General features: G+C 68.7%; 53 protein-coding genes, 1 tRNA gene, 1 other RNA gene and 1 riboswitch (2 of these 56 only partly in view). Of the genes, 29 read left to right on the forward strand and 26 right to left on the reverse strand.

Going from position 1 to position 55,261, the window contains the following annotated elements; all coding sequences use genetic code 11:
• A protein-coding gene (locus tag LGM42_RS11340; protein ID WP_124861226.1) for a LysR family transcriptional regulator crosses the window boundary here: on the forward strand, positions 1–207 show its 3' end. 696 nt of this gene lie to the left of the window's left edge; only the last 207 of its 903 coding nucleotides appear in the window; its start codon lies beyond the left edge, outside the window; it ends in the stop codon at positions 205–207.
• Between the two features lie 121 nt (positions 208–328).
• Here the strand turns inward: LGM42_RS11340 and LGM42_RS11345 are convergent.
• From LGM42_RS11345 to LGM42_RS11355, 3 genes are all read right to left on the reverse strand, one after another.
• Positions 329–413: transfer RNA gene (locus tag LGM42_RS11345), tRNA-Leu, on the reverse strand.
• Between the two features lie 92 nt (positions 414–505).
• Positions 506–1,681, reverse strand: a complete 1,176-nt coding sequence (locus LGM42_RS11350) for an ABC transporter substrate-binding protein (protein WP_226232249.1) — start codon at positions 1,679–1,681, stop codon at positions 506–508.
• Between the two features lie 122 nt (positions 1,682–1,803).
• The gene (locus LGM42_RS11355; RefSeq protein WP_027785173.1) at positions 1,804–2,745 is read right to left on the reverse strand and encodes a CysB family HTH-type transcriptional regulator; all 942 of its coding nucleotides are present in this window, start codon (positions 2,743–2,745) and stop codon (positions 1,804–1,806) included.
• A gap of 214 nt (positions 2,746–2,959) precedes the next feature.
• Here LGM42_RS11355 and LGM42_RS11360 point away from each other — a divergent pair, with 214 nt between their 5' ends.
• The 6 genes from LGM42_RS11360 to cobA all read left to right on the forward strand — a co-directional run bounded on the left by LGM42_RS11360 (position 2,960) and on the right by cobA (position 9,183).
• On the forward strand, positions 2,960–4,639 hold the full coding sequence (locus LGM42_RS11360; RefSeq protein ID WP_059576781.1) for a nitrite/sulfite reductase: 1,680 nt from the start codon (positions 2,960–2,962) through the stop codon (positions 4,637–4,639).
• A 25-nt stretch (positions 4,640–4,664) separates the two neighbouring features.
• Positions 4,665–5,207, forward strand: coding sequence for a DUF934 domain-containing protein (locus tag LGM42_RS11365; RefSeq protein ID WP_060311872.1), 543 nt, complete (start codon positions 4,665–4,667; stop codon positions 5,205–5,207).
• A complete protein-coding gene (locus LGM42_RS11370; protein ID WP_059646263.1) occupies positions 5,204–5,956 on the forward strand; it encodes a phosphoadenylyl-sulfate reductase in 753 nt (250 codons plus the stop codon). The genes LGM42_RS11365 and LGM42_RS11370 overlap by 4 nt, the downstream gene beginning before the upstream one ends.
• Positions 5,957–6,031: 75 nt before the next feature.
• Positions 6,032–6,994 carry a sulfate adenylyltransferase subunit CysD gene (cysD, locus tag LGM42_RS11375; RefSeq protein ID WP_059576774.1) on the forward strand — a complete coding sequence of 321 codons (963 nt, stop codon included), beginning with the start codon at positions 6,032–6,034 and terminating at the stop codon, positions 6,992–6,994.
• Positions 6,995–7,016: 22 nt separating this feature from the next.
• Entirely contained in the window at positions 7,017–8,333 is a 1,317-nt protein-coding gene (locus LGM42_RS11380; RefSeq protein WP_059576771.1) for a sulfate adenylyltransferase subunit 1, read from the forward strand.
• A 100-nt stretch (positions 8,334–8,433) separates the two neighbouring features.
• Complete coding sequence (cobA, locus tag LGM42_RS11385; protein WP_059576768.1) at positions 8,434–9,183, forward strand: uroporphyrinogen-III C-methyltransferase; 750 nt, start codon at positions 8,434–8,436, stop codon at positions 9,181–9,183.
• A gap of 121 nt (positions 9,184–9,304) precedes the next feature.
• Here cobA and LGM42_RS11390 read toward each other — a convergent pair whose 3' ends face one another.
• The 3 genes from LGM42_RS11390 to lptF are packed head-to-tail and all read right to left on the reverse strand — an operon-like array spanning position 9,305 to position 11,962.
• Positions 9,305–9,688 (reverse strand): sirohydrochlorin chelatase, encoded by a 384-nt coding sequence (locus LGM42_RS11390; RefSeq protein WP_060311876.1) that lies wholly within the window; start codon positions 9,686–9,688, stop codon positions 9,305–9,307.
• 27 nt (positions 9,689–9,715) lie between these two features.
• Positions 9,716–10,864 (reverse strand): LPS export ABC transporter permease LptG, encoded by a 1,149-nt coding sequence (gene lptG / locus LGM42_RS11395; protein ID WP_059576762.1) that lies wholly within the window; start codon positions 10,862–10,864, stop codon positions 9,716–9,718.
• Positions 10,865–10,867: 3 nt separating this feature from the next.
• A complete protein-coding gene (gene lptF, locus LGM42_RS11400; protein WP_059576759.1) occupies positions 10,868–11,962 on the reverse strand; it encodes an LPS export ABC transporter permease LptF in 1,095 nt (364 codons plus the stop codon).
• 122 nt (positions 11,963–12,084) lie between these two features.
• Here lptF and LGM42_RS11405 point away from each other — a divergent pair, with 122 nt between their 5' ends.
• Genes LGM42_RS11405 through LGM42_RS11415 form a run of 3 tightly spaced genes read left to right on the forward strand, consistent with a single transcriptional unit; the run spans position 12,085 to position 14,840 of the window.
• On the forward strand, positions 12,085–13,596 hold the full coding sequence (locus LGM42_RS11405; RefSeq protein ID WP_060010213.1) for a leucyl aminopeptidase: 1,512 nt from the start codon (positions 12,085–12,087) through the stop codon (positions 13,594–13,596).
• Positions 13,597–13,630: 34 nt separating this feature from the next.
• Entirely contained in the window at positions 13,631–14,047 is a 417-nt protein-coding gene (locus LGM42_RS11410) for a DNA polymerase III subunit chi (RefSeq protein WP_006484796.1), read from the forward strand.
• Between the two features lie 25 nt (positions 14,048–14,072).
• Positions 14,073–14,840, forward strand: a complete 768-nt coding sequence (locus LGM42_RS11415; protein WP_226232250.1) for a DUF2486 family protein — start codon at positions 14,073–14,075, stop codon at positions 14,838–14,840.
• Between the two features lie 142 nt (positions 14,841–14,982).
• Here LGM42_RS11415 and LGM42_RS11420 read toward each other — a convergent pair whose 3' ends face one another.
• A complete protein-coding gene (locus LGM42_RS11420; protein ID WP_059576751.1) occupies positions 14,983–15,309 on the reverse strand; it encodes a c-type cytochrome in 327 nt (108 codons plus the stop codon).
• Between the two features lie 126 nt (positions 15,310–15,435).
• Positions 15,436–17,109 carry a dihydroxy-acid dehydratase gene (gene ilvD, locus LGM42_RS11425; protein ID WP_226232251.1) on the reverse strand — a complete coding sequence of 558 codons (1,674 nt, stop codon included), beginning with the start codon at positions 17,107–17,109 and terminating at the stop codon, positions 15,436–15,438.
• A gap of 137 nt (positions 17,110–17,246) precedes the next feature.
• Between ilvD and LGM42_RS11430 the strand changes: the two genes are divergently transcribed.
• Both LGM42_RS11430 and lgt read left to right on the forward strand, forming a co-directional pair.
• Positions 17,247–18,161, forward strand: a complete 915-nt coding sequence (locus tag LGM42_RS11430; protein WP_226232252.1) for a LysR substrate-binding domain-containing protein — start codon at positions 17,247–17,249, stop codon at positions 18,159–18,161.
• 89 nt (positions 18,162–18,250) lie between these two features.
• A complete protein-coding gene (gene lgt, locus LGM42_RS11435) occupies positions 18,251–19,147 on the forward strand; it encodes a prolipoprotein diacylglyceryl transferase (RefSeq protein ID WP_059576743.1) in 897 nt (298 codons plus the stop codon).
• A gap of 134 nt (positions 19,148–19,281) precedes the next feature.
• Here lgt and LGM42_RS11440 read toward each other — a convergent pair whose 3' ends face one another.
• The 5 genes from LGM42_RS11440 to LGM42_RS11460 all read right to left on the reverse strand — a co-directional run bounded on the left by LGM42_RS11440 (position 19,282) and on the right by LGM42_RS11460 (position 21,697).
• Positions 19,282–20,022: an SIMPL domain-containing protein gene (locus tag LGM42_RS11440; RefSeq protein ID WP_059576741.1), complete on the reverse strand. Its 741-nt coding sequence runs from the start codon at positions 20,020–20,022 to the stop codon at positions 19,282–19,284.
• Between the two features lie 180 nt (positions 20,023–20,202).
• Positions 20,203–20,664 carry an EVE domain-containing protein gene (locus LGM42_RS11445; RefSeq protein WP_059576737.1) on the reverse strand — a complete coding sequence of 154 codons (462 nt, stop codon included), beginning with the start codon at positions 20,662–20,664 and terminating at the stop codon, positions 20,203–20,205.
• 108 nt (positions 20,665–20,772) lie between these two features.
• Positions 20,773–20,954, reverse strand: a non-coding RNA gene (gene ssrS, locus LGM42_RS11450) — 6S RNA.
• Between the two features lie 81 nt (positions 20,955–21,035).
• Positions 21,036–21,350, reverse strand: a complete 315-nt coding sequence (locus LGM42_RS11455; RefSeq protein ID WP_011352906.1) for a cell division protein ZapA — start codon at positions 21,348–21,350, stop codon at positions 21,036–21,038.
• Positions 21,347–21,697, reverse strand: coding sequence for an ATPase (locus tag LGM42_RS11460; RefSeq protein ID WP_006478092.1), 351 nt, complete (start codon positions 21,695–21,697; stop codon positions 21,347–21,349). The genes LGM42_RS11455 and LGM42_RS11460 overlap by 4 nt, the downstream gene beginning before the upstream one ends.
• Positions 21,698–21,851: 154 nt before the next feature.
• Positions 21,852–22,101: riboswitch (cobalamin riboswitch) on the forward strand.
• A 41-nt stretch (positions 22,102–22,142) separates the two neighbouring features.
• On the opposite strand from LGM42_RS11460, the gene LGM42_RS11465 reads away from it, so the two are divergent.
• From LGM42_RS11465 to cobC, 5 genes are all read left to right on the forward strand, one after another.
• Positions 22,143–23,258 carry a FecCD family ABC transporter permease gene (locus LGM42_RS11465; protein ID WP_059646292.1) on the forward strand — a complete coding sequence of 372 codons (1,116 nt, stop codon included), beginning with the start codon at positions 22,143–22,145 and terminating at the stop codon, positions 23,256–23,258.
• On the forward strand, positions 23,255–24,070 hold the full coding sequence (locus LGM42_RS11470; RefSeq protein WP_226232253.1) for an ABC transporter ATP-binding protein: 816 nt from the start codon (positions 23,255–23,257) through the stop codon (positions 24,068–24,070). Before LGM42_RS11465 ends, LGM42_RS11470 begins: the two co-directional genes overlap by 4 nt.
• A gap of 61 nt (positions 24,071–24,131) precedes the next feature.
• Complete coding sequence (cobT, locus tag LGM42_RS11475; RefSeq protein WP_226232254.1) at positions 24,132–25,187, forward strand: nicotinate-nucleotide--dimethylbenzimidazole phosphoribosyltransferase; 1,056 nt, start codon at positions 24,132–24,134, stop codon at positions 25,185–25,187.
• Positions 25,188–25,200: 13 nt separating this feature from the next.
• Entirely contained in the window at positions 25,201–25,953 is a 753-nt protein-coding gene (locus tag LGM42_RS11480; protein ID WP_226232329.1) for an adenosylcobinamide-GDP ribazoletransferase, read from the forward strand.
• Positions 25,938–26,522: an alpha-ribazole phosphatase gene (gene cobC / locus LGM42_RS11485; protein WP_226232255.1), complete on the forward strand. Its 585-nt coding sequence runs from the start codon at positions 25,938–25,940 to the stop codon at positions 26,520–26,522. Before LGM42_RS11480 ends, cobC begins: the two co-directional genes overlap by 16 nt.
• Before the next feature lie 92 nt (positions 26,523–26,614).
• On the opposite strand, the gene LGM42_RS11490 is transcribed toward cobC, so the two are convergent.
• The 4 genes from LGM42_RS11490 to cobU are packed head-to-tail and all read right to left on the reverse strand — an operon-like array spanning position 26,615 to position 30,042.
• Positions 26,615–27,541 (reverse strand): cobalamin-binding protein, encoded by a 927-nt coding sequence (locus tag LGM42_RS11490; protein ID WP_226232256.1) that lies wholly within the window; start codon positions 27,539–27,541, stop codon positions 26,615–26,617.
• Positions 27,538–28,557 (reverse strand): threonine-phosphate decarboxylase CobD, encoded by a 1,020-nt coding sequence (cobD, locus tag LGM42_RS11495; RefSeq protein ID WP_226232257.1) that lies wholly within the window; start codon positions 28,555–28,557, stop codon positions 27,538–27,540. Before cobD ends, LGM42_RS11490 begins: the two co-directional genes overlap by 4 nt.
• Positions 28,550–29,494, reverse strand: a complete 945-nt coding sequence (gene cbiB, locus LGM42_RS11500) for an adenosylcobinamide-phosphate synthase CbiB (protein ID WP_060311900.1) — start codon at positions 29,492–29,494, stop codon at positions 28,550–28,552. Before cbiB ends, cobD begins: the two co-directional genes overlap by 8 nt.
• Positions 29,488–30,042 carry a bifunctional adenosylcobinamide kinase/adenosylcobinamide-phosphate guanylyltransferase gene (cobU, locus tag LGM42_RS11505; protein WP_089465055.1) on the reverse strand — a complete coding sequence of 185 codons (555 nt, stop codon included), beginning with the start codon at positions 30,040–30,042 and terminating at the stop codon, positions 29,488–29,490. The genes cbiB and cobU overlap by 7 nt, the downstream gene beginning before the upstream one ends.
• Before the next feature lie 75 nt (positions 30,043–30,117).
• Here cobU and LGM42_RS11510 point away from each other — a divergent pair, with 75 nt between their 5' ends.
• From LGM42_RS11510 to LGM42_RS11525, 4 genes are all read left to right on the forward strand, one after another.
• Positions 30,118–31,620, forward strand: a complete 1,503-nt coding sequence (locus LGM42_RS11510) for a cobyric acid synthase (protein WP_226232258.1) — start codon at positions 30,118–30,120, stop codon at positions 31,618–31,620.
• Between the two features lie 82 nt (positions 31,621–31,702).
• Positions 31,703–31,840 carry a hypothetical protein gene (locus tag LGM42_RS11515; protein ID WP_180278209.1) on the forward strand — a complete coding sequence of 46 codons (138 nt, stop codon included), beginning with the start codon at positions 31,703–31,705 and terminating at the stop codon, positions 31,838–31,840.
• 148 nt (positions 31,841–31,988) lie between these two features.
• Complete coding sequence (locus LGM42_RS11520) at positions 31,989–32,402, forward strand: DoxX family protein (protein WP_226232259.1); 414 nt, start codon at positions 31,989–31,991, stop codon at positions 32,400–32,402.
• Positions 32,403–32,549: 147 nt separating this feature from the next.
• Complete coding sequence (locus LGM42_RS11525; protein WP_124659003.1) at positions 32,550–33,200, forward strand: ParA family protein; 651 nt, start codon at positions 32,550–32,552, stop codon at positions 33,198–33,200.
• 134 nt (positions 33,201–33,334) lie between these two features.
• Here the strand turns inward: LGM42_RS11525 and panD are convergent, their stop codons facing one another.
• The 4 genes from panD to LGM42_RS11545 form a co-directional block, all read right to left on the reverse strand.
• The gene (gene panD, locus LGM42_RS11530) at positions 33,335–33,721 is read right to left on the reverse strand and encodes an aspartate 1-decarboxylase (RefSeq protein WP_006484038.1); all 387 of its coding nucleotides are present in this window, start codon (positions 33,719–33,721) and stop codon (positions 33,335–33,337) included.
• A 44-nt stretch (positions 33,722–33,765) separates the two neighbouring features.
• A complete protein-coding gene (gene panC / locus LGM42_RS11535) occupies positions 33,766–34,605 on the reverse strand; it encodes a pantoate--beta-alanine ligase (protein WP_059576698.1) in 840 nt (279 codons plus the stop codon).
• Positions 34,606–34,863: 258 nt separating this feature from the next.
• Positions 34,864–35,736: a segregation and condensation protein A gene (locus tag LGM42_RS11540; RefSeq protein ID WP_012329011.1), complete on the reverse strand. Its 873-nt coding sequence runs from the start codon at positions 35,734–35,736 to the stop codon at positions 34,864–34,866.
• 4 nt (positions 35,737–35,740) lie between these two features.
• On the reverse strand, positions 35,741–35,929 hold the full coding sequence (locus LGM42_RS11545) for a DUF3460 family protein (RefSeq protein WP_006484044.1): 189 nt from the start codon (positions 35,927–35,929) through the stop codon (positions 35,741–35,743).
• Positions 35,930–36,177: 248 nt separating this feature from the next.
• Here LGM42_RS11545 and LGM42_RS11550 point away from each other — a divergent pair, with 248 nt between their 5' ends.
• Both LGM42_RS11550 and LGM42_RS11555 read left to right on the forward strand, forming a co-directional pair.
• The gene (locus tag LGM42_RS11550) at positions 36,178–37,992 is read left to right on the forward strand and encodes an autotransporter assembly complex protein TamA (RefSeq protein WP_060311908.1); all 1,815 of its coding nucleotides are present in this window, start codon (positions 36,178–36,180) and stop codon (positions 37,990–37,992) included.
• Positions 37,993–38,032: 40 nt separating this feature from the next.
• On the forward strand, positions 38,033–42,085 hold the full coding sequence (locus tag LGM42_RS11555) for a translocation/assembly module TamB domain-containing protein (RefSeq protein ID WP_226232260.1): 4,053 nt from the start codon (positions 38,033–38,035) through the stop codon (positions 42,083–42,085).
• 90 nt (positions 42,086–42,175) lie between these two features.
• Here LGM42_RS11555 and metG read toward each other — a convergent pair whose 3' ends face one another.
• Both metG and LGM42_RS11565 read right to left on the reverse strand, forming a co-directional pair.
• A complete protein-coding gene (gene metG / locus LGM42_RS11560; protein ID WP_060311913.1) occupies positions 42,176–44,332 on the reverse strand; it encodes a methionine--tRNA ligase in 2,157 nt (718 codons plus the stop codon).
• 378 nt (positions 44,333–44,710) lie between these two features.
• On the reverse strand, positions 44,711–45,358 hold the full coding sequence (locus LGM42_RS11565) for an OmpA family protein (RefSeq protein ID WP_059576687.1): 648 nt from the start codon (positions 45,356–45,358) through the stop codon (positions 44,711–44,713).
• Positions 45,359–45,710: 352 nt separating this feature from the next.
• Between LGM42_RS11565 and apbC the strand changes: the two genes are divergently transcribed.
• From apbC to LGM42_RS11590, 5 genes are all read left to right on the forward strand, one after another.
• Complete coding sequence (apbC, locus tag LGM42_RS11570; protein ID WP_059646323.1) at positions 45,711–46,802, forward strand: iron-sulfur cluster carrier protein ApbC; 1,092 nt, start codon at positions 45,711–45,713, stop codon at positions 46,800–46,802.
• A 133-nt stretch (positions 46,803–46,935) separates the two neighbouring features.
• A complete protein-coding gene (sodC, locus tag LGM42_RS11575; protein WP_059576681.1) occupies positions 46,936–47,472 on the forward strand; it encodes a superoxide dismutase [Cu-Zn] in 537 nt (178 codons plus the stop codon).
• A 268-nt stretch (positions 47,473–47,740) separates the two neighbouring features.
• Positions 47,741–48,310, forward strand: coding sequence for a dCTP deaminase (gene dcd, locus LGM42_RS11580; protein ID WP_006398615.1), 570 nt, complete (start codon positions 47,741–47,743; stop codon positions 48,308–48,310).
• Between the two features lie 81 nt (positions 48,311–48,391).
• Positions 48,392–50,671 carry an arginine/lysine/ornithine decarboxylase gene (locus LGM42_RS11585; RefSeq protein ID WP_059576678.1) on the forward strand — a complete coding sequence of 760 codons (2,280 nt, stop codon included), beginning with the start codon at positions 48,392–48,394 and terminating at the stop codon, positions 50,669–50,671.
• A complete protein-coding gene (locus LGM42_RS11590) occupies positions 50,671–51,465 on the forward strand; it encodes a lysozyme inhibitor LprI family protein (protein ID WP_226232261.1) in 795 nt (264 codons plus the stop codon). The genes LGM42_RS11585 and LGM42_RS11590 overlap by 1 nt, the downstream gene beginning before the upstream one ends.
• Before the next feature lie 82 nt (positions 51,466–51,547).
• On the opposite strand, the gene LGM42_RS11595 is transcribed toward LGM42_RS11590, so the two are convergent.
• The 3 genes from LGM42_RS11595 to LGM42_RS11605 form a co-directional block, all read right to left on the reverse strand.
• Positions 51,548–52,231 carry an HAD family hydrolase gene (locus tag LGM42_RS11595; RefSeq protein ID WP_060312128.1) on the reverse strand — a complete coding sequence of 228 codons (684 nt, stop codon included), beginning with the start codon at positions 52,229–52,231 and terminating at the stop codon, positions 51,548–51,550.
• A 104-nt stretch (positions 52,232–52,335) separates the two neighbouring features.
• Positions 52,336–53,745, reverse strand: a complete 1,410-nt coding sequence (gene argH, locus LGM42_RS11600; protein ID WP_060966789.1) for an argininosuccinate lyase — start codon at positions 53,743–53,745, stop codon at positions 52,336–52,338.
• A gap of 104 nt (positions 53,746–53,849) precedes the next feature.
• A complete protein-coding gene (locus tag LGM42_RS11605; RefSeq protein ID WP_226232262.1) occupies positions 53,850–54,659 on the reverse strand; it encodes a helix-turn-helix transcriptional regulator in 810 nt (269 codons plus the stop codon).
• Positions 54,660–54,885: 226 nt separating this feature from the next.
• Here LGM42_RS11605 and LGM42_RS11610 point away from each other — a divergent pair, with 226 nt between their 5' ends.
• Positions 54,886–55,261, forward strand: partial view of a class I SAM-dependent methyltransferase gene (locus tag LGM42_RS11610; protein ID WP_226232263.1) — the beginning only. The gene runs 377 nt beyond the window's last position; only the first 376 of its 753 coding nucleotides appear in the window; the start codon lies at positions 54,886–54,888; the stop codon falls past the right edge of the window.

Genomic DNA, 55,261 nt, shown 5'->3' on the forward strand with positions numbered 1-55,261 from the left:
CTGCTCGGCGCGTGCCTGGGCGGCGTCGGCATCGCGCAACTGCTCGAGCTCTATGCGCGGGACATCCTCGCCGAAGGGCGGTTGGTCCTGCTATTACCGGAATGGACCGACGAGACCTTCCCGCTTTACGCGTATCACCACGCGTCGAACCTCGTCGCCGCGAAGGTGCGGGTGTTTCTCGACTTCGTTCGCGAGTTGACGGGCTGAGGACGGCAGGCCGCTGTCGGTCACTCGATGCGGTGAGGAACGCGCGGCAAAAACAAGAAACCCGCGAAGCGGCGAGCTTGCGCGGGTTTCGACAGTGGCAGCGCGGGATGCTGCGAAAGACTGGTGCCCAGGGCCGGAATCGAACCGGCACGCCTTGCGGCGGGGGATTTTGAGTCCCCTGCGTCTACCAATTTCACCACCTGGGCTTGATCCTGGCCGCGCATGGTCGTACGCGGCGAAACGCGAATTATGGCGGAAAACCGGATGCCGGGCAAGCTGCCCGGCATCCGCACGCAAGTCACTGGCTCAGGTAGACGAAGCGGCCCTGCTTCACGACGCCCATCACGCTCGCGCGCTGATCGAGCCCGACGTGATCCTTGTCGCTCGTATTGACGACGCCGTTCGGCACGACGAGTTCGTGCGCGCGTTCGAGCTCGCGGCGCAGCGCCGTGCGGAACGCGGGCGTGCCGGGCTGCGCGGCTTTCAACGCACGGCCGACCGCATCGGCCAGGCGCGGGTACACGCCCGCCGCGTCGCCCGCGAACTGCGTGGCCGTGCCGGCGCCGTACTTCGCCTCGTACGCGTCGACGAACGCGAGCGCGGCCTGGCGGGCCGGATGGTCGGCCGGCAGCGTGCGCGCGACGACGACCGGCTGGGTCGGGAACAGCGTCCCGTCGACGTCCTTGCCGCCCAGCTTGATGAATTCCGGCGTCGCGATCCCGTGGGTCTGGTAGACGGGCCCCTTGTAGCCGCGCTCGATCAGCGTGCGCTGCGGCAGCACGGCCGGCGTGCCCGAGCCCGCGATCAGGATCGCATCGGGCTTCGCCGCGATGAGCTTCAGCGCCTGGCCCGTGACGCTCGCGTCGGTGCGGTTGAAGCGCTCGGTCGCGACCACGCGAATCTTGCGCAGCTCCGCGAAGCGCGTGAATTCGTTGAGCCAGCTGTCGCCGTAGCTGTCCGCGAAGCCGATGAAGCCGACCGTCTTCACGCCGTGGTTGGCCATGTAGCGCGTCATCACGTCGGCCATCGCGCGGTCGCCCTGCGCCATCTTGAACGCCCAGGTCCGCGCGCCTTCCTGCGGCTCGACGATCGCGCCGGAGCCGACCAGCGTGATCATCGGCGTCTGCGCGGCGGCCACCGCGTCGAGCGCCGCGAGCGCGGCCGGCGTGATGTTCGGCCCGACCACGACGTCGACGTGATCCTCGTCGACCAGCTTGCGGATGTTGCGCACCGCGTTGCCCGGGTCGGACGCGTCGTCGAGCACCGTGACCTGCACGGGCTGCCCGGCGATCGTCTTCGGCCACATCAGGATCGCGTTCTTGCTCGTGATGCCGATCGCGGCGGCCGGGCCGGTGGACGACAGGTCGACGCCGACCTTCAGGTCGGCATGCGCGGCCGCGCAGGCCAGCACGAGGGCGGCGCCGGCGGCGCGGCGCAACGAGGCGGGAAGCCGTGGCAGGGCGGGAAGCGTCATGCGGGAATCTCCGTCGGGCAGCAAAAAGGGGCGCGATATGCGCCCCTGTGTTTATACACGCGGGCTCGAGAAAACGCCGGGCCGCCCCGGGTTCTGCCGAGCCCCTCGGGGCTTGGGCGCGCTTACAGCTCGTACGATTCGGATTCGCCCTTGAGCGCCTGCTCGATAAGCTTGCGGTTCAGCGTCGGCGACAGCAGCTCGACCAGCGTATACACATAGCTGCGCAGGTAGGCGCCCTGCTTGAGCGCGACGCGCGTCACGTTGCTGCCGAACAGGTGGCCGACCGGAATCAGCCGCAGGCCGCGGTCGCGCTCGGGATTGAACGCGATGTCGGCCATGATGCCGACGCCGAGTCCGAGCTCGACATAGGTCTTGATCACGTCGGCGTCGATCGCCTCGAGCACGATGTCCGGCGACAGCCCGCGCAGCGCGAATGCATGGTTGATCTTCTTGCGGCCCGCGAACGCGTCGTCATACGTGATCAGCGGGTACTGGGCGAGATCGTCCAGCGTGACCGGCTTGCGTTCGAGCAACGGGTGGTCGGCCGGCACGACGGCCGCGTGATGCCACTGGAAGCAGGGTAGCGACACGAGCTCCTTGTAGTCGGAGATCGCCTCGGTCGCGATCGCGAGATCGGCCTGGTCGTGAATCACCATCTCGGCCACCTGCGTCGGGCTGCCCTGCAGGATCGACAGGTGGACCTTCGGGAAGCGCTTCTTGAATTCGGCGATCGCGGCCGGCAGCGAGTAGCGGGCCTGCGTGTGGGTCGCCGCGATGGTCAGGTTGCCCTGATCCTGCGCCGCATAATCTTTTCCGACCCTTTTCAGGCTTTCCACTTCCTGCAGGATCCGCTCGACCGATGCAAGGATGATCCGCCCCGGCTCGGTGAGCGAGCGCACGCGCTTGCCGTGCCGCGTGAAGATCTCGACGCCCAGCTCGTCCTCGAGCTCGATGATCGCCTTCGATACCCCCGGCTGCGACGTGTAGAGCGCCTTGGCGGCCTCGGTGAGGTTGAAATTCTGCCGGACGGCCTCGCGCACGAAGCGAAATTGGTGCAGGTTCATTTATAACCCTTCCGCATATCAACAGAATTTTTTAGTCGTTTGAAATATAAGGCGAGTTTATTACGATTCACCGGAGTTTTTCAAATATGGATATCTGTTTTCGTCATTAGCAATCCAGCCGGCAGCGGTTGGCGGCGGTGACGACGGAACGGAGATTCGGGCGCGACGTGGCTAGGACGTCGCGCGGTCACCACGAAAACCCTGGGGTCCCCGAATGTATCAGTACGACCAATACGACCAGACGATCGTCGACGAACGCGTCGCGCAGTACCGCGATCAGGTGCGCCGCCGGCTGTCGGGCGAGTTGAGCGAAGACGAGTTCCGTCCGCTGCGTCTGCAGAACGGCCTGTACATGCAGCGCCACGCGTACATGCACCGCATCGCGATTCCGTACGGCAACCTGCGCAGCGACCAGCTGCGGATGCTCGCGCGCATCGCCCGCGAGCACGACCGCGGCTACGGCCACTTCTCGACGCGCTCGAACATCCAGTTCAACTGGATCCAGCTCGAGGACACGCCCGAGATCCTCGCGAAGCTCGCGTCGGTGCAGATGCATGGCATCCAGACGTCGGGCAACTGCATCCGCAACATCACGGCCGACCAGTTCGCCGGCGTCGCGCAGGACGAAGAGATCGATCCGCGCCCGTGGGCCGAGATCCTGCGCCAGTGGTCGACGTTCCATCCCGAATTCGCGTGGCTGCCGCGCAAGTTCAAGATCGCGGTGTCGGGTTCGAAGCATGACCGCGCGGCCGTGCAGATCCACGACCTCGGCGTGTACCTGAAGAAGAACGCGCAGGGCGAGGTGGTCGCGAGCATTCTCGCGGGCGGCGGCCTCGGCCGTACGCCGATCGTCGGCGCGGTGATCAAGGAAGACCTGCCGTGGCAGCACCTGCTCACCTACTGCGAAGCCGTGCTGCGCGTGTACAACCGCTATGGCCGCCGCGACAACCTGTACAAGGCGCGGATCAAGATCCTCGTGAAGGCGCTGTCGCCGGCGAAGTTCGCGCAGCAGGTCGAGGAAGAGTGGCAGCACCTGAAGGACGGCCCGTCGACGCTCACGCAGGCCGAACTCGACCGCGTGTCGCAGTACTTCCAGCCGCCCGTCTACGAGAAGCTGGCCGACACCGACGCGTCGTTCGAACAGCACCTGCTCGAGAACAAGGCGTTCGCGCGCTGGGTCGAGCGTAACGTCGCGCCGCACAAGGTGCCGGGCTATGCGGCCGTCACGCTGTCGCTGAAGGATCACCGCGTGGCGCCGGGCGACGCGACCGACGCGCAGATGGATCTGGTCGCCGACTGGGCCGACGCGTACTCGTTCGGCGAGCTGCGCGTGTCGCACGAGCAGAACCTGATTCTCGCGAACGTGAAGAAGCGCGACCTGTTCGCGCTGTGGGAAAAGGCGAAGGCGGCCGGTTTCGCGACGCCGAACATCGGCCTGCTGACCGACATCATCGCGTGCCCGGGCGGCGACTTCTGCTCGCTCGCGAACGCGAAGTCGATCCCGATCGCGCTGGCGATCCAGCAGCGTTTCGACGATCTCGACTACGTGTACGACCTCGGCGACCTGTCGCTGAACATTTCCGGTTGCATGAACTCGTGCGGTCACCACCACGTCGGCAACATCGGTATTCTCGGCGTCGACAAGGACGGCGCCGAGTGGTACCAGGTGTCGCTCGGCGGCGAGCAGGGCACGGGCCGCAACGGCGCGCGCCTCGGCCGCGTGATCGGGCCGTCGTTCTCGGCGGAAGAAGTGCCCGACGTGATCGCGAAGCTGATCGATACGTTCGTCGAGGCACGCATCGACGGCGAGCGCTTCGTCGATACGTACGATCGCATCGGCATCGCGCCGTTCAAGGAGCGCGTGTATGCGGCGCGCCAGGCAGTGAACGCGTAACCAACCGGGTAGAAGGAATTTGCAGATGGCTTCGATTATCAAGAACCGCGCAGTGATCGACGACGCATGGCAGGTCGTGCGCGCGGCGGAAGACGGTACGCTGCCCGCGGTCGACGCATTGCCGGCCGGCAAGGTGCTGGTGCCGTTCGCGTTGTGGCAGGCCGAGCGCGCGGCGCTCGTCGCCGCGAGGACGAAGGACGAACTCGGCGTGTGGCTCGCGCCGGACAGCGAACCGGCCGATCTCGTGGCCGACTTCGGCGCGATCTCGCTGATCGCCGTCGACTTCCCGCGCTTCGCGGACGGCCGCGGCTACAGCATCGCGCGCCTGCTGCGCGAGCGGCATGGCTGGACCGGCGAGCTGCGCGCGATCGGCGACGTGCTGCGCGATCAGTTGCTGTACATGTCGCGTTGCGGCTTCGACGCATTCGCGGTGCGGGCCGACAAGGACATCCACGACGCGCTGAACGCGTTCACGGAATTCACGCAGCGTTACCAGGGCGCGTTCGACGAGCCGGCGCCGCTGTTCCGCCGCCGCGCGGCTGCGGCCGACACCAAGGTGAGCGCATGAGCACCGCGACCGCCACCGCGCTGACGCCGGAACTCGCCGCGAAGGTCGAGCGCCTCGACGCGCTGCTCGCGCGCATCGGCGAGCGTCACGACAAGGTGAAGTTCGCGAGCAGCCTCGCCGCGGAAGACATGCTGCTCACGCACGCGATCCTGTCGAAGGGCGTGCCGATCGGCATCTTCTCGCTGAACACGGGCCGCCTGCACGCGGAAACGCTCGGCATGATCGATCGCGTGCGCGAGCGCTACGGCTACGAGATCGAGCAGTTCCATCCGCGGCAGGACGCGGTCGACCAGTATGTGGCCGAGCACGGCCTGAACGCGTTCTACGAGAGCGTCGAGCTGCGCAAGTCGTGCTGCCATATCCGCAAGGTCGAGCCGCTGAACCGCGCGCTGGCCGACGTCGGCGCGTGGGTGACGGGCCAGCGTCGCGAGCAGTCGGTCACGCGCGCGGAGCTGCACGAGGAAGAACAGGACGAAGCGCGCGGGATCGCGAAGTACAACCCGCTCGCCGACTGGACGGAAGCCGACGTGTGGGCGTACCTTGACGCGTTCGACGTGCCGGTCAACCCGCTGCATGCGCGCGGCTATCCGAGCATCGGGTGCGAGCCGTGCACGCGCGCGATCCGCCCCGGCGAGGACAGCCGCGCGGGCCGCTGGTGGTGGGAGTCGCGCGACACGAAGGAGTGCGGGCTGCACGTCACGACGATCACGCCGATTCCCGCGAATGCCGACGCCGGCGCCGCGCACTGAAAGCCGACAAGAAACCGAATATTGCGCCGCCCGCGACAGCGGGCGGCACGAACCCAGAAGAGAAGGACTGAAATCATGAGCACGACGCTCGAGCAATCCGCCTTTGCCCCGCCCGCCGGCGCCGACAGCCGCATGGGCCACCTCGACTGGCTCGAAGCCGAGTCGATCCACATCCTGCGCGAACTCGTGGCCGAATGCAGCAAGCCGGCGCTGTTGTTCTCGGGCGGCAAGGATTCGGTCGTCGTGCTGCATCTGGCGCTGAAGGCGTTCGGCCTCGGCGCGAACCGCAAGACGACGCTGCCGTTCCCGCTCGTGCATATCGACACGGGCCACAACTACGAGGAAGTGATCGACTTCCGCGACCGCCGTGCGCAGGAGCTCGGCGCCGAGCTCGTGGTCGGCCACGTCGAGGATTCGATCAAGCGCGGCACGGTCGTGCTGCGCCGCGAAACCGATTCGCGCAATGCCGCGCAGGCCGTCACGCTGCTCGAGACGATCGAGCAGCACGGTTACACGGCGCTGATCGGCGGCGCGCGCCGCGACGAAGAGAAGGCACGCGCGAAGGAGCGCATCTTCTCGTTCCGCGACGAATTCGGCCAGTGGGATCCGAAAGCCCAGCGCCCGGAACTGTGGAGCCTGTACAACGCGCGCCTGCACAAGGGCGAGCATCTGCGCGTGTTCCCGATCTCGAACTGGACCGAGCTCGACGTGTGGCAGTACATCGCGCGCGAGAACCTCGAACTGCCGTCGATCTACTACGCGCACCAGCGCGAGATCGTGCGCCGCAACGGGCTGCTCGTGCCGGTCACGCCGCTCACGCCGATGCGTGACGGCGAGACGAGCGAGCTCGCGCAGGTGCGCTTCCGCACGGTCGGCGACATCAGCTGCACGTGCCCGGTCGAGAGCGACGCGGACGACGTCGAGAAGATCATCGCCGAGACGGCGGTGACCGAGATCACCGAGCGCGGCGCGACCCGGATGGACGACCAGGCGTCCGAAGCCGCGATGGAACAGCGCAAGAAGCAAGGTTATTTCTGAAGCACACGAGGACATTCACATCATGAGCATCATCGAGAACACCGAAGACCTCGGCGTGCTGCGCTTCATCACCGCGGGCAGCGTCGACGACGGCAAGAGCACGCTGATCGGCCGCCTGCTGTACGACAGCAAGGCCGTGTTGTCCGACCAGCTGTCCGCGCTGTCGCGCGCGAAGAACAAGCGCACGGTCGGCGACGAGCTCGACCTCGCGCTGCTGACCGACGGCCTCGAAGCCGAGCGCGAGCAGGGCATCACGATCGACGTCGCGTACCGCTACTTCGCGACCGCGAAGCGCAAGTTCATCATCGCCGACACGCCGGGGCACGAGCAGTACACGCGCAACATGGTCACGGGCGCGTCGACCGCGCACGCGGCGATCATCCTGATCGACGCGACGCGCGTGACGATCGAGAACGGCGTCGCCGATCTGCTGCCGCAGACCAAGCGCCACAGCGCGATCGTCAAGCTGCTCGGGCTGCAGCACGTGATCGTCGCGATCAACAAGATGGACCTCGTCGACTACAGCGAGGCGCGCTTCAACGAGATCCGCGATGCGTACGTCGCGCTCGCGAAGCAGCTCGGCCTGACCGACGTGCGCTTCGTGCCGGTGTCGGCGCTCAAGGGCGACAACATCGTCGGCGCGAGCGAGCGCATGCCGTGGTACGCGGGCGAGCCGCTCCTCGACGTGCTCGAGTCGCTGCCGGTCGAGACGCAGGCGCATGACGCGCTGCGCTTCCCGGTGCAGTGGGTCGCGCGCCAGGACGGCAGCTCGGCCGACGATTTCCGCGGCTACATGGGCCGGATCGAGTCGGGCGAAGTGAAGGTCGGCGATACGATCGTCGTGCTGCCGTCGAACCGCACCGCGACGGTCGCCGAGATCATCGCACCGGTGCCGGGCGGCACCGCGGCCGTGCCGCATGCATTCGCGGGGCAGACGGTGACGATTCGCGTCGAGGAAGACGTCGACGTGTCGCGCGGCGACATGTTCGTCACGACCGCCGAGCCGGTCGAGCCGGCGAAGAAGCTCGAGGCCGACCTGTGCTGGTTCGACGAGGCGCCGCTGTCGCCGCAGCGCAAGTACCTGCTGAAGCAGACCACCAGCACGGTGTTCGCGAAGATCGGCGCGGTCAAGCAGGTGCTCGACGTGCATACGCTGTCGCACGCGACCGATCGTCAGGAACTGAAGATGAACGACATCGGCCGCGTGGCGCTGACGCTGCAGAAGCCGATCGTTTGCGACACGTACGATGCGCACCCCGGTACGGGCGCGTTCGTGCTGATCGACGAGGCGACGCATCACACGGTCGCCGCCGGCATGATCCGGGCGTTCTCGGCATAACGCGCATGAGCGGCATGACCGGCGTTCAGCGCCGCCCACGCGGCGGCGCGCGCCGGCCGGCATCCGCATGAGCATGAGCACGACTAGCGAAGCGACAAACATGGGCAAGGTGTATCTGATCGGAGCAGGGCCGGGCGCCGCGGACCTCATCACGGTGCGCGGCATGCGGCTGCTCGAGCAGGCCGACGTGGTGCTGCACGACGCGCTCGTCGAGCCGGCGATGCTCGACTACGCGCCGAACGCGCGCAAGATCGCCGTCGGCAAGCGCTGCGGGCAGCGTTCGACCGCGCAGCACTTCATCAACAAGCAGATCGTCGACGCGGCGCGCGAGCATGCGTGCGTCGTGCGGCTGAAGGGCGGCGATCCGATGCTGTTCGGCCGCGCGGAAGAGGAAATGCGCGCGCTCGAGGCGGCAGGCATCGACTACGAGGTCGTGCCGGGCATCACCGCGGCGCTGGCCGGCGCGGCGACGCTGAAGCGGTCTCTGACGCTGCGCGGCGTGTCGCGCAGCGTCGCGTTCGCGACGCACAGCCGCGCACCGGGCAGCGACGAGATCCGCGAGGCCGCGCGCGCCGATTCGATCGTCTACTACATGGGCCGCGACAGCGCGCCCGGCATCGCACAGCAGCTGATCGACGCGGGCCGTGCACCCGCGACGCCGGTCGCGATCGTCGAGGCGTGCAGCACCGCGCGCGAGCGCACGCTGACGCTGACGCTCGCGCAGATGGCCGCGGGCGACGCGCAGGCGTGGCTCGACCCGGCCGAACCGAGCCTGCTGATGATCGGCGATGCGTTCGCCGAACGCGTACGGATCGCGAAAGAGGGCGACGCGTTGCGCAATGCCGCTTGAGTCGGCGGAGCGGTCCGCGTGACAGGCGATGCGGCGATGGGTCCGATAGGTGAAAAAAAGCGCTGGCTACCGAAGCCAGCGCTTTTTTGTTTGGGCTTGCCGCTACGGCTCGCCGCTTCGCTCACGCGTCGCGATCGATCTGCTCGATGCAATAGCGCGCGACCGCGTCGAGCACGCCGTCGTCTTCGCCGACGGCCGTCGCGCAGCGGATGTCGACGCCCGGATGCGCGGCGCGGCATGCGTCGACGAGTTGGGGCAGGTCGCGGCGCACATGGCCGCCCTGGCCGAAAAAGACCGGCACCACGGTGATGCGCGTGCAGCCGGCCGCGGCTTGCGCGGCCACGGCCTCACCGAGCGACGGCGTCATCAGTTCGAGGAACGCGAGCGACACCTGCGTGGCAGGGGAGCCGGCGCCGCGCAGCCGCGCGGCGAGCCGCTCGAACGGCTCGGCCCAGCGCGGATCGCGGGCGCCGTGGCCGAACAGGACGATACCGTGCGAATGCATGTCGAAGCCTCCGTCGCGACGCGGCGCTCAGTGCCGGTCGACCCACTTGAGCGCGAACAGGCCGAGCGCGAGATAGATGAGGCCCGGCGTCGCGGCGGTCAGCGGCGCGGGCCACGTGTTCAGCGTGCCGATGTGCGAGAACAGCGTGTTGAGCAGCTGGAAGCTCATGCCGAGCATGATGCCGCCGAACACCTTCACGCCGACCACGCCGGCCCGCGTGTGCAGGTACGCGAACGGCAGCGACAGCACAAGCATCACGAATACCGCGAACGGATACAGCAGCTTGCGCCACAGCGCGATGTCGTAGCGCTGCGTGTCCTGCTGGTTCTCGCGCAAATGCTGGATGTAGCGGAACAGGTTGATGATCGACATGCGCTCCGGCGACACGAGCAGCACCGACAGGATCTGCGGCGTCAGGTCGGACCGCAGCCGGTATTCGGGCAGCGACACCTGCTGCGACCGGTACACGGGGTTCAGCGCATCGGCCGGCTGGCCGCTGACCGGCTTGATCGGCGTCAGCTCGGTTTCGGTCACGCCCGTCAGCAGCCAGTGGCCGGGCGGCTCGTAGCGGCCGGTCTGCGCGATCCGCACGTTCTGCAGCTGGAATTTCGAATCGAATTCGTAGATGCGCACGTTGCTGATCGTCGAATCGGGCGACAGGCTGCCGACGTTGACGAAGCGCGTGACCTGCTCGCCGTTCTCGCGGGCCGCGAGCGTGTCCTTCACCCACACGCCCGACTGGAAGTTCGACGACACCGACGCGCCGAGCGCCTGCAGCCGCACGCGCTCGGACAATTGATCCGCGTACGGCCCGACGAATTCGCCGATCAGGTAGGTGACGATCACGAGCGGCACGCCGATCTTCAGCAGCGAGCGCAGCGCCTGGTTGGTCGCGAGGCCCGACACGCGGAAGATCGTGAATTCCGAGTTCGCGGCCATCTGCGCGAACACGTAGATCGCGCTGATCAGCGCGGCGACCGGGATGATCTCGTAGAAGCGCGACGGCGTCTGCAGCGCGACGCGCAGCACCGCGTAGCCGAACTTGTAGTTGCCGTGCCCGACCGAGTTCAGCTCGCTGATCAGGTCGAAGAAGAAGAACAGGCCGGAGAACGCGAACAGGATGAAGATGAACGTGACGTAGATCTGTCGCGCGAAGTATTTTTCATAGAGCCGCATCGATCATGCTCCCGAGCGGCCGAACAGCGCGCGTGTCAACAGCGGACGATTGCGCACGCGCAACCAGAAAATGAATGCGACGATCGCCGCGACGAGCACGTGCAGCCCGACGAGACCGACGCCGAACGACATCTTGCCCTGCTCGATCTGCGCCTGCACGACGTTCAGCAGGTTCGAGTACGTGAGGTAGATCAGCACGGCCATCACGAGATTGATCGTGCGGCTGCGACGCGGGTTCTGGTACGAGAGCGGGATGCCGAGCACCATCAGGTTGATCGCGATCAGCGGCAGCCCCGCGCGCCACGCGAATTCCGCGAGGTTGTCGCGCGTCGGGTTGCGCAGCAGGTCGGGGGTGGGCGTGCTGTTGGTGGTCTGCACGTTGACGACCGGCTTGCTCGTGATCTTCACGCCGTAGCGCTCGAACTCCATGATCTTGAAGTTCGGCTGGCCGGGCGTGCCGTCGTAGCGGCGGCCGTCCTCGAGGACGACGAAGCGATCGCCGTCCTTCGAGGTTTCCGTGTGGCCCGTCTGCGACACGACCACGTTGAGCTTGCCGTTTTCCGTCGACGTGACGAATACGTTCTGCACCTTGCTCTGGTCGGGCGACATCTTCTCGATGAAGAACACGCGATGATTCGCGGCCGATTCGCGGAACTGGCCCGGCGCGAGCAGCGAGATCTCGTCGCGCTGCTGGAAGCGCGCCTTGATCATCTTGCTCTGCTGGTTCGACCACGGCCAGCCGACGAACGCGAAGAAGGTGATCAGCAGGATGATCGGCGTGGCGAACACGCCGATCGGCTTGATGAGGCGCGTGAGACTCACGCCCGACGCGAGCCACACCACCATTTCGGAGTCCCGGTACCACCGGGTCAGCACGAACAGGATGGACACGAACAGCGTGACGACGAGCATCACGGCGAGGTAGCCGATCACGGTCAGGCCGATCAGCACGAGCACGTCGCGCGGATCGATTTCGCCGGACGCGGCGTAGCCGACGATGCGAATCATCATCGTCGTGAGCATGATCGTGAGCAGCACCATGAACACGGCGCCAGCCGTATACGCAAGCTCGCGCTGGAGGGAGCGTTCGAAGATCATTCTTGATGAGAAGAGGGCGGGAGGCTGCGCACGCGTGGTGGAGCGCTCGCGCCGCCACGGGAAAAATAGCGGATAATTGCGGCTTTCATCCTTAGCCCAGATTTTATCCGAGGACAAGCGCGATGGACTTTAGCATAAAAGGCTGTGATTGGAGCAAAGGCGAGGCCAAGGGGTTCCTGACCGGGAAGTCCGACTGCATCGTGCTCGGCATCTTCGAGGCGCAGACCCTGTCGGGCGCGGCGCTCGACATCGACACGGCCACCAAGGGATTGATCTCGCGCGTGGTGAAGGCCGGCGACATGGACGGCAAGCGCGGCAAGACGCTGTTCCTGCACGAAGTATCGGGCATCGGCGCGTCGCGCGTGCTGCTCGTCGGGCTCGGCAAGCAGGATGCTTTCAATCAGAAAGCCTATAACGACGCGGTCACCGCCGCGTGGCGCGCGCTGCTGGCGACCAAGGTCGTCCAGGTCACGTTCTCGCTCGCGCAGCTGCCGGTCGACGAGCGCAGCTCCGACTGGGGCGTGCGCGCCGCGATCCTCGCGCTGCGCAACGAGACCTACCGCTTCACGCAGATGAAGAGCAAGCCGGAACCGGCGTCGCACACGCTCAAGCGCGTCGTGTTCAGCGTCGACCCGGCGGACGAGAAGGCCGCGAAGGTCGCGATCAAGCAGGCCGTCGCGCTCGCGAACGGGATGGATCTCACCCGCGATCTCGGCAACCTGCCGGGCAACGTCTGCACGCCGACCTATCTCGGCAACACCGCGAAGAAGATCGCGAAGGATTGGGGCCTGAAGGCCGAAGTCCTCGGGCTCAAGCAGATCCAGGCGCTGAAGATGGGGTCGTTCCTGTCGGTCGCGCGCGCGTCGGTCGAGCCGCCGCAGTTCATCGTGCTGCACTACCAGGGCGCGGCCGCGAAGGCCGCGCCGGTCGTGCTGGTCGGCAAGGGCATCACGTTCGACACGGGCGGCATCTCGCTGAAGCCGGGCGAGGGCATGGACGAGATGAAGTACGACATGTGCGGCGCGGGCTCGGTGCTCGGCACGATCCGCGCGGTCGCCGAGATGGGCCTGAAGATCAACGTCGTCGCGATCGTGCCGACCTGCGAGAACATGCCGGGCGGCAACGCGACGAAGCCGGGCGACATCGTCACCAGCATGAAGGGGCTGACGATCGAGGTGCTGAACACCGACGCCGAAGGCCGCCTGATCCTGTGCGACGCGCTCACGTATGCCGAGCGCTTCAAGCCGGCCGCCGTGATCGACGTCGCGACGCTGACGGGCGCGTGCGTGATCGCGCTCGGCGCCCACAACAGCGGGCTGTTCTCGACGAACGACGCGCTCGCGGGCGAACTGCTCGACGCGTCGCGCGAGGCGAACGACCCGGCATGGCGCATGCCGCTCGACGACGAGTACCAGGAGCAGCTGAAGTCGAATTTCGCGGATCTCGCGAACATCGGCGGGCGTCCGGCCGGCGCGGTGACCGCGGCGTGCTTCCTGTCGCGCTTCACGGAGAGCTATCCGTGGGCCCACCTCGACATCGCGGGCACCGCATGGAAGGGCGGTGCCGCGAAGGGCGCGACGGGCCGTCCGGTGCCGTTGCTCGCGCAGTTCCTGATCGACCGCGCCGGCCAGTGATGGCGGTACCGACGACGCAGCGGGTGCGCGGGCAATGACGCGGATCGATTTCCACTCGAACGTCGGCGATTCGCTCGCGTATGCGTGCCGGCTGCTGCGCAAGGCCTATCAGGCCGGGCAGCCGGTCGTCGTGCTCGCCGAGCCCGCGCGCCTGCGCGCGCTCGACGAGCGGCTCTGGACGTTCTCGCCGCTCGATTTCATCCCGCATTGCGGCGTCGACAGCGAGCACGCAGCCGGCACGCCGATCGTGCTGGCCGCCGATCTCGATCGCGCGCCGCATCACCACGTGCTGCTGAACCTCGGCGCGACCGTGCCCGCGCAGTTCGCCCGCTTCGAGCGCCTGCTCGAAGTGGTCGGCAACGCGCCGGACGAGCTGGCCGCGGGCCGCGACCGCTACCGGTTCTACCGCGACCGCGGCTACGCGCTGAACAATTACAAGCAGGGCGGCTAGCCGCAACCGTCGACGGAGTGTTCCCGTGACAGAAGCCGATTCATCCTCGATCCCGACGCTGACCGACGTGCTGGTGCCGGGCAAGCCGGCGCCGGCTCGCTCGTCCGCATCGGCCGCCGTGTCCGCGTCGGCCGCACCCCTGCCGCACGACAGCGCGGCGATTCCGGTGCTCACCGACGTGATCGTCCCCGGCGCAGGCGCCGCGCCGGCTCCCCCGAAAATCGAAGCCGACCCCGAATCCGTCGTCGTCGAACCCGTGCCGACGCCGCACGTCCCGGCTGTCGAGTTGCAGGGAGACGTGGTGACGCCTGCGGATGCGGGCGAGACCGATGCGCCGGCCGAACCGGGCGCCGCCGGGCACGTGGTTGCCGAAGAGGCGGCGGCGATGACGGCGCCGCTGCGCTCGTCGCTGGTCGATGAGGGGTTGCCGCAGCCCACGTTCGCCGCGATTGCGCGCGAGGCGGCCGTGCACGCGCCCGAGACGGCAGTGCCGCACGCGGGCCCGTCGGGCACCGCACCGCTGCCGGACGCACCCGCCGCGGCCGCGCTCACGCCCGAGGATGCGCAGCACATCGCCGAACGGCTGCGCCATCGCCTGACGAACTATCTGACCGGGGCGGGGCGCGAGGCCATCGAAGCGCGTTGTCGCGATGCGCTGCATGAACATTCGGCCTGGCTGGTCGGCCAGGTCACGCGCGAAGTCGCACTTGCACTGGAAACCGAGGTGATGGACTGGGTGCGCGATGCGGTCGATGAAGAAATCGCCCGCCGTCGCGCCGGTCATGCCGGCTGAACGGCCCTCGTTCGCGACGGTGAAAAAGAGGGAGCGGCCCGGTAAGGGCCTGCGAAGCCGGCGGTGAGGCGCCGGTCCGCCGGTCAGGGCCGCCGGCCTGCGACGCGCTGCACGGCATGGGCACGCCGCGCGGGTATCCGCGTCAGCGTACCGACAGCACCCACTGGGCAAGCGTGTGCGCTTCGGCGCTCGTCAGTTGCGTATTGGCGGGCATCGGCACGCTGCCCCATACACCGACGCTGCCTTTCACGATCGATTGCGCCAGATAATCGACGGCGTCGCCGCGCGCCGCGTACTTGCCGGCGATGTCGTGGAACGACGGCCCCATCAGCGGCTTGCCGACGGCATGGCAGGCCATGCAGTTCTTGCGTTGCGCCAGCGCGAGCCCGCCGGCCTGGTCGGCACGGGCCGCCGCAGCGCTGCCGGTCAGCAGCGTGGCGAGCAGCACGCGCAATATCGTCTGTTTCATGCGGTTCTCCGCCGGCGGGGACGGCCGGCTTCATGGTCCGCGCATTATAGAAGCAAAGGGGAAGCACGTTTTGCGCGTTCCCCGGCCGCGCCGTTTATCGGGGTCGTATGCGGTGCGCGCCCCGTATCAGCCTGTGACCGCCCCCTGGTTCGCCGGCCGGGCGAGCGCCGCGAATTTCGCGAGCACCCCGCGCGTATAGCGCGGCGCCGGCTGTTGCCACGCGGCGCGGCGGCGCGCGAGTTCCGCATCGTCGACGTTCAGTTGCAGCAGCAGCCGGTGCGCGTCGATCGTGATCGAATCGCCTTCCTGCACCAGCGCGATCGTGCCGCCGACGAATGCCTCCGGCGCGACGTGGCCGACCACCATGCCCCAGGTGCCGCCCGAGAAGCGGCCGTCCGTGATGAAGCCGACCGATTCGCCGAGCCCCTTGCCGATGATCGCGGAGGTCGGCGCGAGCATTTCCGGCATGCCCGGGCCGCCTTGCGGGCCGAGGTAGCGCAGCACGAGGATGTCGCCCGCGCGGATCCGGTCGCCGAGGATCGCGTCCATCGCGCTCTGCTCGTCGTCGAACACGCGCGCCGGGCCCGTGATCACCGGGTTCTTCAGGCCGGTGATCTTCGCGACCGCGCCGTCTTCCGCGAGATTGCCCTTCAGGATCGCCAGATGGCCTTCCTTGTACAGTGCACGGTCGATCGGGAAGATGACGTCCTGATCCGCGCGCGGCACGGCCGGCACGTCCTTCAGTTCGTCGGCGATCGTGCGGCCGGTGATCGTCATGCAGTCGCCGTGCAGCAGCCCCGCATCGAGCAGGATCTTCAGCACCTGCGGAATCCCGCCGGCCCGGTGCAGGTCGGTCGCGACGTACTTTCCCGACGGCTTCAGGTCGCAGATCACCGGCACACGCTTGCGGATGCGCTCGAAGTCGTCGATCGTCCAGTCGACCTCGGCCGCGTGCGCGATCGCGAGATAGTGCAGCACCGCATTGGTCGAGCCGCCGGTGGCCATGATCACCGACACCGCGTTCTCGATCGATTGCTTCGTGATGATGTCGCGCGGCTTCAGGTCGCGCTTCACCGCCTCGACCAGCACGCGCGCCGATTCGGCGGCCGAATCGACCTTCTCCTGGTCGGGGTTCGCCATCGTCGACGAATACAGCAGCGACATCCCGAGCGCCTCGAACGACGAGCTCATCGTGTTCGCGGTGTACATGCCGCCGCACGAACCCGACGTCGGGCACGCGTTTTTCTCGACGCCTTCGAAATCCTCCTGCGACATCCGGCCCGCGGTGAACTCTCCGACGGCCTCGAACGCCGACACGATCGTCAGGTCACGGCCTTTCCAGTTGCCCGGGCGGATCGTGCCGCCGTACACGTAGATGCCCGGCACGTTCAGGCGCGCGAGCGCGATCATGCCGCCCGGCATGTTCTTGTCGCAGCCGCCGACCACCACGACGCCGTCCATCCACTGGCCCTGCACGCAGGTTTCGATGCAATCGGCGATTACTTCCCGCGACACGAGCGAGTACTTCATGCCTTCGGTACCCATCGACATGCCGTCCGAAATCGTCGGCGTGCCGAAGATCTGCGGATTCGCGCCGGCCGCCTTCACGGCCTCCACGGCCGCGTCCGACAGCCGCTGCAGGCCGGAATTGCACGGCGTGATCGTCGAATGGCCGTTGGCGATGCCGATCATCGGCTTGTCGAAATCGTCCTTCTGGTAGCCGAGGGCGTAATACATCGAGCGGTTCGGCGAACGGGCCACGCCTTGCGTGATGTTTTTAGAGCGGCGGTTGTACGACATGGGGAGCTCCATCGTTGTTTTGGCGACGCCGGCGCGAACGGCGTGCCGGTTCGGATCAGTCAAGAATGGAGTGTCCGGTTTGGGATGTCCAATATATTATTCATCGCCTATTAAGTCGTTTTGCGAATGAGATGAACATGGCCGAACCCACGCCCGACCTGCGCCAGTGGCGCTATTTCGCGACCGTCGCCGACGAGCGCCATTTCGGCCGCGCGGCCGAGCGCCTGTCGATGACGCAGCCGCCGCTGTCGCAGGCGATCCGCGCGCTCGAGGATGCGCTCGGCGTCGCGCTGTTCGTGCGCACCAAGCGCTCCGTGGCGCTGACGGCGGTCGGTGCGGCGCTGCTGCCGGACGTGCGCCGGCTGCTGGCGTCGGCCGATGCGCTGCCGCCGCTCGCGCGGCGGCTCGCGCGAGGCGAGGCCGGCTCGCTGTCGCTCGCGTTCGTGTCGACCGCCGATTACGGGCTGTTGCCGTCGTTGCTGCGTGCGTTCGGCGCGCGCTATCCGCAGGTGCGGCTGCAGCTCGCGGAAGCGACGAGCGACGTGCAGATCGACGAACTCGTCGCCGGGCGCATCGACGCCGGGCTCGTGATTCCGCCCGTGCCGCCGCGTCATGCGGCCGGGCTGTCGTACCTGCCCGTCGTGCGCGAGCCGCTGGTGGTCGCGATGCCGGCCGGGGCGTCCGACGCGCCCGAGGACGCGCCCGTGCAGCTCGCCGAGGTCGCCGCGTTGCCGCTCGTGATCTTTCCGCGTCGTTTGGCGCCCGGCTTTTATGACATCATTACGGGCTGCTACGGCGCGGCGGGGGAACCCCCGCGCATCGGCCAGGAGGCAATCCAGATGCAGACGATCGTCAGCCTCGTGTCGGCCGGCATGGGCGTCGCACTCGTGCCGCAATCGCTGCGTAACCTGCGGCGCACCGGCGTGGTCTACCGGCCGCTCGCCGGCGTGGCGCCGGTCGTCGAGACGGGCCTCGTGTGGCGCACCGGCGACGTGAGCCCCGTGCTCGCCGGCTTCATCGACGTCGTGCGCGCGCAGGGCCTCGCCACGTGACGTGAACGACGGCGCGCGATCGCCGTCCAATGCGCGGTCCTGCATGTGTGCGACGGCCGCACCGTATTCGAAAACTTCTTCGCTAACCCATGATCATTCACCCGAATTTCGACCCCGTAGCGATCCATCTCGGGCCGCTGGCCGTGCGCTGGTACGGCCTCATGTATCTCGTCGCCTTCATCGCGGCGATCGTCGTCGGCCGGATCCGCCTGAAGCTGCCGCACGTCGCGGCGCAGGGCTGGACCGCGAAGGACATCGACGACATGATGTTCTACGGCGTGCTCGGTACCGTGCTCGGCGGCCGGCTCGGCTATGTGCTGTTCTACAAGGCCGATTTCTACTTCTCGCATCCGCTCGACGTGTTCAAGGTGTGGGAAGGCGGCATGTCGTTTCACGGCGGCTTCCTCGGCGTGACGCTCGCGATGGCGCTGTTCGCGTGGCAGCGCAAGCGACACTGGCTGCAGGTCACCGATTTCGTCGCGCCGATGGTGCCGACGGGGCTCGCGGCCGGGCGGCTCGGCAATTTCATCAACGGCGAACTGTGGGGCCGCGTGACCGATCCGACAGCGCCGTGGGCGATGTTGTTCCCGGGCGCGATGCGCGACGATGCGGCATGGCTGCCGAAACATCCGGAACTCGTCGAGAAGTGGCATCTCGCCGACGTGTTCATGCAATACCAGATGCTGCCGCGCCATCCTTCGCAGCTCTATGAAATCGCGCTCGAAGGTATCGCGCTGTTCTTCGTGCTGTTCCTGTTCGCGCGCAAGCCGCGGCCGATGGGCGCGATATCGGCGCTGTTCCTGATCGGTTACGGCCTCGCACGTTTCACGGTCGAGTTCGCGCGCGAGCCCGACGACTTCCTCGGTCTGCTGGCGCTCGGCCTGTCGATGGGGCAGTGGCTGTCGTTGCCGATGATCGTCGCGGGTATCGCGATGATGGTCTGGGCGTATCGCCGCCGCGCGGCGAACGCGAATGCGGCCGCATGAGGTGGCTGCACGAGGTGGCTGCATGACGCGGTATCGATGCACGCGGGATCGGCGCGAGCATCGATACCGGATGCGGATGAAAAACGCCGGCCCTCGGGCCGGCGTTTTGCGTTTCGGCGACTGCGCGATGCGCGTTACTTCATCTGCACCGAGCCGTTGACGGTGACCGACACGGTGGCCTTGCCGCCTTCGACCGCGATCGGCGCGCTCATCTTCGCGCTGTCCATCGGCGCCGCGGCCATCGCCATCATGCGCGGGTACGGCTGCACGTTGCGGCCGCTGCCGACGTTCACGTCGCGGATCGTGTAGCTGCTGTAGCCGAACGCCTTCGCGGCTTCGTCCGCGCGGGCGCGGAACGACTTGATCGCCTCGGTCGTGAGCTTCTGCTCGGCCGCGCGCTGCGCTTCCGGCGACAGCGAGAACTCGACGTTCGCGACCTGCATCAGGTTCGACAACTGGCCTGCCAGCTTCGACGCCGCGGCGAAATCGCGCGATTCGAGCGCAACCTCGGTGCGGCCGCGCCATGCGGAGATCTTGCCGTCGCGATCGGTGCTCGGATATACGGAGAACGCGCCCGTGTGCGCGGTGACGCCCGATACGCCCTTGGCCTGCGACAGGGCCGCGTCCGCACGCTGGTTCAACTGCGCGGTGAGGCTGCCCGGGTCCTTGGCCTGCTGCTCGTAGAACAGCGTGATGTGGATGATGTCCTGTGGTACGTCGGCGCTCGCCTGCGACGAGAGCGACAACACACCCGCCGGCTCCGGAAAGTGCGGGTTCGCCGTCTGGGCGTGTGCGGCGGGCGACGCGAGCGTCAGCGCGACGGGGACGGCGGCGGCGAGGGCGAGCGACAGCGCGAGTGCGGATTTCTTGGTCATTGTTGGACTCCTTGTGCGAGGGCGCGCACGCGGATCACGCGTGCGCGACGCGGGCGTGCCGCGCGACGAAAAAACGACAGCCGGCCCGATCGGCCGACAGCGGTTGCTTAGGCCGCGCGAACGTGCCGCGAGTTCCGTGACGGCAGGGTGTACTGACCAGATTTGACCTTTGGCGCGCGCCTACTTCATCAACTTTTCGGTGATGAACCGCCATTCGGCGCGCGTGACGGGCGTGATCGACAGCCGGTTGCCACGCGCGAGCACGCGCATGTCGGCGAGTTCGTCGTGCTCGCGCAGCGCGGCGAGCGGCACGAGCGGCGATTTCTTCACGAAGCGCACGTCGACGAGCAGCCAGCGTGGCGCTTCCCGCGTCGATTTCGGGTCGTAGTAGGGGCTTTTCGGATCGAACTGCGTGGGATCGGGGTAGGGCGTCGACGACACTTCGGCGAGGCCGGCGATGCCTGGCTCGGGGCAGCTCGAGTGATAGAACAGCACGCCGTCGCCGATCTTCATCGTGTCGCGCATGAAATTGCGCGCCTGATAGTTGCGCACGCCGGTCCACGGCAGCGAGCGCTGCGGTGCGTTGGCGAGATCGTCGATGCTTGCTTCGTCCGGTTCGGACTTCATCAGCCAGTATTGCATGGTCGTGATCGGCGCAGAAGGGGCATGAGGGCCTGCTTGCATGCGCGCGCCGCATGCAAGCAGGCCCTCAAAAAGGAAACGGCATCGGGAACTCCCGATGCCGTTGGATAGGCCCCCACCTTGGCCGCTAGGCCGGCATCCTGAACCTGAGGTTCAGAATTGGTCGCAGTTAGCAGCACTTCGGGTACATCAGACAGAGTGACGCGCGCGCCCGTGCTACAAATTTCCGCAACCGTGCACATGGCATTGGTTCAAGGAATATATGACCTTGGCGAACCAGGCAGGGAAGCTGACTGAACTGTGATTCGATGCGCCAATTTGACCACCGTTGACCGCCGAGATCAAGGGGAATCGACACATCGTTTGAAACGTTACTGCGTCTCGTGCTGTGCGAGCACCGCGCCGAGCTGTTCGTTCATCTGGTGCATTGTACGACGGATTTCCTCGGCCGGAAATGCTTCACCGTGCCGCACGCTCGTTTGCAGCCGCAGCAATTCCGATGCAAGCGACAGCGCCGCCATCACCGCGATGCGATCGGTGCCGCGCACCGAACTGTTCGAGCGGATTTTCGACATTTCGGCGTCGACGCGCGCGACCGCTTCGAGCAGCGCCGCTTCGGTCTCGGCCGAACAGGCGAGCCGATAGGCCTGACCGAGAATCGAGACTTCGATCTGCTTGGTGCTCATGCATGTTCTCCGTGGCTGGCCGCGTCATCGCCATCCGTGCGCGCCTGCGCATCGAGCAGGTCGAGCTGGTTGTCGGCTTGCTCCGCGCTCTTCGAGCGCGGCAGCTTTTCGAGAATCGCGTTCAGTTTCACCTGGGCGTCGTCGATCTTCGCCGACAACGTGTCGCGCTCGGCCGCGAGCGCATTGCGTTCGTCGCGCAGCTGCGCGAGCTCCGCGCGGACCGTGTCCGCTTCCGCGCGCAATTGCGCGACCTGCTCCTCGAGCGCGAGCCGTTCCGAGTGATAGCGCTTGTTCAGCGAAATCAGACGGCCAATATTTTGAGACAGGGTTTCGAGTTCGTTGAGCATTTGCTGCGTCCTCTAAAGACCCAGCATTTTAGCGCGGAATAACGCGCAATCCGACATCTGTAACGTTTCCAGTCGTAACACCCCTGCTTCTTGCCGCGAATGGGCGCGTCTCGCGCGGGTCCGGACGCTTCCTTGACGCTTGCGCGACCGGCTCCTAAACTGGCGCCGCCTCGGTGCTCGCGCGCAGGACGCGCGGTTAAACGGGAAGCAGGGTGCGGGCTCCACGCGCGCGCCAACCTGCGCTGCCCCCGCAACGGTAAGCGGCCGCGTCGCGTGACGCAGGCCGGCTCGGGCGCGTTTCGCGTGCAGGTCGCACGCGGGCGCGGGCCACTGCGCGTCGTCGCGCGGGAAGGCGAGCCGGACCGCCGCCAGCCCGGATACCGGCCGAGACGGGGAGCCCGCACGGGCTCCATGACGCGCGGCCTGCGGGGAAGCAGGGCGCGCAATGCTTCACGGAACGTTCTTCGATGCCGACCCCAATCGTCCGCCACGCGCCCACGTCGCGCCCGGCCGACTCCCGCAAGCGGATGCGCCGCGCGTCGTGCGTGCGGCCGTGCGCGGCATGAACGCCGCGCGCGCCGCCGCCATCTGGGCCGCGCTGGCCGCCACGGTCGCGCTGCTGTTCGTCGCGTCGCTGTCGATCGGCAGCGTGCCGATGTCGCCGTGGCAGGCGCTCGCGTCGCTCGTGCCGCATGGCGGCGATACCCTCGTTGCCGATATCGTGACGACGCTGCGCCTGCCGCGCGCGCTCGCGGGCTTCGCGTGCGGCGCGCTGCTCGCGCTGGCCGGCGCGTTGTTGCAGGTGCTGCTGCGCAATCCGCTCGCCGAGCCGTACGTGCTGGGCGTGTCCGGCGGCGCGGCCGGCTTCGCGCTCGTCGCGATGATCGCGGGTGGCGCGTGGTGGCTCGTCGACGCATCGGCGTTCGCGGGTTCGCTCGTCTCGGTCGCGCTCGTGCTCGGTCTCGCGAGGCGCGAGGTGTGGCGCGGCGAATCGCGCGATGCATCGCCGCGGCTGCTGCTCACCGGCGTCGTGATCGCGGCGGGGTGGGGCGCGCTCGTCACGCTGTTGCTGTCGCTCGCGCCCGACGCGCGGCTGCGCGGCATCATCTTCTGGCTGACGGGCGACCTGAACGGCGCGACGGCGCCGTGGTTCGCGTGGGGCGCGCTGCTGCTGTGCGCAGGCGTCGCGCTGCCGGCCGCGCCGCAACTGAACGTGCTGCTGCGCGGCGACGCCACCGCGCAAGCGCTCGGCGTACCGGTCGCGCGCCTGCGCGTGCGAATCTATCTCGTCGCGTCGCTGGCCGCCGCGGCCGCCGTGACGACGGCCGGCACGATCGGCTTCGTCGGCCTCGTCGTGCCGCATGCGTTGCGGCTCGCGTTCGGCAACGACCAGCGGATGCTGCTGCCGGCCGCGATGCTCGCGGGCGGCGGCGGCGTGATGGCGGCCGACCTGCTCGCGCGTACCGCGATCGCGCCCGCGCAATTGCCGGTCGGCGTGATGACCGCGTTGATCGGCGTGCCGGTGTTCCTGTGGATGTTGTTGAGGAGACCGATGCGATGACGGGTGCCGCACTGAACGCCGCTGCCGGCGACATGCGCTACGCGGCCGTCGACCTGACGCTGAAGGCCGGCGCGCGCACGCTGCTCGACGGCTTCACGCAAGTGTTCCGCCCCGGCGAGATCTGGTGCGTCGCCGGGCCGAACGGCGCCGGCAAGACGACGCTGCTCGCCACGCTCGCGGGATTGCAGCCGCCCGCTGCGGGACACGTCGAGATCGACGGCCGGCCGCTTGCCGCGTGGCGCCCCGAACGACTCGCGCAGCGCCGCGCGCTGATGCCGCAGCAATTACACGATGCGTTCAGCGCGACCGTGTTCGACACGGTGCTGCTCAACCGCTTTCCGTATCTCGGCGGCTGGGGCTGGGAGCGCGACGGCGACCGCGCGGCCGCGCGCGCTGCGCTCGCGACGTTCGACCTCACCGCGCTCGCGTCGCGCGACGTGATGTCGCTGTCGGGCGGCGAGCGGCAGCGGGTCGCGCTGGCCGCGACGCTGTGCCAGGATGCGCCGCTGATGCTGCTCGACGAACCGCTCGCGCATCTCGACCTGCATCACCAGATCGACTGCCTGACCGCGCTGGCTGCGTGGCTCGCGGCCGGCTCGCGCACGGTGATGTTTTCGTGTCACGACCTGAATCTCGCGCGGCGTTTCGCGACGCATGCGCTGTTGCTCGACGGCCGCGGCCAGGCGTGGGCCGGCCTCGTGCACGACGTGCTGACGCCCGAGCGCGCGAGCGACGCGTTCGGCTATCCGCTCGTGCTGATCCGCGAGAACGGCCGCGATGCGCTGCTGCCGGCGTGGCCTGCGCGACCATGACCTTTCCTGTTCCGACTTTTCCGATGCGCGGCGCATGCCGCGCGCACGACACGGCTCCTCGATGACGACTCCGACCCAATTCCCGCCCGCGATCGCGCCGCTCGACGACGCATTGCGCCAGCGCCTGCAGCATGTGATCGACCACAAGACCAAGCCGCCCGGCAGCCTCGGCCAGCTCGAGGCGCTCGCGCTGCAGATCGGCCTGATCCAGCGCTCCGAGCGGCCGGTCGTGCAGCGTCCCGTGATGATCGTGTTCGCGGGCGACCACGGAATCGCCGCCGAAGGCGTCAGTCCTTACCCGCAGGCGGTGACCGCACAGATGGTCGCGAACTTCCTGGCCGGCGGCGCGGCGATCAATGCATTCTCGGGCGTCGCGCAGAGCACGCTCGAGATCGTCGATGCGGGCGTCGCGTCGCCGCTGCCGCCGTCGGACCGGCTGGTGTCGCTGCCACTCGCGCGCGGCACGCGCAACTTCGCGGCGGAGCCGGCGATGACGCGTGAAGAAGCGATGACGGCGCTGGCGGCCGGCGCGGCGCGTGTGCGCGTGCACGCATCGCTCGGCACGAACGTGATCGGCTTCGGCGAGATGGGGATCGCGAACACGTCGTCGGCCGCTTGCCTGATGAGCCGCCTGCTCGACGTGCCGATCGACGCATGCGTCGGGCGCGGCACGGGCCTCGACGACCAGGGGCTCGCGCACAAGCGCGCGGTGCTCGGCCGCGCGCTCGTCAAGCACTCGCATGCGATCGCGCCGCTCGACGTGCTCGCGACGTTCGGCGGCTTCGAGATCGCGATGATGACGGGCGCGTACCTCGCGGCCGCGAGCGAGCGGATGACGATCCTCGTCGACGGCTTCATCGCGACCGCCGCGCTGCTCGTCGCCGAGCGCATCGCGCCCGGCGTGCGCGACTACTGCGTGTTCTCGCATACGTCGCACGAGGCCGGCCACCGGCGCATGCTCGAACATTTCGGCGCGAAGCCGCTGCTCGCGCTCGACCTGCGGCTCGGCGAAGGCACGGGCGCCGCGCTCGCGCTGCCGCTGGTGCGCGCGGCGGCCGCGTTCCTCGCCGAGATGGCGAGCTTCGAATCGGCCGGCGTCGACAATCGTGACGCCTGAGCGCGCGCGCGGCATGCGGGCCGAACTGCGCTACTTCTTCGTCGCGCTCGGCTATTTCACGCGCGTGCCCGTGCCGCGCTCGATCGGCTACGCGGCCGGCGATCTCGATCAGGCCGCACGCTATTTCCCGCTCGTCGGCGCCTGCGTCGGCGCATGGGGCGCGCTCGTCTATCTCGTTGCACTGCGGGCGCTGCCGGCATCGATCGCGGTCGGGCTGTCGATGGCCGCGACGCTGCTCGCGACCGGCGCATTCCACGAAGACGGCCTCGCCGACAGTTGCGATGCGTTCGGCGGCGGCTACACGCGCGACGACGTGCTGCGCATCATGCACGATTCGCGGATCGGCACGTTCGGCGCGGTCGCGCTCGTGATCGCGCTCGGGCTGAAATGGCAGGCGCTCGCGTCGATGCTGCCGCTGCGCGCCGCATGGACGATGATCGCCGCGCATGCGGCGAGCCGCGCGATGGCCGTGAGCCTGCTGACGACGCTCGACTACGTGCGGCCAGAAGGCAAGGCGAAGCCGGTCGCGCAACGGATGGGTGCACGTGCCGCGTGCATCGCGGCGGTGTTCGGATTGCCGTGGCTGTTCTGGCCGGACTGGCGCATGGGCGTTGCCGCATGCGTGGCGCTCGTGCTGATGCGCGCGTGGCTGGCCCGCTATTTCGTGAAGCGGATCGGCGGCTATACGGGCGACTGTCTCGGTTTCGCGCAGCAACTGGGCGAACTGGCGATCTATCTCGTGGTGCTCGGATGGACGTCGTCCTGATTCGTCATCCGGCCGTCGGCATCGAGCCCGGCGTTTGTTACGGGCGCAGCGACGTGCCGCTCGCCGAACCGGCTGATGACGGCGCACGGGCCGTGCGCGCGCATCTGGCGGAACTGGGGGTGCCGTCGCCGGAACAGGTGTGGACGAGCCCACTGACGCGCTGCGCATCGGTGGCCGAACGGCTCGCGCGGGCGTTCGACGCGCCGCTGCGGCGCGATGGCGACTGGCAGGAAATGGATTTCGGCGCGTGGGAAATGCGGCGCTGGGACGATATCGACCGTGCGGCGCTCGATGCGTGGGCGGCCGACCTGATGCATGCCTGCGCGCACGGCGGGGAAAGCGTCGCGCGATTCGCCGCGCGGGTTGCACGGCAGGCGGACGCGCTTGCGGCGTTCGACGGGCCGCAATGGATCGTCACGCACGCGGGCGTGATCCGCGCATTCGCGTCGCATGTGCTGCGCATACCGCTCGACACGTTGCTCTCGCGGCCGGTGCCGACGGGCGGAGTTGTGTGGCTGCGCATGGAGGATGCCGCGCGAACGTGGGAAGTCGTGCACTGGGACGCATAGGCACGCTTGCGTCTGCATGTGAACGACGCTCTGTCTCGCACACCGTACGCATCCGGGCATCGGTGCGCGATGCATCCGCAGCCCGCCGGAAATCAGCGCGCCGGCCGCCGCGCACGCGCGGCATCCAGATCCTCGCACAGCGCGGCCGCGCCTTGCGCGATCCGCGGCGACGGCCGCGTCAGCAGATCGCCGTCGATCGCGAACAGGTTGTTGCGCGCCACGGCCGTCAGCGCGGGCCACGCGCGCCAGCGCGCGAGGCTCGGCAGCGGTTCGTTCGAACGGGTCGCGCCGGCGCTCGTCGTCACGATCGCTTCCGGATTCGCGGCGAGCACGGCCTCGTCGGTCACGGCGGGCGCCAGCGGCTTGAGCGACGCAAACACGTTGCGGCCGCCGCAGAGTTCGAACACTTCGTTGATCAGGTGCGTGCCGTTGAGCGTCGTCAGCGGGCGATCCCACACCTGGAAGAACATCGTGACGGGCGCGCGTGCCGCGTAGCGTGCGCGCAGGGTGGCGATGTCCCGCGTCAAGGCGCCCGCGGCGGCATCGGCGGTCGATTGCGTGCCGAGCAGCGTGCCGAGCCGGCGCAACGACGACGACACGTCGTCGAGATGTTTCGGTTCGCTGAAGAACAGCGGGATGTGTAGTGCGCGCAGCGCGTCGGTCTGCCGCTGCGCGTTGCCGTGCCGCCAGACGACGATCAGGTCGGGCTTCAGCGCGGCGATGCGTTCGAGGTCGAGCGCCTTGTTGTCGCCGACGCGCGGCACCGCTTGCGCGGCGGGCGGATAGTCGCTGTACGTGACGGTGCCGACGAGCTTCGCGCCGCCGCCGGCCGCGTAGACGAGTTCCGTCGCGTGCGGCGCGAGGCTGATCACGCGCTGCGCGGGCGCGGGCAGCGTGACGGTATTGCCGGCGTCGTCGCGGGCCGTGACGTCGGCGTGGACGAGCGGCGCGTGGGCGAGCGCGGCCAGCAGCGCGGCCGGCGCAAGCCGGCGGAACGGGCGGAACGGGCGCGGACTCATGCCGGGCTCCGCTGCAGCAGCGGCACGCAATGCGCGAGCGCGTCGCCGAGGCGCCGCCATTCGTCTTCGCTGCCCGGCAGGCCGACGCGCACGCTCGACGGGGTCGGGAAGTGCCGCGTCCAGATCCCGCGCGCCGCGAGCGCCGCATGCAGCGCCGCGGCGCGCGGGTCGTCGGTCCAGCTGAAGAGCGGCGTCGCGCGAACCGCGAAGCCGTGCGCGCGCAGCAGCGCGGCCAGTCGTTCGCCGTCGGCCGCAAGCCGCTCGCGGGCGGCAGCTTGCCACGCGCGGTCGGCGAACGCCGCGGCGACCGCGTGGCGCGCGGGGCCGCCGACCGTCCACGCGCCGAGCCTGTCGCGCAATGCGACGATTTGATCGGGGCACGCGAGCACGAAGCCCGCGCGGATCCCGGCGAGCCCGAAGAACTTGCCGACCGAGCGCAGCACGACGAGCCCCGGACGATCGACGTGCGGCGCCAGCGACGGCGTCGCGCCCGTATCGGCGAACGCTTCGTCGACGATCAGCGTGCCGCCGCGCGCGGCCAGTTGCGCATGCCAGCCGAGCAGGCGCCCGGTCGGCACGCATTCGGCGGTCGGATTGTTCGGGCTCCCGACGATGACGTGGCGCAGCGTCGCGGGCAGTGTATCCGCGCGGATGTCGAGCGCGACGACGCGATGGCCGTGGCGCGCGAACGCGGGCGCATATTCGCCATACGCGAGCGCCGCGACGCCGGCCTCGCCGGCCGGCAGCAGCGCGGGCAACGCGCGGATCGCGGCCTGGCTGCCGGCGACCGGCAGCACGTGCGCGGCATCGGGTGCGTGGTAGTACTGCGCGGCGCAGGCCGCGAGGCCGTCGCCGTCGTCGGGCAGCCGGCGCCAGGCGTCGGCCGGCACGGGCGGCACGGGATAGCCGACTGGATTGATGCCGGTCGACAGGTCGAGCCAAGCGTCGTACGGAATGCCGTGGCGGCGGGCGGCCTCGTGCAGGTTGCCGCCGTGCGCGATGGATGAATCAGACATGATGGGTGGCCATGACGATTGCGCCGCTCGCGACCAGCAGCGCGAGCCACAGGGCGAGCGTGCGCGTGACGAGCGACAGCGCGGCGACGATGTGAAGGGCGGTTGCCGTGGCGCCGGTGCCGAGCGCCGGGCGATCCTCGATCTCGCCGTGATAGACGGCCGGCCCGCCGAGCTGCACGTTCAGGCTGCCGGCGCCCGCGGCCATCACGGGGCCTGCATTCGGGCTGTCCCAGTGGCGCGCCTGCGTGCGCCAGCAGCGCCACGCGGCGGCCGTGTCGCCGAGCAGCGCATAGCTCGCGGCGGTGAGGCGCGCGGGAATCCAGTTCAACGCGTCGTCGATGCGTGCGGCGGCCCAGCCGAAGGTCAGGAAGCGCGGCGTGCGGTAGCCCCACATTGCGTCGAGCGTGTTCGCGAGCCGGAACAGCAACGCGCCGGGGCCGCCCGCGACGACGAACCAGAAGAGCGCGCCGAAGATCGCGTCGTTGCCGTTCTCGAGCGCCGATTCGACGGCCGCGCGCGACAGCGCCCCTTCGTCAGCGTTGCTCGTGTCGCGCGACACGATGCGCGCGGTCAGCGTGCGCGCCGCGTCGAGGTCGCGCCGCAGCAGCGCGGCGGCGATCGGCGCGACGTGGTCGGCGAGGCTCTTCGCGCCGAGCGCGAACCACAGCAGCGCGACGTGCAGCGCAGCCGCGAACGGCCACGGCAGCATGGCGACGAGCCATGCCGCGACGGCCACCGGCGGCACGACGGCCGCGAGCCACGCGGCGACGCCGACCACGCGGCCGCGCCGCCCCGTGTTCAGCGCGGCTTCGATGCGCGCGGCCAAGCGGCCGAACGCGACGAGCGGATGCCAGCCGGCCGGCTCGCCGATCGCGCGGTCGACGAGCGCGGCCGCGACCGCGAGCATCGCGACGACGGGCAGCGACAGCATCAGCATGACGGGGCGCCCGCCTTGAGGTCGAGCGGCAGCCCGGCAACCAGCAGCGTGACGCGCGTGGCGAGCGCCGCCACGCGCTGGTTCAGGCGGCCGAGCTCGTCGACGTAGCGGCGCGTGACGGAGCCGAGCGGCACGACGCCGAGCCCGATCTCGTTGCTGACGACGATCACCTTCGCGCGTGCGCCGCGCAACGCGCGTTCGAGCCGTTCGACCTGCGCCGCGTACTGCGCATCGTCGAGCGGTTCGCCGTCGGCGGGGCACAGCAGGTTCGTGAGCCACAGCGTCAGGCAGTCGACGAGCAGGCAGGCGTGCGGATCGTCGAGCCGCGCGAGCGTGCCCGCGAGATCGACGGGCGCGTCGGCGAACCCCCATTCGGCGGGCCGGCGCGCGCGGTGATGCGCGATGCGCTGTTCGAACTCGGCATCGGCGGCGGTCGCGGTTGCGATGTAGGTGACGGGGCGGCCGCTGGCGGCGGCGAGCCGCTCGGCATGCGCGCTCTTGCCCGAGCGCGCGCCGCCGAGGACGAAGGTGAGGTCGTGCGGAATCATCGCGTGATTGTAACGGCGCGGGCGACCCGCCGCGGGCGATAATGCGGCCTTTGCTTCGCGACGACCTTTTACACGATGAATGCACCCGAGCCGCGGCCGCGCGGCACGCTGATGATCCAGGGCACGACATCCGACGCGGGCAAGAGCACGCTCGTCGCGGGCCTGTGTCGCCTCGCGCGCCGCGGCGGCGCGCGCGTGGCGCCGTTCAAGCCGCAGAACATGGCGCTCAACAGCGCGGTGACGGTCGACGGCGGCGAGATCGGCCGCGCGCAGGCGCTGCAGGCGCTGGCCGCCGGCGTCGCGCCGCATACGGATTTCAATCCGGTGCTGCTGAAGCCGACGAGCGACCGCGGCGCGCAGGTGATCATTCACGGCAAGGCGCGCATGAACCTCGACGCGCGGGCGTATCACGACTACAAGCCGGTCGCGTTCGATGCGGTACTCGAGTCGTATGCGCGCCTGCGTGCCGGTTACGACACGGTGATCGTCGAAGGCGCCGGCAGTCCGGCCGAGATCAACCTGCGCGATGGCGACATCGCGAACATGGGCTTTGCCGAGCGCGTCGACTGCCCGGTCGTGCTCGTCGCGGACATCGATCGCGGCGGCGTGTTCGCGCATCTGGTCGGCACGCTCGCCTGCCTGTCCGACAGCGAGCGCGCGCGCGTGCGCGGCTTCGTGATCAATCGCTTCCGCGGCGACCTCAAGCTGCTCGAACCAGGGCTCGACTGGCTGCGTGCGCGCACGGGCAAGCCGGTGTTCGGCGTGCTGCCATACCTGCATGGGCTGCTGCTCGACGCGGAGGACATGCTGCCCGGGCAAGCGCGCAGCGCCGCCGCACGCGGCGAAACCGGCGTGTTGCGCGTCGTCGTGCCCGCGCTGCCGCGCATCAGCAACCACACCGATTTCGATCCGCTGCGCGCGCATCCGCAGGTCGAATTCACGTACTGGAAGAGCGGCCCCGTGCCCGACGCCGACCTGCTGATCCTGCCCGGTTCGAAGAGCGTGCAGCGCGACCTCGCGTGGCTGCGCGACGCGGGCTGGGACGCGCTGATCCGGCGCCATCTGCGCTACGGCGGCAAGGTGATCGGCATCTGCGGCGGCATGCAGATGCTCGGCCGCACGCTCGACGATCCGCTCGGCCTCGAGGGGGCGCCCGGCAGCGTGCCGGGGCTCGGGCTGCTCGATTTCGACACGACGCTGCAACCCGACAAGACGCTGAAGAACGTGACGGGGCACCTCGCGCTGTCGGGCGCGGCGGCCGTGCACGGCTACGAGATCCACATGGGCGACACGCGCGGGCCGGCGCTCGCGACGCCTGCGCTGACGCTGGCCGCCGATGTCCCGGCGGAGGGCACGCGTCCCGACGGCGCGATGTCCGCCGACGGCCAGATCCTCGCGACCTACGTGCACGGGCTGTTCGACGCGCCCGACGCCTGCGCGGCGCTGCTCGCGTGGGCGGGGCTCGACGGCGCGGCCCGCATCGATTACCCGGCGCTGCGCGAGGCTTCGCTCGAGCGGCTGGCCGACACGTTCGCCGAGCACCTCGATCTCGACGCGCTGTACGCCGAGTTTCGTTGAGTTCGCGCTGGTCCGCCCTCGCTTTTTCCGCGCCATCGCGTACAACGAAGGAGGGCGGAGGTCCGCCCGAAGGAGGGCGACGATGAGGGCTCGATGGTGGTGGAGCGTACTGCTTGCGGCGCTGCTGGGCGTGTCGTCGGCGGCGCATGCGTGCGATTCGTATGCGCCGGGTGGCGGCCAGTCCGGCGGCGATGCCACGCCAGGCAAGAGCGGTTACTGAGCGGGACGCAGGGCATGATCGGTCATGCCTTTTTTTTGCGTCAATTCGTTCCAAAGGAGAATCAATTTAAGCCGGTTGGCATGTTTATCGGTTGAATCGATTCGAATAGAGTGCGACCCATTCCCATCCACTCCCGAAGGACTCCGTCATGAACCCCAACCGCCTGAACGATTTCGCCGCGACGCTGTTGCGCGTCGCCCTCGGCGTGCTGTACCTCGCGCACGTCGCGCAGAAGGTGTTCGTTTTCACGCTGCCCGGCACCGCGCAGTTCTTTGCGTCGATCGGCCTGCCGGGCTGGCTCGCGTACCTCACCACGTTCGTCGAACTGGCGGGCGGCGTGGCGCTGCTCGCGGGGTTCCGCGTGCGCGTCGTCGCGCTGGTGCTGCTGCCGTTCATGCTCGGCGCGGTGGCCGCGCATCTGCCGAACGGCTGGAGCTTCGCGTCGCCGCACGGCGGCTGGGAATATCCGGCGTTCTGGGCCGTCACGCTGGCCGTGCAGGCGCTGCTGGGCGGCGGCGCGTTCGCGATCGGCGCGCGGGACACAGCCCTCCAGAGCGCGTGACGTGAAGGAAAGCGGACGAAAGGGGGGCGTGGTTCCTCGCCACCGGTTCCGGTGACCCCCCGTTTGCCGATATCATCGCTCCCTGTATCCGCAATCGAGCGGCGCCTGCCATGCGGTCGGCGCCGCGCGGCTTTTTCGGGGGAATTCATGACGGTCATCGTGGTGGCGAATCCGAAGGGCGGCGTGGGCAAGAGCACGCTGTCCACCAATCTAGCCGGCTATTTCGCGGCGCAGGGCGCATGGGTCGCGCTGGCCGACCTGGACCGGCAGCAGTCCGCGCATGCGTGGCTCGACCTGCGGCCGGCCGGCTTGCCGGCGATCGAGGCGTGGGAACTCGATCCGGACGCGCCGTCGAAGCCGCCGCGCGGGCTCGAATACGCGGTGATCGACACGCCGGCCGGCCTGCACGGCACGCGGCTCAACGTCGCGCTGCAACTGGCCGACAAGGTGATCGTGCCGCTGCAGCCGTCGATGTTCGATATTCTCGCGACGCAGCAGTTTCTGGAGCGCCTCGCCGGCGAGAAGGCCGTGCGCAAGGGCAGCGTCGAGGTCGGAATCGTCGGGATGCGGGTCGATGCGCGCACGCGTTCGTCCGACCAGCTGCACCGGTTCGTCGAAGGGCTCGGCCTGCCGGTGCTCGGCTACGTGCGCGACACGCAGAACTACGTGCAGATCGCCGCGCACGGCCTGACGCTGTGGGACGTCGCGAAAAGTCGCGTCGAGAAGGATCTCGAGCAGTGGCGGCCGATCGTCGAATGGGCCGAGCGCCGCGCGCCGAAGGCCGCGAAGGCTTCCTGAGCGCCCGGGCCGTCCCGGCCGGCGCGATACCCAATGAGAAAGGGCCGGATCCCGTGGCGTACGGTATCCGGCCCGTCGGCGGCAAACGGCAGCGCCGCGGCCGCGCGCCGCGGCCCGCGGGCGTGCCGCTCGGCTTACGTCCAGTTCTGCGTCGGCACGTGATCGCGATGGCCCTTGATCTTGTTGCCTTCGTCGATGAACACGAGCTTCGGCTTCCAGCCGGCCTGCAGTTCGGCTTCGTCGACCATCGCGAACGCCGCGATGATCACGAGGTCGCCCAACTGCGCGCGGCGCGCGGCCGAGCCGTTCAGCGAGATCATCCCGCTGCCGCGCTCGCCCTTGATCGCGTACGTCGAGAAGCGCTCGCCGTTGTTGATGTTCCAGATGTCGATCCGTTCGTTTTCGATGAGGCCCGCCGCTTCGAGCAGGTCTTCGTCGATCGCGCACGAACCTTCGTAGTGCAGTTCGCAGTGCGTGACCGCCGCACGGTGGATCTTCGATTTGAGCATGTGGCGCTGCATGGGGTCTCCGTGATGCGTCGTGAGAGGCGCGGGCGGGCCGGCCGTCAGATTTCCAGGTTGTCGATGAGGCGGGTCGCGCCGAGCTTCGCGGCCGCGAGCACGACGAGCGGCTCGCCGGCTTCGAGTTCGGCGGCGCTCGGTGCGATCAGGTTCGCGCGGCGGCGGATCGCGATGTAGTCGGGCGCCCAGCCGCGTTCGGCCAGGTGCGTGTGCGCGTGCTGCTCGAGCTTGCCGAGGTCGCGTTCGCCGCCGAGCACGCTGTCGCGCACGCGCTGCAGCGTTTTCGCCAGTTCGGGCGCTTCCTTGCGCTCGTCGGCCGTCAGGTAGCGGTTGCGCGACGACAGCGCGAGGCCGTCCTCGTCGCGCACGGTCTCGGCCGCGACGATGTCGACCGGCAGCGCGAGCTGCTGGCACATCCGGCGCACGATCATCAACTGCTGGTAATCCTTCTTGCCGAACACGGCGACGCGCGGCTGCACGCAGGACATCAGCTTCGTGACGACCGTGCACACGCCGGCGAAGAAGCCGGGACGGAACTCGCCCTCGAGTATCCCGCCGAGGTCGTCCGGCGGCAGCACGCGATACTCCTGCGGCTCCGGGTACATGTCGCGCTCGGTCGGCGCGAACAGCACGTACACGTTTTCCTGCTGCAGCTTCTCGATATCGTCCTGGAGCGTGCGCGGGTACTTGTCGAAATCCTCGTTCGGGCCGAATTGCAGCCGGTTGACGAAGATGCTCGCCACGACCGGGTCGCCGTGCTGGCGCGCGAGGCGCATCAGCGACAGGTGCCCTTCGTGCAGGTTGCCCATCGTGGGCACGAACGCCGTGCGGTTCTGGCCGCGCAACTGGTCGCGCAGTTCCTGGATCGAGCTGATGACTTTCATGATCGGGTAGCGGGTTCCTCGCGCAGGTGCGCGTGGGCGCCGCAGCAGCGGCGCCGGGGTCGAAGCGGACAACGCCGGCGCGCGGGCGGCGCATCGGGCGTCGGCGGATTGTAGAGGATTTGGCCGCGCGACGCATCGATAAAAGAACGATCGTTCACTTTATATCGGGACGTGCGGGACACCCGCCGGACGGCCTTCCGCCGCGGCGAAGCGCGAGCGTCGGGACGAACCGGGAACGGGAAGTGGCGGGGGCGGCCCTTACGCGGGCAGGTATGCGAGACGCACGTAGATCGGCGCGAACGGCTCGGCCTGCGTGATCTCGAGCAGCGATTCGCGCGCGAGCTCGAGCATCGCGATGAAGTTCACGACGACGACCGGCACGCCGCGCGACGTGTCGAACAGGTCGGCGAACTCCATGAAGCGGGCATTCTGCAGCCGGCGCAGGATCAGGCTCATGTGCTCGCGCACCGACAGCTCCTCGCGGGAGATCTTGTGGTGCTGGACGAGCTTCGCGCGCTTGAGCACGTCGGCCCACGCGGCGCGCAGGTCGTCCGAATTGACGTCGGGAAAGCGCGGCGTGACGCTTTGCTCGATGTACACCTCGGCGCGCAGAAAATCGCGGCCGAGCTGCGGCAACTGGTCGAGCCGCTGCGCGGCGAGCTTCATCTGCTCGTACTCGAGCAGCCGGCGCACGAGTTCGGCGCGCGGATCCTCGGCTTCCTCGCCGGTGTCGGCCTTCTTCACCGGCAGCAGCATCCGCGACTTGATCTCGATCAGCATCGCGGCCATCAGCAGGTACTCGGCCGCGAGCTCGAGGTTCGACGTGCGGATCTGGTCGACGTAGCCCAGATATTGCGCGGTGACCTGCGCCATCGGGATGTCGAGCACGTTGAAGTTCTGCTTGCGGATCAGGTACAGCAGCAGGTCGAGCGGGCCTTCGAACGTCTCGAGGAACACCTCGAGCGCGTCGGGCGGGATGTAGAGATCCTGCGGTAGCTTGAAGAGCGGCTCGCCGTACAGGCGAGCGAACGCCGCGACACCGTCGACCGTGTCGGGCGTCGAATCGGCGCCCGCGGGCGCGGCGATCGCGTCGTCCTGCCGGGCGGCGCTGGCCTCGTCGGCGGCGCTCACGTCGTCAGAAGTTCTGGTAGTAGACGTACGGCGTCTGCTTCACGCGCGATTCCTGCTGCTCGGCGCGCTCCTCGAGATCGATCGGCTGCTTGTCCCACAACAGGGAACGGCCCTTGCGCTGCTCTTCCTCGAGCGTCGGCTTCTGCTGCTTGAGCTGGTTCAGGAACTGCGTGACGTCGGACTGGTACGGCATGGCTGGATCTTCCGTTTCGGGCGGCGCACGATGCGCCGGATTCACGATGGCGGGATTTTACCGCATCGCGGGGAACAGCCGGCGCCAATCGCGCGTCGAATCGGCGGGCCGGTGCCGACGGGGATCGTGCGGCGGCCCTGCCCGGGGCTGGCATTCTTTCACAATCGTTTGGCTGTGACGCCCGCGCCCTGTGGTCAAATACAGGGTTTTCCACGAAACCGTAACAAACCAGCACGGCGAGGTCATATTTGGCGGGGCAGTCGAACCATCGAGCACACACGGCGCGTGATGCAGGCCCGCGCGCGGCGCGCGATCACGCCGGCGCCGCGGCCCGCGTCGCGCGGGCGGCCCTCGCGGGCTGCCTGGCCGCGTGCTTCGCGCTGCCGGCCCATGCGAAGTACGACGTCGACATCGACGCGCCGCGCTCGATCCGCAAGCTCCTGAAGACGCATCTCGATATCGCCCGCTTCGCGAAGCGCGACGACATCAGCGACGACCAGTTCGACTTCCTCGTGACCGCCACGCCGCAGCAGGTGCGCGACCTGGCCGCGACGGCCGGCTATTTCTCGCCGATCGTGCGCACCGACGTGCGCACCCGCGACGGCAAGCGCGACGTGCGCATCGCGGTCGATCCGGGCAAGCAGACCGTCGTGTCGACGGTCGACCTGACGTTCAAGGGCCCCGTCGAAACCGAGGATCCGAAGCAGGAAACGGCCACGCGCTTCGCGTTCTCGATGAAGCCTGGCGACCCGTTCACGCAGTCCGACTGGGACGACGCGAAGAGCGCGGCGCTCCGGCAACTGCAGTCGCGCCGCTATCTCGGCGCGAAGATCGCGTCGTCCGAGGCGCGCATCGATCCGCGCACGCAGCGCGCGACGCTCGCGGTCGCGTTCGACAGCGGCCCGACGTTTACGATCGGCAAGGTCGACGTCGACGGCGTGCGCCGCTATCCGGAAAGGATCGTCACGAACGTCAATCCGCTGTCGGAAGGCGAGATCTACGACGTGCGGCGGATCGCCGAATTGCAGCGGCAACTGCAGAACACGCCGTACTACGCGAGCGTCGCGATCGACGTCGGCGACGATACGTCGAAGCCCGAGCGCACGCCCGTGCACGTGAAGGTCAGCGAATTCCCGTACAACAACATTCGCGGCGGCGTTGGCTTCGCGACCGATACCGGGCCGCACGTGCAAGGCTCCTATACGTATCTCGACACGTTCGGCGCCGCGTGGCCGCTGACCGTGTCGGGCCGGGTCGACCAGATCCAGCAGTACGGGCAGGTGCAGCTGTCGATGCCGCCGGGCGAGAAGGGCTGGACCAACAGCGTGCTCGCGTCGTACACGAACACCAACGTGTCGGATACGCGCATCTACAGCGCGCGGGTCGGCGTGCAGCGCACGCGCACCGGCCAGTTCATCGACTATGCGTATTCGCTGATGTACTACCAGGACCGGCTCGACCAGAACGGCGCGGGGCCGACCACGAGCCGCGCGCTGGTGCCGCAGTGGGCGTGGACCCGCCGCAACGTCGACGATCCGCTGTTCCCGCGCTCGGGCAACCTGATTCACGCGGAGGCCGGCTTCGCGGTCAAGCACGTGCTGGCCGACGAAACCTTCATTCGCGGCTACGCGCGCGGGCAGCAGTATCTGCCGATCGGCAAGCGCGACCTGTTCGTGTTCCGCGCGGAGCTCGGCGGCGTGTTTACGAGCGGCAGCTCGTCCGGCGTGCCGGCGTCGCTGCTGTTCCGCGCGGGCGGCTCGAATTCGGTGCGCGGCTACGGTTACCAGAGCATCGGTAACAGCGTCGCCGGCTCCGTTTTGCCGACCAAGTACCTGATGACGGGTACGGCCGAATACCAGCACTGGTTCAACCGCGACTGGGGCGCCGCGACGTTCTTCGACATCGGCACCGCGACCGATGCGTGGGGCGAGCGCGTGTTTTATCCGGGCGTGGGCGTCGGTGCGCGCTGGCGCAGCCCGGTCGGCCCGATCAACGTCGACGTCGCGTACGGCTTGCGCAACCATAGCGTGCGCCCGTACCTGACACTCGGCATCGCTTTCTGAACCTGTCGCCCTGTTCACGACGACACGCACGACGAACCGCATGACGAAGGACCCGAACGACACGCCGCCGCCTCACGATCCGGATTCGCCCGGCGGCGCGCCCGATACGCCGCCGCGGCCGCCGCGCGCGCCGCGGCGCGGCCGCGCGTGGCGCGTTCTCGCGTGGACGCTCGTGTCGCTCGTGCTGCTCGTCGTGCTGGCGGCGGGGCTCGTGGTGGGGGCGGTGACGACGGAGCGCGGCACGCGGCTCGCGTGGCAGGCGGCCGGCAAGGTGCTCGGCACGCGAGTCGCGGGCACGCTCGACGGCGGCTCGCTCGCGACCGGCGTGCGCTTGCGCGGGTTCGCGTGGACGAGCCCCGACGGCACCGGCACCGAGGTTCGCATCGACCGGCTCGACGGTCGCTGGGCGCTGACGCGCGCGCCGTGGCGGCTGTCCATCGCGTATCTGCGCGCCGGCACGATCGACGTGCGGATCGCGCCGGGGCCGTCGACGCCGAGCACGACGCCGCAGAACCTGAGCTTGCCGCTGCAGGTGCGGATCGACGACCTGCGCGTCGATCGCCTCGCCATTCACGACGGCGGCTCGACGACGCAGCTCGACCATCTCGCGCTGAACGGCCGCAGCGACGGCCGTCATCATGAACTCGTGCTCGACGGCGTCGATACGCCGTACGGCGCGCTGACCGCGCGCGCGAAGCTCGACGGCGTGAAGCCGTTCGCGCTGACGGGCGAGGCCACCTACGCCGGCAAGCTGTCCGACGAACCGGTCGACGCGCGGGCCCGTGTGTCGGGCTCGCTCGAGGCGCTCGTCGCCGACGTCGACGCGAGCGGGATGAAGCTGAACGGGCGCGCGCACGTCGAGGCCGCGCCGTTCGGCCCGGTGCCGCTCACGCGTGCGTCGCTCGCGTTCGACCACGTGAACCCGCAGGCGCTGTCGCCCGGCGCGCCCGCGGCCGATCTCGCGGTGCGCGCGGCACTCGCGCCGGTGAGCGCGCCGGCGGGCTCCGCGCCCGCGAAGGGCTTCGCGGTGACGGGCCCGGTGTCGATCGTCAACGCGAAGCCGGGCACGCTCGGCGACCATCTGCTGCCGGTGATCGACGCGCACGCGACCGTGCATCTCGACGCGCACGCGCAGCGCATCGACGGCCTCGCGCTGAAGCTGATCCGCGACGGCAGCGTGACAGGCGGCGGTACGCTCGCGGGCGGCAAGGGCCGCTTCGACCTGAAGGTCGCGAACCTCGACCTGAACGCGTTCGTCGCCGAGCTGCGGCCGATGCGCCTCGGCGGCCCGCTTGGCGTGACGCTCGCGGGCGACGTGACGACCGTCGATTTCAACCTGAGCGACCCGAAGCTCGCGCTGGGCGCGCGCGCCAAGGTCGCGCTGACGCGGCAGCAGACCGTGCTGACCGACACGCGCGTGACGGCCGGCAAGGGGCGCATCGACCTGACGGGCGTGTTCCGCCACGACGCGCATTCGACCTATGACGCGAAGGCGACGCTGACCGCGTTCGATCCGCTGCTGCTCGCCGCGGCGAGCGCGCCGAAGGCAGGCGGCGGCAAGGCGCCCGCGAAGGCCGCCAAGGCGCCGGCCAGGCGCGGCGAGACGCGCGTGTCGGGCACGCTGACCGCGTCGGGCGCGTTCGCGCCGCAGGTGTCGACGAAGGCGACCTTCAAGCTCGCCGACAGCCTGTACGACGGCGTGCCGCTGACGGGCGCCGGCGTCGTGCAGCTCGCCGGCTCGCGGATCCTGCCGAGCAACGCGAACCTGTCGATCGCCGGCAACCACGTCGACCTGCGCGGCAGCTTCGGCGCACCCGGCGACCGGCTGCGCTTCGTCGTCGACGCGCCGCAGCTCGACCGGCTCGGCTTCGGTGTCGAAGGGCTCGTGCAGGCGCAGGGCGACCTGACCGGCAGCTTCGCGCATCCGAACGTGACGGCCACCTACAAGGCCGAGCACGTCGTCGTCGGTTCGAACCGGATCGGCACCGCGCAGGGCCGCGCGGACATCCGCGACGGCGCGCACGGCGCGCTCGTGTTCACGGCCGACGCGGCCGACATCGCGCTCGGCTCGTTCCAGTTGAAGTCGTTGCGCGCGAACCTCGACGGCACGCGCGCGAAGCACACGCTCGACGCATCGGCGCTCGGGGCGGCCGGCGGCCGCGTGATCGACCTGACGCTCGCGGCGAACGGCGGTGTGGTCGAGACCCGCGACGGCATGCGCTGGGACGGCACCGTCACGCGTCTCGCGAATCGCGGCACGCCGGCGCTCGCGCTGCAGGCGCCGCTGACGATATCGGCCGGCGCCGGGCGCGTGACGCTCGGCGCGACGCGGCTGACGCTCGAAGGCGCGGCGATCGACCTGAAATCGTTCGTGTTCGATCGCGGCCAGATGCGCTCGGCGGGCGCCGTGACGGGCGCGTCGGTCGCGCGTTTCCTCGAGGTGCGCCAGGCGCTGACCGGCCAGCGGCCGCCGGTGCGGACCGACGTCGTGCTCGATGCCGACTGGGATTTCTCGCTCGGCGCGAACGCGACGGGCTACGTGCAGGTGAAGCGCCGCGGCGGCGACGTGACGATCGAGACCGGGCGCGGCATCGCGTCGCTCGGCCTGACCGACCTGTCCGCACGCGCGAGCTTCGCGCCCGGCAACCGGCTCAACGTGACGGCGCTCGCGAAGGCGAGCCGGATCGGCACGCTCGACGCGAACGTCGCGGTGCCGTTCGCGCTGCGCGACGGCGTGTTCGGCATCGTCGACGACGGCCCGCTGTCGGGCCGCATCGACGCCGACATCCCGGCGCTGAAGACGACCGGCAACCTGTTCGGGCCGAGCTACCTGCTCGGCGGGCGCGCGGCGCTGAAATTGACCGTCTCCGGCACGCCGGTGAAGCCGAACCTGTCGGGGACGCTGACCGGCGACGAGCTGTCCGCGACGCTGATCGATCAGGGCGTGCAGTTGAAGGACGGGATCGTGCGCGTGAAGCTGTCGGACAACCTCGTCGAATTCCAGCAGGTCGAGTTCCACGGCGGCGACGGCACGCTGCGCGCGCTCGGCCGCGTGCGCCTCGACGGCGAGGCGCCGGACCTGACCGCGAGCATCGTCGCGGACAAGCTCGAACTGTTCGCGGCGCCGGACCGCAAGCTGTCGCTGTCGGGCAAGGCCACCGTCGCGAACGACGGGCCGCGCGGCGCGCTGTCGATCGACGGCAAGTTCATGGTCGATCGCGCGCTGTTCGACCTGCCCGAGCAATCGGCGCCGCACCTGTCCGACGACGTCGTGATCGTGCAGCCGGACGGCACGGTGCGCGGCGAGACGCCGACCGGCACCGCGGCCGCGAAGCCGAAGCCGGTCGACAACAAGCCCGCGCCGTCGCTGGCGCCGCGCGCGAACATCGACGTCGGCCTCGGCAACAACTTCCGCTTCAAGGGCCACGGCGCGGATCTCGGGTTGCGCGGCACGATCACCGTGATGAGCGCGCCGGGCGTGCCGCTGCGCGCGGTCGGCAACGTGCGCGTGACGGAAGGTTCGACGTACACGACGTTCGGCCGCAAGCTCGCGATCGAGAACGGTTTCTTCACGTTCAACGGCCCGGTGTCGAACCCGGGCGTGAACATTCTCGCGATGCGGCGCAACCAGGAGGTCGAGGCCGGCGTGCAGGTGGTCGGCACGATCCAGTCGCCGACGGTCAAGCTCGTGTCGGAGCCGAACGTCACCGACAACGAAAAGCTGTCGTGGCTGCTGTTCGGGCACGGTACCGACCAGGGCAACAACGTCGGCCAGCAGGGCGCGATGACGGCGGCGCTCGGGCTGCTCGGCAGCGTGACCGGCAAGCGTGTCGCACAGACTTTCGGTCTCGACGAGGTGTCGGTCGGCCGCAGCGAAGTCGGCCTGACCGATCCGCAGGTCGTGCTGGTGTCGAAGGCGATCAACGAGCGCTTCGTGCTCGGCTTCGAGCAGGGGCTGCAATCGGCGAGCAACGCGTTCAAGGCGACGATCAACCTGACGCGCTTCTGGTCGGTGTCGGCGTACGGCGGCACGTTCCAGGGTGTCGACCTGAACTACACGCGGCGCTTCGATCGGTGGTTCGGGCAGCGGTGAGGGGGGCACGGCGTACCGGGCGACGATAAAAAAGCCCCGCACGATTCGCATCGTGCGGGGCTTTTTTGCGCCGGCAGCCGCGCGTTGCGCTTACTTCACGCGCATGCCCGGCTTCGCGCCGCTGTGCGGCTCGAGGATGTAGAGGCCCGGTTCTGCCTTCTCGTCGGTGGCCGACGCGGCGAGCACCATCCCTTCGGACAGGCCGAACTTCATCTTGCGCGGCGCGAGGTTCGCCACCATCACCGTCAGCTTGCCGACGAGCTGCTCGGGCTGGTACGCGGACTTGATGCCCGAGAACACGTTGCGGGTCTTTTCCTCGCCGACGTCGAGCGTGAGCTGCAGCAGCTTGTCCGAGCCTTCGACGGCCTGGCACGCGACGATCTTCGCGATGCGCAGGTCGATCTTCGCGAAATCGTCGATCGAGATCGGCGCGTCGTCGGCGCCGTTCACGGCGGCCGGCTTCGCGTTCGCCTTGGCGTTGTTCTTCGCATCCTTCGCGGCGTTCGCGCTCGCGGCGGCCGCACCCGTTGCCCCGGCCTGCAGCGAATCGCGGTTCGCGGCCAGCAGCGCTTCGATCTGCTTCGCATCGACGCGCGTCATCAGATGCTGGTACGCCTTGATCGGCTGCGCCGACGACAGCGGCTTCGCGGCATCGGCCCACGCGAGCGGCGCGATCCCGAAGAACGCTTCGACCGCTTCGGCGACGCGCGGTATCACCGGCTTCAGCGCGAGCGACAGCAGGCGGAACGCCTCGAGGCTCACGCTGCAGGTTTCGTGCAGCGCGACCGCGTTGGCCGGATCCTTCGCGAGATCCCACGGCTTCGCGCCGTCGACGTACGCGTTCACTTCGTCCGCGAGCTCCATCGTGTGGCGCAGCGCGCGGCCGTATTCGCGTGCTTCGTAGCTCGCGGCGATCTGCGCAATGGCATCGCGCAGCTTCGCGACGAGCGGATGGTTCATCGCGCTGTCCTGCACGCGACCGTCGAAACGCTTGATCAGGAAGCCGGCCGCGCGGCTCGCGATGTTCACGTACTTGCCGACGAGATCGCTGTTCACGCGCGCCTGGAAGTCGTCGAGGTTCAGGTCGATGTCTTCCATCGTCGCGTTCAGCTTCGCGGCGAAGTAGTAGCGCAGCCACTCGGGGTTCAGGCCCGTGTCGATGTAGCTCTGCGCGGTGATGAACGTGCCGCGCGACTTCGACATCTTCGCGCCGTCGACCGTCAGGAAGCCGTGCGCGAACACGTTGGTCGGCGTGCGGTGGCCCGAGAACTCGAGCATCGCGGGCCAGAACAGCGTGTGGAAGTACAGGATGTCCTTGCCGATGAAGTGGTACTGCTCGGCCTTCGAGCCGGGGCGGATCCACGCATCGAAATCGACGCCGTTGCGCGCGCACAGGTTCTTGAAGCTCGCGTAGTAGCCGACCGGCGCGTCGAGCCACACGTAGAAATACTTGCCGGGCGCGCCCGGGATCTCGAAGCCGAAGTACGGCGCGTCACGCGAGATGTCCCAGTCGGCGAGCTTGGCTTCGCCGGCGTCGCCGAGCCATTCGCGCATCTTGTTGGTCGCCTCGGGCTGCGCGAGGCCGCTCACCCATTCGCGCAGGAACGATTCGCAGCGCGGGTCGGACAGGCGGAAGAAGTAGTGCTTCGACGTCTTGCGCACCGGCGTCGCGCCCGACACGACCGAATACGGGTTCAGCAGCTCGGTCGGCAGGTAGGTGGAGCCGCACACTTCGCAGCTGTCGCCGTACTGGTCCTTCGCGTGGCACTTCGGGCACTCGCCCTTGATGAAGCGGTCCGGCAGGAACATTTCCTTGACCGGATCGTAGGCCTGCTCGATTTCGCGTTCGGCGATCAGGCCGGCTTCCCGCAGCGCGAGATAGATCTTCTCGCTCAGCACGCGGTTCTCGTCCGAATCGGTCGAGTAGAAGTTGTCGAACGACACGCCGAAGCTGTCGAAGTCGCGCTTGTGCTCGGCCCACACGCGGTCGATCAGCTGCTTCGGGGTCAGGCCTTCCGCCTCCGCACGCAGCATGATCGGGGTGCCGTGCGTATCGTCGGCGCCGATGTAGTAGACCTCGTGGCCATGCATTCGCAGCGTCCGCACCCAGATGTCGGTCTGGATGTACTCGACCAGGTGGCCGATGTGGATCTGCCCGTTGGCATAGGGCAGGGCGGACGTAACGAGGATCTGGCGGCCGCCTTGCGGCGCCGCAGCCTGCACGGAAGTGAGGTCGGATGCGGACATAGGGTCTGGAGAAGAACAGCGGGAAAAACGACGGGAAACTGCGATTCTAGCAGGGGCGCGGACCAGCGCGGCGAGCATGCGCCGCGACGGGGCGGCAGCGGGGACGAGGCCGCACGTGCGGCGTGCCCGGTCGTGTTGTGCTGCGCTGCAGCACGAATTCTGCGGGCAAAAAAAACCGGGGCGGATACGGCCCCGGAGCAACAACGACAAGAGGAGAATGGTGACGCGCCGGCAACACCAGCCGCGTACCGTAAATACTGACCACGGCCCGCGACAGAAGTTCGAAAATTTTTTCGATTTGTTACCGGCCCCGCCCGAAGCCTTGCCGGGCGGGGCTGTGCGGGCAGGATGCCCGCACGTTTCCCCTCGTGGTCGTGCTTACTGATGCTGTTGCGGCGCGCGCAGGTAGATCTCGACGCGGCGGTTCTGGGCGCGACCGGCTTCGGTCGCGTTGTCCGCGATCGGGTTCGACGGGCCCATGCCTTGCGCCGACAGACGACCGCCGTTCACGCCGCGCTGCACGAGCGCGTTCACGACGCTTTGCGCACGGTTCTGCGACAGCGTCTGGTTCAACTGCGCCGAGCCCGTGCTGTCCGTGTAGCCGACGATCGACGCCGTCAGTTGCGGGTTCTGGTTCAGCGTCGTCGCGAGGTCGTTCAGCAGCGGCGTGAACGCCGGCGTGATCGCGTACTGGTTCGTCGCGAACGTGACCGAGCTCGGCACGTTCAGCTTCAGCGAGCCGTCCGGCTGTTCGGTGACCTGCGTGCCCGTCTGCGCCGCCGACGGCGCGAGCTTGTTCTTGATCGCTTGCCAGTTGTAACCCGTCACGCCGCCAACCAGTGCGCCGACGCCCGCGCCGATCGCCGCGCCCTTGCCGCCGCCGGCCAGTGCGCCGATCCCTGCGCCCAGCGCCGCGCCCGTGCCGGTGCCGACGGCCGTATTGTTGCCTTGCTGCGTGGCGCAGCCTGCGAGCAGTGCGCCGGCGAGTGCGAAGACGGACAGGCGAGTCGCGATTTTCATGTTCATCTTGGATTCCTCTCTTGGTTGAACGAGTCGACAACGACGACAAACAACAGTTATGGCTCCCTGCGCGGGCCGCCCGAAAAAGGAGGGCCGGCCTGCGCTCGCGGCAGCCGCCGAGGCGCTCGCATGCCCTGTCCGTCAGCGGGGCTGTTCGGGCGGGGCGACGCGTCAGCCTCTACAATATAGGCGGTGAGTGGCCGATTTGGCCCTATAGCATGCCGCACGCGAAGAGTGCGCCGGGTCGCGCGTTCGCGCAATGGCGTGCAACAGATTCTTTCACTTTTCCCGATTTTCGCAGCGTAATTTGATATTTTTTGACGTTTGCGCGCGAGAAAAACGTTTTCACGGAGTCTTGATGAGCATTGACCGGGCACAAGTCGACGCCGCGCTGGCGGCAGTCGTCGACCCCAATACCGGCCGCCCGTATGCGGCGAACAAGGGCGTGCGCAACGTCGCGATCGACGGCGACGTCGTGGCGCTCGACGTGGTGCTCGGTTATCCCGCGCGCAGCCAGCACGACGACGTGCGCGCGCGCGTCGCCGCGGCGCTCCAGGGCGTGCCGGGCGTGCGCGACGCGCGCGTCGCCGTGTCGCAGGAAATCGTCGCGCATACGGTGCAGCGCGGCGTGAAGTTGTTGCCGAATGTGAAGAACATCGTCGCGGTCGCGTCGGGCAAGGGCGGCGTCGGCAAGAGCACGACGGCCGTGAATCTCGCGCTCGCGCTTGCCGCGGAAGGCGCGTCGGTCGGCATACTCGACGCCGACATCTACGGCCCGTCGCTGCCGACGATGCTCGGCATCCACGGCCAGCGCCCCGAGTCGCCCGACAATCAATCGATGAACCCGCTCGTCGGCCACGGCTTGCAGGCGAACTCGATCGGCTTCCTGATCGAGGAAGACAACCCGATGGTGTGGCGCGGCCCGATGGCGACGTCCGCGCTCGAGCAGCTGCTGCGCCAGACCAACTGGCGCGAGCTCGACTACCTGATCGTCGACATGCCGCCGGGCACCGGCGACATCCAGCTCACGCTCGCGCAGCGCGTGCCCGTCACCGGCGCGGTGATCGTCACGACGCCGCAGGACATCGCGCTGCTCGACGCGAAGAAGGGGCTGAAGATGTTCGAGAAGGTCGGGATTCCGATCCTCGGCATCGTCGAGAACATGAGCATCCACATCTGCTCGAACTGCGGCCACGAGGAGCACATCTTCGGCGCCGGCGGGGCCGAGCGGATGGCGAAGGATTACGACGTGAACGTGCTCGGCAGCCTGCCGCTCGACATCGCGATCCGCGAGCGCGCCGACAGCGGCACGCCGACGGTCGCGGCCGATCCCGAAGGCGCGCTCGCGCGTCGCTACCGCGACATCGCGCGCGGGGTCGCGCTGGCGATTGCCGAGCGATCGCGCGACATGACGTCGAAGTTCCCGTCGATCGTTGTTCAAAATACGTAAAACCCTTGCGGGGCGGGGCCTTACGCTGTTTACGGCGCCGCGAGGCGCGGTATCATGGCGACTTTTCCCGGGTCCCTTTACCCGCCCGGCGCGGCCGCCGTGTCAAACGGCCGCCAGCCGGCATGAGGATCGAATGAAACAACGACATCACGGCGTGCGCGCCGGCCGCGCGCGGCGCGCGCTGCTGGCTGCCGCCGCGCTGGGCCTGCTGGCCGGCTGTACCTCCTTTTCCTCGTCGCACGAAAAACGGGCCGACGCGCAACTGCAGCCGACGGTCGGCTCGCAGGCGCGCGGCGCGGTGACATTCGTCGAGCGCCCGGACGGCGTGCAGGTCACCTACAACCTGGTCGGCCTGCCGCCGAACAGCGATCACGCGCTGCAGGTGCACGAACGCGGCGACTGCAACGCCGGCGACGGCTCGAGCGCAGGCCCCGTGTTCGCGCCGGCTGCCGACCGGCTGCGCGCCGGGGCGCGCGTCGCCGGCGATCTCGGCAACATCCATGCGGATGCGAACGGCGTCGCGGCCGGCTTCATCGTCGCGCCCGATCTGGCCCTCGATGGCGTGCGCTCCGCGATGAACCGGGCGGCGCTGGTGCACCGCGACTCGAGCGACCCGGCGTTCGCGCAGCATGGCGCGGGGCCCGCGCTGGCGTGCGGCGTGATCCGTTGACGGCCGCCGCGTGCGTGGCCCGATGATCGCGTAAAATGTGCGCCTTTCCCGGCCGCCGCTTCGCGGGTAAGGCCCCCACCGACTGTCACGCAGCGTTTCCAGGCGCCCTGAATATGCAACGACCCCAACGCTCACTTCGTTCGTTGTCCCCCGACGGGACGGCCAGCCGCCCACGGCCGGCTTTGCAAAGCCGGCCGGCTGCGCAGGCGCAGAGCGGTGCTCTGCGAATTCCCTGCTACGCCCTTGGGACGGCCCGGCGGAGGCTGGCATGAGCATCAAGTCCGACAAATGGATTCGGCGCATGGCCGAAGAGCACAAGATGATCGAGCCGTTCGTGCCCGATCAGGTCCGCGCGTCCGAGGACGGCCGCCGGATCGTCAGCTACGGCACGTCGAGCTACGGCTACGACATCCGCTGCGCGGACGAATTCAAGATCTTCACGAACATCAACTCGACGATCGTCGATCCGAAGAACTTCGACGAGGGTTCGTTTGTCGATTTCAAGGGCGACGTGTGCATCATCCCGCCGAACTCGTTCGCGCTCGCCCGCACCGTCGAATATTTCCGCATCCCGCGCACCGTGCTCACCGTCTGCCTCGGCAAGTCGACCTACGCGCGCTGCGGGATCATCGTCAACGTGACGCCGTTCGAACCCGAATGGGAAGGCTACGTCACGCTGGAATTCTCGAACACCACGCCGTTGCCCGCGAAGATCTACGCGAACGAAGGCGTCGCGCAGGTGCTCTTCTTCGAAAGCGACGAGGTGTGCGACGTGTCGTACGCCGATCGCGGCGGCAAGTATCAGGGGCAGCGCGGTGTCACGCTGCCGAAAACCTGATCTGGTTGCATAACGTCTCACCAGTTTCCGGGTGACCGCTGCGCGTGACGCGCCGCGGTCGTTCTTTTTGGAGAATCGCCCATGAAGTTTCGTTTCCCCGTCGTCATCATCGACGAAGATTTCCGCTCCGAGAACATCTCGGGCTCCGGCATCCGGGCGTTGGCCGAAGCGATCGAGAAGGAGGGCGTCGAAGTCCTCGGCCTCACGAGCTACGGCGATCTGACGTCGTTCGCGCAGCAATCGAGCCGCGCGTCGTGCTTCATCCTGTCGATCGACGACGACGAACTCATGCTCGGCGAAACCGGCCCGGACGGCGAGCTGCCCGAGCTCGCGACCGCGATCATCGAGCTGCGCGCGTTCGTCACCGAAGTGCGCCGCCGCAACGCGGACATCCCGATCTTCCTGTACGGCGAGACGCGCACGTCGCGCCATCTGCCGAACGACATCCTGCGCGAACTGCACGGCTTCATCCACATGTTCGAGGACACGCCGGAGTTCGTCGCGCGCCATATCATCCGCGAGGCGAAGGTCTATCTCGACTCGCTCGCGCCGCCGTTCTTCAAGGAACTGGTCAAGTACGCGGACGAAGGCTCGTACTCGTGGCACTGCCCCGGTCACTCGGGCGGCGTCGCGTTCCTGAAGAACCCGCTCGGCCAGATGTTCCACCAGTTCTTCGGCGAGAACATGCTGCGCGCGGACGTCTGCAACGCGGTGGACGAGCTCGGCCAGCTGCTCGACCACACGGGCCCGGTCGCGGCGTCCGAGCGCAATGCGGCGCGCATCTTCAGCGCCGACCACCTGTTCTTCGTGACCAACGGCACGTCGACGTCGAACAAGATCGTCTGGCATGCGACGGTCGCGCCCGGCGACATCGTGCTGGTCGACCGCAACTGCCACAAGTCGATCCTGCACGCGATCACGATGACGGGCGCGATCCCCGTGTTCCTCACGCCGACGCGCAACCATTTCGGCATCATCGGGCCGATCCCGCGCGACGAATTCAAGCCGGAGAACATCCGCAGGAAGATCGAGGCGAACCCGTTCGCGCGCGAGGCGATGCGCCAGAACCCGGACATGAAGCCGCGCATTCTGACGATCACGCAGAGCACGTACGACGGCGTCGTCTACAACGTCGAGATGATCAAGGACCTGCTCGGCGACCTGCTCGACACGCTGCACTTCGACGAAGCGTGGCTGCCGCACGCGACGTTCCACCCGTTCTACCGCGACATGCACGCAATCGGCGATGGTCGTCCGCGCACCGGCGCGCTCGTGTTCGCGACGCACTCGACGCACAAGCTGCTCGCGGGCATCTCGCAGGCGTCGCAGATCGTCGTGCAGGATTCGGAGAACCGCACGTTCGACAAGCACCGCTTCAACGAGGCGTACCTGATGCACACGTCGACGAGCCCGCAGTACGCGATCATCGCGTCGTGCGACGTCGCGGCCGCGATGATGGAGCCGCCGGGCGGCACCGCGCTCGTCGAGGAGTCGATCGCCGAGGCGATCGACTTCCGCCGCGCGATGCGCAAGGTCGACGCCGAATACGGCGACGACTGGTTCTTCAGCGTGTGGGGCCCGGACAACCTGTCCGAGGAAGGCATCGGTTCGCGCGAAGACTGGATGCTGAAGCCGAACGACCACTGGCACGGCTTCGGCCCGCTCGCGGAAGGCTTCAACATGCTCGACCCGATCAAGGCGACGATCATCACGCCGGGGCTCGACGTCGACGGCGAGTTCGGCGAGACCGGCATTCCGGCCGCGATCGTCACGAAGTACCTGGCCGAGCACGGGATCATCGTCGAGAAGACCGGCCTGTACTCGTTCTTCATCATGTTCACGATCGGCATCACGAAGGGCCGCTGGAACTCGATGGTGACCGAGCTGCAGCAGTTCAAGGACGACTACGACAACAACCAGCCGCTGTGGCGCGTGCTGCCGGAATTCGTCGCGCAGCATCCGCGCTACGAGCGCGTCGGCCTGCGCGACCTGTGCACGCAGATCCACGACGTGTACCGCGCGAACGACATCGCGCGCCTGACGACCGAGATGTACCTGTCGGACATGGAGCCGGCGATGAAGCCGTCGGACGCGTTCGCGAAGCTCGCGCACCGCAAGATCGACCGCGTGCCGCTCGACGAGCTCGAAGGCCGCGTGACGAGCATCCTGCTCACGCCGTACCCGCCGGGCATTCCGCTGCTGATCCCGGGCGAGCGCTTCAACAAGACGATCGTGAACTACCTGCGGTTCGCGCGCGACTTCAACGAGCGCTTCCCGGGCTTCCACACCGACATCCACGGCCTCGTCGCGGAAGAGGTGAACGGCCGCGTCGAGTACTTCGTCGACTGCGTGCGCGACTGATGGCGACGCATGGACGAATCCGGACGATGCGCGCGGCGCTGGCCGCGTTCGTCGTCTGGGCGGCAGGATTGACGGGGCTCGCGGGCGTCGGTGTCGCCCATGCGGAAGTCGCGGCGGCCGACCCGATCGACGTCGCGATGCGGCAATGCCTCGCGCGGCGCGACCGGTCGTCGCCGGCCGGGCAGATCCAGTGCATGGGCGAGGCGCAGCAGCAGTGGCAGGCAGTGATGGACGGCGCGTACCAGCGCCTGTTGAAGGATGCGCCGGCCGACGCGAAGCGCGGCTGGCAGGACAGCCAGCGCCGCTGGCTCACGTGGCGCAAGGACGAGGTGCTGCTGCTGAAGGCCGTGTACGACACGACGCGCGGCACCGCGTATGCGATGTCGAGCGCCGACCTGCAACTGCAGCCGGTGCGCGATCGCGCGCTGGCGCTACGCGGGGCGGCCGATCGCTATGCACCGCCGCCCGCTGCCGTGCCGGTGGCGACGACGAGCGGTGCGCAGGGCGGCGCCAAGCCGGCGAACGCGCCCCGCGAGCCGGCGCTGCGCCGCGTGCGGCCGTGTGCGCAGGATGCCGCGTGCGAGCACGCGCTGTTCGACCTGAACCGCTATTACCAGAAGTTGCGCCGCAAGATGCCCGCGCATTCGGCCGCGACGCTCGTGCGCGCGCAGCGCGCGTGGGTGGCGTTCCGCGATGCGACGGCGCCGCTCGTCGGCGAGGACGGGCGCGTCGACCTGATCGGCGCGCGCATCGCGACGATGAAGCGGCTGTCGGAGACGGCCGGCAACCGGTAACGGCTGCCGCGCCGCTGCCGAGCCGGCGACACGACAAAACGGGCACCCGAGGGTGCCCGTTTTGCATGGCGCGGTGTATCGCCTACGCCGGCTGCGACATGCCCTGCAGCCCGAACCACGACGGCACGAGCGCGAGCGCGTCGTCGAGCGACGCGAGCACGTGCAGGCTCAGCGCGACGATCTCCGGCGTCGGCGCCTTCAGGTCGGGCACGGTGACGACCGCCGCGCCGGCGCCGGCGGCCGACAGCGCGCCGAAGTCGCTGTCCTCGAACGCGATGCACGCGTGGGCCGGCACGCCGAGGCGTTCGGCCGCGAGCCGGTAGACGGCCGGGTCGGGCTTGCCGCGCGCGACTTCGTCGCCGCCCGCGACCGCGCGGAAGAACGGCAGCACGCCGACCGCGTCGAGCCGCGCGCGGATCACGTCGCCCGCGGACGACGACGCGACCGCGCACGGAATGCCGGCCTGCGCGAGCGTGTCGAGCAGCGCAAGCGCGCCCGGCTTCAGCGGAAACTTCGGATGGGGCTCGGGAGCGGCGAGCCGTTCGCGCACGCGGATGCGCACCGCGTCGAACGTAGCGGGGTCGCCGATCAGCCGCGCGAGGATCACCTGGCCTTCGGCGAACGAGCGGCCGACGATCTGCAGGTAATCGATCTCGGTCAGCACGACGCCGTGCGCGTTCGACACGTCGATCCACGTGTTCATGATGGTCCGCTCGGAATCGACGAGCAGGCCGTCCATGTCGAAGAGCGCGGCGGAGAAGGTCATCGGGAGCATCCGTGAAGCGGTGAAGCGGGGAAGGCGACGAGCGGCACGATGGCCGCCCGAATGAAAAACGGACGCCGCGGGCGTCCGTCCGGAACCGCGGGCCGTTACTGGCCCAGCGCGGCGCGGGCAGCCTTGACGGCCGCACGCACCTGGTCGGGCGCGGTGCCGCCCGGGTGGTTGCGGCTCGCGACCGACCCTTCGAGCGTCAGGTAGCCGAACACGTCGTCGCCGATCAGGTGCGCGACGTTCGGCAGTTCCTGCTTCATTTCGTCGAGCGTCAGGTCGGCGAGGTCGATGCCTCGGTCGTCGCAGATCTTCACCGCGTGCGCGACGGCTTCGTGCGCGTCGCGGAACGGCAGGCCGCGCTTGACCAGGTAGTCGGCGAGGTCGGTGGCGGTCGAGAAGCCCTGCAGCGCGGCCGCGCGCATCGCATCCGGCTTCACGGTGATGCCGGCGACCATCTCGGCGAAGATCCGCAGCGTGTCGGCGACGGTGTCGACCGTGTCGAACAGCGGTTCCTTGTCTTCCTGGTTGTCCTTGTTGTACGCGAGCGGCTGGCCCTTCATCAGCGTGAGGAGCGCCATCAGGTGGCCGTTCACGCGGCCCGTCTTGCCGCGCGCGAGCTCGGGCACGTCGGGGTTCTTCTTCTGCGGCATGATCGAGCTGCCGGTGCAGAAGCGGTCGGCGATGTCGATGAAGCCGACGCGCGGACTCATCCACAGCACGAGCTCTTCGGAGAAACGCGACACGTGCGTCATCACGAGCGCCGACGCCGCCGTGAATTCGATCGCGAAGTCGCGATCGGACACCGCGTCGAGCGAGTTCGCGCAGATGCCGTCGAAGCCGAGCGTCTTCGCGACCGCGTGGCGATCGATCGGATAGCTGGTGCCGGCGAGCGCGGCCGCGCCGAGCGGCAGGCGGTTCACGCGGGTGCGGCAGTCGCGCATGCGTTCCGCGTCGCGCGTGAACATCTCGACGTACGCGAGCAGGTGGTGGCCGAACGTGACCGGCTGCGCGACCTGCAGGTGCGTGAAGCCCGGCATGATCGTGTCGGCGTTCTGTTCCGCGAGGTCGATCAGCGCGCCGCGCAGGTCGTTCAGCAGGCCGCCGATGCGGTCGATCTCGCCGCGCAGCCACAGGCGGATGTCGGTCGCGACCTGGTCGTTGCGCGAGCGGCCCGTGTGCAGGCGCTTGCCGGCATCGCCGATCAGCGCGGTCAGGCGCGCCTCGATGTTCAGGTGGACGTCTTCCAGGTCGAGCTGCCATTCGAATTCGCCACGCTCGATCTCGCCCTTGATCTGCGCCATCCCGCGCTCGATCGCGGCCAGGTCGTCGGCGCTGATGATCTTCTGCGCGGCGAGCATGTTCGCGTGCGCGAGCGAGCCGGCGATGTCGACGAGCGCGAGGCGCTTGTCGAAAAACACCGACGACGTGTAGCGCTTGACCAGCTCCGACATCGGTTCCGAGAAGCGGGCCGACCAGGCCTCGCCCTTTTTGTGCAGTTGGGACGTCATGGCGATTCTTCGAAGGGGAGTTGGGCGGCCGTGCGCCGCCGAGGGAATCCCGCGATTCTAACATTCGCGGGCCGCCCGCCCGCGGCCGGCAGGGACCGCCGCGCTCAGTCGCGCACCAGCACGACGAGCTTCAGGTCCTCGCGGTGCGCGGGCTTCAGCGTGATCTGCTGGTACACGAGGCGGCCGTCGGCCGGATGGTCGAATTCGCGCCGCCCGCCTTCGCGCTCGAACACGTCCTGCGACGCCCAGTACTGCGCGAACGCGTCGCTGCCGGCCGTCAGCGCGTCGATCAGCGCGCGCGTCGGCGCGTCGGTCAGGTGGCGGATCGCGTCGGCGCGGAATTCGGCCGCGAGCCGCCGCGCGCGAGTTTCCCAGTCGACGATCAGCGTGCGTGCAGCCGGCGACATGAACGTGAAGCGCAGCAGGTTGCGGTCGTGCTCGCCATCGAGCCAGCCGGAAAAGAGCGCGGCGGCCGGCGCGTTCCACGCGAGCGCGTTCCATTGGCGGTCGAGCACGTAGGCGGGCGTCGCGATCGCGGCGACGGTCGCGGCGAGCGTCGGCGGCAGGTCGCCGCCCGCGACGTCGGGCTCGGCCGGGTCGCGCTGCGCGGCCAGCTCGAACAGGTACGCGCGTTCGGCCTTCGACAACTGCAGCGCGACGGCGATCCGGGCGAGCGCGTCGGCGGAGGCCGACACGGGCCGGCCCTGTTCGATCCACGTGTACCAGGTCGGGCTCACGCCGCACAGTTGCGCGACTTCCTCGCGCCGCAGCCCCGGCGTGCGGCGGCGCGGGCCGGGCGGCAGGCCGACGGCCTGCGGCGACAGCCGCTCGCGATGGGCGCGGATGAATTCGCCGAGCGCGCGGGCGGGCGTGGCGTCGAGCGGCGGGACGGGGGCGTAGGACGGCTGGTTCATGCGGAAACGGCGAAGTGGAAGCGAAGACGCGGCAACGATCGAACGATCAGACAGGTGGATCGAATACCAGAATAACTGCTTAACTTGTACTGGTACAAATGCAGGCCTATTGTAGCGGCTCGCGCGCTGGCAGGGCAGCGGGCATCCCCCACAATACGTTGCACGGGGCCGGATCGCGCGCGCAAGCGTCGGGTTCGGCCGACGGCATCAAGGAAAGGAGCGAACGATGAAACACCACGAGCAGGTCGCCGACGCGTTCGGCACGACGGCCGCCGCCTATCTGACGAGCACGGTCCATGCGACGGGCGCCGACCTGCGGGCGCTCGCCGACGCGGTGAGCGCGACGCCCGACGCCGCGGTGCTCGACCTCGGTTGCGGTGCCGGCCACGCGAGCTTCGCGGTCGCGCCGCACGTGCGCGAGGTGGTCGCGTACGATCTCGCCGCGCCGATGCTTGCGACCGTCGACGCGGCCGCGCGCGAGCGCGGGCTCGCGAACATCCGCACGCAGCAGGGCCCGGCCGAGCGGCTGCCGTTCGACACCGCGACGTTCGACTGGGTCGTGAGCCGGATGAGCGCGCACCACTGGCACGACCTGCGCGCGG

The organism is Burkholderia sp. AU39826 (assembly GCF_020419965.1).
Classification (GTDB): Bacteria; Pseudomonadota; Gammaproteobacteria; order Burkholderiales; family Burkholderiaceae; genus Burkholderia; species Burkholderia semiarida.

What these genes read in the sequence shown, in the direction of transcription:
- panD (WP_006484038.1), bottom strand. Translation starts at nt 33,721, where the DNA reads ATGCAGCGCCACATGCTCAAATCGAAGATCCACCGTGCGGCGGTCACG.
- LGM42_RS11565 (WP_059576687.1), bottom strand. Translation starts at nt 45,358, where the DNA reads ATGAACATGAAAATCGCGACTCGCCTGTCCGTCTTCGCACTCGCCGGC.
- sodC (WP_059576681.1), top strand. Translation starts at nt 46,936, where the DNA reads ATGAAACAACGACATCACGGCGTGCGCGCCGGCCGCGCGCGGCGCGCG.
- LGM42_RS11445 (WP_059576737.1), bottom strand. Translation starts at nt 20,664, where the DNA reads ATGCAATACTGGCTGATGAAGTCCGAACCGGACGAAGCAAGCATCGAC.
- LGM42_RS11420 (WP_059576751.1), bottom strand. Translation starts at nt 15,309, where the DNA reads ATGAAACAGACGATATTGCGCGTGCTGCTCGCCACGCTGCTGACCGGC.
- metG (WP_060311913.1), bottom strand. Translation starts at nt 44,332, where the DNA reads ATGTCCGCATCCGACCTCACTTCCGTGCAGGCTGCGGCGCCGCAAGGC.
- LGM42_RS11410 (WP_006484796.1), top strand. Translation starts at nt 13,631, where the DNA reads ATGACGCGGATCGATTTCCACTCGAACGTCGGCGATTCGCTCGCGTAT.
- lptF (WP_059576759.1), bottom strand. Translation starts at nt 11,962, where the DNA reads ATGATCTTCGAACGCTCCCTCCAGCGCGAGCTTGCGTATACGGCTGGC.
- cobC (WP_226232255.1), top strand. Translation starts at nt 25,938, where the DNA reads ATGGACGTCGTCCTGATTCGTCATCCGGCCGTCGGCATCGAGCCCGGC.
- LGM42_RS11605 (WP_226232262.1), bottom strand. Translation starts at nt 54,659, where the DNA reads ATGAACCAGCCGTCCTACGCCCCCGTCCCGCCGCTCGACGCCACGCCC.
- LGM42_RS11365 (WP_060311872.1), top strand. Translation starts at nt 4,665, where the DNA reads ATGGCTTCGATTATCAAGAACCGCGCAGTGATCGACGACGCATGGCAG.
- LGM42_RS11440 (WP_059576741.1), bottom strand. Translation starts at nt 20,022, where the DNA reads ATGACCAAGAAATCCGCACTCGCGCTGTCGCTCGCCCTCGCCGCCGCC.
- LGM42_RS11590 (WP_226232261.1), top strand. Translation starts at nt 50,671, where the DNA reads ATGGCGACGCATGGACGAATCCGGACGATGCGCGCGGCGCTGGCCGCG.
- lptG (WP_059576762.1), bottom strand. Translation starts at nt 10,864, where the DNA reads ATGCGGCTCTATGAAAAATACTTCGCGCGACAGATCTACGTCACGTTC.
- LGM42_RS11555 (WP_226232260.1), top strand. Translation starts at nt 38,033, where the DNA reads ATGACGAAGGACCCGAACGACACGCCGCCGCCTCACGATCCGGATTCG.
- cbiB (WP_060311900.1), bottom strand. Translation starts at nt 29,494, where the DNA reads ATGCTGATGCTGTCGCTGCCCGTCGTCGCGATGCTCGCGGTCGCGGCC.
- LGM42_RS11455 (WP_011352906.1), bottom strand. Translation starts at nt 21,350, where the DNA reads ATGAGCACCAAGCAGATCGAAGTCTCGATTCTCGGTCAGGCCTATCGG.
- cobT (WP_226232254.1), top strand. Translation starts at nt 24,132, where the DNA reads ATGACGACTCCGACCCAATTCCCGCCCGCGATCGCGCCGCTCGACGAC.
- LGM42_RS11370 (WP_059646263.1), top strand. Translation starts at nt 5,204, where the DNA reads ATGAGCACCGCGACCGCCACCGCGCTGACGCCGGAACTCGCCGCGAAG.
- LGM42_RS11390 (WP_060311876.1), bottom strand. Translation starts at nt 9,688, where the DNA reads ATGCATTCGCACGGTATCGTCCTGTTCGGCCACGGCGCCCGCGATCCG.
- LGM42_RS11355 (WP_027785173.1), bottom strand. Translation starts at nt 2,745, where the DNA reads ATGAACCTGCACCAATTTCGCTTCGTGCGCGAGGCCGTCCGGCAGAAT.
- LGM42_RS11470 (WP_226232253.1), top strand. Translation starts at nt 23,255, where the DNA reads ATGACGGGTGCCGCACTGAACGCCGCTGCCGGCGACATGCGCTACGCG.
- LGM42_RS11520 (WP_226232259.1), top strand. Translation starts at nt 31,989, where the DNA reads ATGAACCCCAACCGCCTGAACGATTTCGCCGCGACGCTGTTGCGCGTC.
- cobU (WP_089465055.1), bottom strand. Translation starts at nt 30,042, where the DNA reads ATGATTCCGCACGACCTCACCTTCGTCCTCGGCGGCGCGCGCTCGGGC.
- apbC (WP_059646323.1), top strand. Translation starts at nt 45,711, where the DNA reads ATGAGCATTGACCGGGCACAAGTCGACGCCGCGCTGGCGGCAGTCGTC.
- argH (WP_060966789.1), bottom strand. Translation starts at nt 53,745, where the DNA reads ATGACGTCCCAACTGCACAAAAAGGGCGAGGCCTGGTCGGCCCGCTTC.
- ilvD (WP_226232251.1), bottom strand. Translation starts at nt 17,109, where the DNA reads ATGTCGTACAACCGCCGCTCTAAAAACATCACGCAAGGCGTGGCCCGT.
- LGM42_RS11405 (WP_060010213.1), top strand. Translation starts at nt 12,085, where the DNA reads ATGGACTTTAGCATAAAAGGCTGTGATTGGAGCAAAGGCGAGGCCAAG.
- LGM42_RS11490 (WP_226232256.1), bottom strand. Translation starts at nt 27,541, where the DNA reads ATGAGTCCGCGCCCGTTCCGCCCGTTCCGCCGGCTTGCGCCGGCCGCG.
- cobD (WP_226232257.1), bottom strand. Translation starts at nt 28,557, where the DNA reads ATGTCTGATTCATCCATCGCGCACGGCGGCAACCTGCACGAGGCCGCC.
- LGM42_RS11585 (WP_059576678.1), top strand. Translation starts at nt 48,392, where the DNA reads ATGAAGTTTCGTTTCCCCGTCGTCATCATCGACGAAGATTTCCGCTCC.
- LGM42_RS11515 (WP_180278209.1), top strand. Translation starts at nt 31,703, where the DNA reads ATGAGGGCTCGATGGTGGTGGAGCGTACTGCTTGCGGCGCTGCTGGGC.
- cysD (WP_059576774.1), top strand. Translation starts at nt 6,032, where the DNA reads ATGAGCACGACGCTCGAGCAATCCGCCTTTGCCCCGCCCGCCGGCGCC.
- LGM42_RS11545 (WP_006484044.1), bottom strand. Translation starts at nt 35,929, where the DNA reads ATGCCGTACCAGTCCGACGTCACGCAGTTCCTGAACCAGCTCAAGCAG.
- LGM42_RS11380 (WP_059576771.1), top strand. Translation starts at nt 7,017, where the DNA reads ATGAGCATCATCGAGAACACCGAAGACCTCGGCGTGCTGCGCTTCATC.
- LGM42_RS11480 (WP_226232329.1), top strand. Translation starts at nt 25,201, where the DNA reads ATGCGGGCCGAACTGCGCTACTTCTTCGTCGCGCTCGGCTATTTCACG.
- LGM42_RS11525 (WP_124659003.1), top strand. Translation starts at nt 32,550, where the DNA reads ATGACGGTCATCGTGGTGGCGAATCCGAAGGGCGGCGTGGGCAAGAGC.
- LGM42_RS11510 (WP_226232258.1), top strand. Translation starts at nt 30,118, where the DNA reads ATGAATGCACCCGAGCCGCGGCCGCGCGGCACGCTGATGATCCAGGGC.
- panC (WP_059576698.1), bottom strand. Translation starts at nt 34,605, where the DNA reads ATGAAAGTCATCAGCTCGATCCAGGAACTGCGCGACCAGTTGCGCGGC.
- LGM42_RS11460 (WP_006478092.1), bottom strand. Translation starts at nt 21,697, where the DNA reads ATGCTCAACGAACTCGAAACCCTGTCTCAAAATATTGGCCGTCTGATT.
- LGM42_RS11360 (WP_059576781.1), top strand. Translation starts at nt 2,960, where the DNA reads ATGTATCAGTACGACCAATACGACCAGACGATCGTCGACGAACGCGTC.
- dcd (WP_006398615.1), top strand. Translation starts at nt 47,741, where the DNA reads ATGAGCATCAAGTCCGACAAATGGATTCGGCGCATGGCCGAAGAGCAC.
- LGM42_RS11595 (WP_060312128.1), bottom strand. Translation starts at nt 52,231, where the DNA reads ATGACCTTCTCCGCCGCGCTCTTCGACATGGACGGCCTGCTCGTCGAT.
- LGM42_RS11430 (WP_226232252.1), top strand. Translation starts at nt 17,247, where the DNA reads ATGGCCGAACCCACGCCCGACCTGCGCCAGTGGCGCTATTTCGCGACC.
- lgt (WP_059576743.1), top strand. Translation starts at nt 18,251, where the DNA reads ATGATCATTCACCCGAATTTCGACCCCGTAGCGATCCATCTCGGGCCG.
- LGM42_RS11465 (WP_059646292.1), top strand. Translation starts at nt 22,143, where the DNA reads ATGCTTCACGGAACGTTCTTCGATGCCGACCCCAATCGTCCGCCACGC.
- LGM42_RS11350 (WP_226232249.1), bottom strand. Translation starts at nt 1,681, where the DNA reads ATGACGCTTCCCGCCCTGCCACGGCTTCCCGCCTCGTTGCGCCGCGCC.
- cobA (WP_059576768.1), top strand. Translation starts at nt 8,434, where the DNA reads ATGGGCAAGGTGTATCTGATCGGAGCAGGGCCGGGCGCCGCGGACCTC.